Raw genomic sequence first — 57,671 nt, forward strand, 5'->3', positions numbered from 1 at the left:
CTTCATAGCTTGCTTAATCAGCTTACCCGGGCGAAATTTTGTAATCGCCACGAATTTATCTGATTAAATAATGATTTTATAGCACAGCGTAGGATTTGCTCCTTGGGAGCAATATCTGTGTAGGATTTAATATTAGCATCTTGTATCAGAACTCCGTAGGGGTTCTATCTTATCATAGCACACCTACGGCGTGCTTGCGATATTTCATTGTTCTTTCTACTACTACACAGATATTGCTCCTCCGGAGCATAAAAATTACTTGTTCAATTTTTAGACATAAAATATGCTAATTTTTTCCGAAAAAAATTAAACACCTTCCAAAAACAACACGGTGAGGATTTATTCACAGGCAGATAAAATTCTTAAAAATATTCACCAACTTTATAATATGACCGTACCATATTTCGTGAAAAATCATTAATTTGGTATTCTGTTCTAGCAATTGACTATTATGAAGTAATAAAAGAAGCAGAATTATGGACACACCAAATTACAGAATGCCTTTTATTCCGTCGGCACTGATGACGGAGGGAGGAAGCATCGACACATGCGATATGGGAGAAAGTATTGCCCATAACATCATGTTGCTGATCACTACCAAAAAAGGGGAAAACAGATATGACGAAAATTACGGAAACGATGTATGGAATCTTGAATTCGATAATGGCGTAACCAGCGCTGTCTGGGAAACGGTATTCATTAAAAGCCTCAAAAGACAGATCCAGGAGTACGAACCAAGGATTATCAATCCTCAGATCGATGCCCATATTCAGATTGTGGAGCATACTTACGATACAAAAGAACATACCGAAATTAAAAAGAAAGTAAAGATCGCCATCAATGCCAAGATGGAGGCTACGGGAGAACGTTTCAGCTTTTCCACCGAGTTGTTTCTGAGCCCGATGTCGATTGATTAATTTCCTTATACTATAACCAGAATCTATGAATTTAGACCAAAATATTTACTCTAAAGAATCTGTAAAAGCAAGGATGCTTCAGAATGCCACCAAAGTATGGGGACTGAAAAGTCCACAGTCACTGGATCCGTTTGTAAAACTGCTGATTGATGCTTTCAGTACGGAAGTTTTTAAAGCCAATAACGAAATACAGACCGTAAACGCCAGAATCCTGGAAAAGCTTGCGAAACTGTTAACGCCTTCCATTTATACCCATCCGGTGCCGGCACATGCCATTGCTTTCACGCAACCTTATGAATCTTCGGAAATTCTTCTGGAGCATACTGAGTTTTTCTTCAGAAAACACATGACTTCTACCATAAAATCTGAATCGGATAAGCAGATCAATATTCCTTTTACGCCGGTCGGAAATGTAAGAATCAATAAAGTGCAGACGTCTGTCATGTTTGTCGGGAATACCTGCTACAGCATTGACGAACGGCTGAATAAAATTCCCATCGCAAGATTTCAGGGAAGACCGGAAGATTACCGGAAAGTAACGATCGGTATTGATGTCAGCAAATATTCACAGGAAAATTTTCCCAAATATTTAAGCATTTACTGTTCAAATCCCGCGTTTGAGCATTTAGATTTTACCTATAAATTATTACCCTACATCACCGTGACCAGCAATGGAAATCCTCTGTTTATAAAGGAAGGGTTAACTTATTACAAGAATACGGAAGCAGAAGGATACGAGCAGATATTTTATGAGCAGTCTATTCAGAATAAAATCATTGAGGATGTAAAAAGCATTTACAGTCACAAATTCATTGAAGTAAGCGGAATTTCAAGTTCATTATTCTCAGAGCCGGGTGTACTGCCGGAAAACCTGAGCTTTGTAGATTATAAAGAAGAGATCACGAAACACATAGACGGCAAACGCTATCTGTGGCTCACTTTTGAATTTCCTCCGCAGTTTTCTGCTGAAATACTGGATAATTTCTCTTTTGTTTTAAATGCTTTTCCTATCTACAACCGCGGCTGGAAAAAAACAGAATACAGCCTCGATATCATGGGCAATAATATTCCGCTTGTCACGGATGAAGGTGAACATTTTTTGTATGTGGATGAAGTTCAGGACGGTGACGGAAGAAAATATACAGAGATCCCTTTTACCCCGAATGATGATCTTAAGAAAGGATTATATACTGTCAGAAAAGGAGGCATGGAACGCTTCACGAACAGAAACGCTGTAGACATGATCGCCAATGTACTTGAGCTTACACGGGATGAAATTGCTGCTTTTTCACTTCTTAACAGAGACAATGTAAAAGGGCTGCTGAGCGAGATGGCCGACAAAATGAAATCGATGGTTCAAAAAGTAAATAATGCAAGGAGAACCATCAAACAGGAACTTAATTATGTTATTATGGAACCTGTTGAAAAGACAGATCATACCTATGCTTCTTTCTGGGTGACCCACTGCACACTGGCCAACCATATGCGCCCCGGAACAGAACTATCCAATCAATTGAAATCACAGGTCCTGGTGCTTCTTTCTGAAACCATTGGCGGAGCAGAAGAGCAGAAAGGAACCGACAGCATTCAGGCTTATAAATATGCTTTAACAACGAGAGATAAAATTATTTCTCTGGAAGATGTTAAAAATTATTGCAGAATGGTGTTAAAAGACGAACTGAAGGAAGTCCGGGTAAAGCGCGGAACCATGATCAGTAATAAACCGAAAGAAGGTTTTATCAGAACAGTTGAGGTCGAAATTATTCCTAATAATTATTCTTTCTACGGAAGGCTCTACTGGGAGAATATGGCAAATATTCTACGGAATCAGATTATTTTAAAAGCCATCGACGGCATCGAATATCTGGTAAAAGTAACAAATGAAGACACCGATTTTTCCTGATAAGCAATAATCTTTTTATTTAACCACAAAGGTGTAAAGATTTAACTTTAAATAGTCTTTTATCTCTTTGAGGTTAAATTTAAAAATACATAAATATCAACTTAATATAATATGAAAAAAATGATGATGATTGCACTTGCTTTATCGGTAAGTGTAACGGTAGTAAGCTGCAAAAAAGGTCTTGATAAGATAGAAAATGCAGTGGCGCAGGCTGGGGAAGATCAGTCTCAGGCTATAATTGATTTTAATAACAACTTCCTGGAATCTTACAAAAGCTCTTCGAGACATGTAGAGAATATCATTCAGTATGCTGAGGCGGCGGTAAAAAAGTCAAAAGGCGAAACGGTCTACAGTATGCCTATGGTAATTAATACAATGGATTATTCTTTAAGTAAAATCAAAGGCGTTCCTTCCGGTTTTGACAGCGAACAAAAAATTATTGAAACAGAACTCGTAACCTATAAGAGAAGAAGGGAAAGCATCGATAAAAAATACGAGGAACTGAAATCTTACATCACCTCCGAAGATTACAAAGACGACCAGGGAGCAAAAGCCCTGGCTTTACAGAAAGAGATTGATGCGGAAGCAAAAGCATTTTTTACGGCAGGCGAAAATATTGTGACGAAAATAAAACCTGCTACCGAAGCCGCTGAAGAAGTGATTCTAAAAGATCATCCGATGAGAGATTATATCATTTCATCCAAATCAGTGATGAATGACCTTGATGCTGTAATGGATATTCTCGACAAACAATATACCCAAGGTTTCAATGAAGCAGAAGCACAGAAAAAATACAACGAACTGGAAAAAGCAGTTGATGTAAACGCTAAAAAAGAATTCGACGTAAAAGGACAGCAATATGCTTATAAGAAAACCCTGTTTGAAAACTTCAACAAAAGGGCTACAGAATTTCTTGACAAATACAGAAAACTGATACGGGACTCAAAAACTTCCAACAAGATTCCGGACAGCAATATCCAAGAAATCAGTTCATCTTACGATTCTGTACTGAATTCTTATAATTCTTTTGTACAGTAGATCAGATTATCTGAAAAAAGATAAGTACCGGTGAAACTTTCACCGGTATTTTATTTACTATAAACCATTTAGGCCTTAAAGCAAATGAATATATGATAAATAATCTAACATTTTTTAACACCGAAAATTTCATAAAAATTCCGTAATTTTGCACATCGTGATTTTCATGTAAAATCATACCAAATTATGAGTAAATCAACAGAATATATAGAAGTTTACGGCGCACGTGAACACAATCTGAAAAACATCACTGTTAAAATTCCGCGCAATGAATTGGTCGTAATTACGGGCCTTTCGGGAAGCGGTAAATCATCACTTGCTTTTGATACTATTTTTGCAGAAGGCCAGCGACGTTATATCGAAACATTTTCGGCGTATGCCAGACAGTTTTTAGGCGGCCTGGAACGTCCTGATGTAGATAAGATTGAAGGATTGTCTCCCGTAATTGCCATTGAGCAGAAAACAACCAATAAAAATCCCCGGTCAACCGTAGGAACTGTTACTGAACTGTACGATTTCCTTCGACTTTTGTTTGCAAGAGTATCAGATGCCTATTCACAAGTCTCCGGAAAAAAGCTGGTAAGCTATACCGAAGAACAGATTCTTGAAACCATTAAAGAAAATTATAAAGGCGAAAAGATCATGCTGATGGCACCCGTCGTACGATCCAGGAAAGGTCATTATCATGAACTTTTTGTTCAGATGGCCAAAAAAGGATACGGACAGGCAAGAATCGACGGCGAACTTCAGGATATCGAATATGATCTAAAACTTGATCGTTATAAAACCCACGATATCGATATTGTTATCGACCGGTGGATCATCGGCGAAAGTGCTTCTGAGACCAGAATGGAAAAATCACTCCGTACCGCAATGGAAATGGGAGAAGGACTAATCGGAATTCAAAAGCTGGGAAGTACCGATATTGAATATTTTTCCAAAAACCTGATGGATGCGGAAACGGGTCATTCACTGGCTTTACCTGAACCGAATACATTCTCATTTAATTCTCCGAAAGGAAGCTGCCCGAACTGTAAAGGATTAGGAACCATTAACAAGATCAATACTGATTATTTTGTTGAAAATCCAAAACTTTCGATCAATCAGGGAGGGTTGCTACCGCTGGAAGATATTAAATCCAACAAATGGATGTTGTCTCAAATCAAAAACATTCTTGAAATATTCGGATTGGGATTGGCTACGCCTATAAAAGATATCCCTGAAGAAGCATTGGAATATATCTATGAAGGGTGTCACAGAGAATTTAATAAAGACCTTAAGTATGCAGGAATCAGCAAGAAAGTTAAGATCAGTTTCGACGGTATGGTTCCCCTGATGAATGAAATCATAAACGAGCGGGAATCTTATGAAGCCATCATGCTGGAAAGACACTTTACCACAGAAGAGATCTGTCCGCTATGTAAAGGAACCCGTCTGCAGCCTTCAAGTTTAAGCTTTGAAATTGACGGTAAAAATATTGCTGAAGTAAATGCATTAAGCTTGGTTGATTTAAAAGACTGGCTTGCCGATGTTAAAGATAAATTTTCAGAAAAGAAGGCAATCATTGCTCACGAAATTTTAAAAGAAATTGAAACAAGACTACAGTTTTTGCTTGATGTCGGGTTGGATTATTTAAGCCTGAGCCGAAGTTCAAAAACGCTTTCAGGAGGTGAATCCCAAAGGATTCGTCTGGCTACACAGATTGGTTCCCAGCTGGTAAATGTACTCTATATCCTTGATGAACCAAGTATCGGACTACACCAGAGAGACAATGAAAGGCTTATCAATTCACTGAAAAATCTTCGTGACATCGGAAATTCTGTTTTGGTGGTAGAGCATGATAAAGACATGATCCTTGAAGCCGATGAGGTTTTGGATATCGGTCCGAGAGCAGGAAAATTCGGGGGAGAAATCCTTTGGCAGGGAAAACCTAAAGATCTTTTAAAAGCAGATACCATTACCGCTCAATATATCAACGGGAAAAGAAAGATTGAAATTCCTGCCGAGAGACGGGAAGGAAACGGAAAACATATCATTCTGAAAGGTGCTACCGGAAACAACCTTAAAAATGTAACGCTTAATGTTCCTTTGGGTAAACTGGTGGTGGTTACGGGAATTTCAGGGAGCGGAAAATCTTCTCTGATCAACGGAACATTATATCCGATTCTTAATAAACATTTTTACAGAGCTGTTCAGGAACCTTTACCTTACAAAAAGATCGAAGGACTTGAAAATATCGATAAAATTGTCGATGTAGACCAGACTCCGATCGGAAGGACACCAAGATCAAATCCTGCAACCTACACCGGAATGTTTACGGATATTCGAAATCTATTCGCAGAATTGCCGGAAAGTAAAATCCGTGGGTACAAACCGGGAAGATTTTCGTTCAACGTAAAAGGCGGAAGATGTGAAACCTGTCAGGGAGGCGGTTTGAAGGTAATTGAAATGAATTTCCTGCCGGACGTTTATGTTCACTGTGAAACCTGCAACGGGAAACGTTTCAACAGAGAAACGCTGGAAGTCCGCTACAAAGGAAAATCGATTTCCGATGTTCTGGATATGACGATCGATGAGGCTGTAGAATTTTTCCAGCCGATTCCGAAGATTTATTCAAGAGTGAAAACGCTACAGGATGTTGGTTTGGGATATATCACTATGGGGCAACAGTCGACTACACTTTCAGGAGGGGAAGCTCAGCGTATCAAGCTGGCTACCGAACTTGCCAAAAGACAAACCGGAAATACACTGTATATTCTTGACGAGCCGACAACCGGGCTTCATTTTGAAGACGTTAAAATCCTCATGGATGCCATTAATAAATTGGTGGAATTAGGAAATTCTTTCATCATTATTGAACATAATATGGATGTTATCAAAATGGCTGACCATATCATCGATGTTGGTCCGGAAGGTGGAAAACATGGTGGACGGATCGTTGCACAGGGGACACCTGAAGAAATAGTGAATTCGAAGAAAAGCTTGACAGGGAAGTTTTTGAAGAGGGAATTGGAGTAATTTCTATGAATAGATTAGAACAAAAAGACGGCAGAAATAAAAAATATTTTGAAATCCAGGAAGACGGGGTTTTTGTAAAAACATTATTTGCAAAAGAGCTGAATGAATATAAAGTTCATTTTAGTGATATCCAAAATGATGAAACGGTATTTAGAAAATCAAAAGATCCTGTACTTATAGGTATTGTTATTTCTGTCATCTTAAACTCAATATTGCTTACTATTGTCATTAACGAAAGCTATCAACTCTCTAATTCAGCTGGAATGATCGTTTTCTTTATTGCTATAGCTCCTTCCTTGGTTATAACTGGTTTGTGTAATAACGAATTTAGAAGAGAAAACTCTAAAAGTCTTGCTGCTGCAAAACCTCTTATATTTTCTTACGGTAAAAAACAAATGAATGAGGTTGATTCCTTTATTTCAAAAATTAAAGAAAGTAGGAAAGAATATTATCTAAAAACTTATTATAAAGTGGATAATTTAATTCCATCGCAAGTACAGATTTCAAGAATTCACTGGCTTTATGAGAATCAATACATTACCGAAAGTGATGCGAAATTTATTATTGATGAAATTAACAGCAAGAGGATTATTGAAGGATTGTAGCATATAGCAATTCTAAAGACGAAAACTTATTTAAATCCAAAACTTGCGGACCTTTTCATTTTAAATCTCAACAATAGACCGAAAGACCAGATTTGTTTTATTAACTTTGCATCTCAATATAATTTTTATGCACAAAGCAGGATTTGTAAATATCGTTGGGAAACCGAATGCCGGAAAATCAACCTTACTCAATCAGTTGATGGGAGAGAAGCTGGCCATTGTTACCCAGAAAGCACAGACTACACGCCACCGGATTTTTGGAATTTATAATGAAGAAGATTTGCAGATCGTATTTTCAGATACGCCGGGAGTTTTGGATCCTAAGTACGGCTTACAGGAAAAAATGATGGATTTTGTAAAAGATTCTCTTCAGGATGCCGATGTTTTTCTTTTTATTGTAGATGTAACCGACAAGGCTGAACCTTCAGAATTTTTAATTGATAAACTGAATAAAATCCCTGTACCGGTTTTATTATTATTGAATAAAGTAGACCAGACCAATCAGGAAGGTCTTGAAAAACTGGTAGAGACATGGCATGAGAGAATTCCAAAAGCAGAAATTCTTCCTATCTCTGCATTAAATGCTTTCAATACGGACATTATTTTACCTAAAATAAAATCATTGCTTCCTGAAAACCCTCCATACTACGACAAGGATCAATATACCGATAAACCGGAAAGGTTTTTTGTGAATGAAGCGATCCGTGAGAAAATCTTACTGAATTATGATAAGGAAATTCCATATTCTGTAGAAGTGGTAACGGAGCAGTTCAAGGAAAAAGAAGGAATTATCTTTATTGACTCTATTATCTATGTTGAAAGAGATACGCAGAAAGGCATTCTTATAGGTCATAAAGGGGAAGCAATCAAAAAAGTAGGAACCGAATCAAGGCTGGATCTGGAAAAGTTTTTCAATAAAAAAATTCACCTGAATCTTTTTGTAAAAGTGAAAAAAGACTGGAGAAAAAACGACAGAGACCTGAAGAATTTCGGATACCGATAGACTAAAAACCGCTGAAAAGCCGTTGTATTAAAAGATTTTCATTATATTTAATTAAATTTTAACTTAATGAACTATTTGAACCGTACAAATTCTAATTCAGTTTTTAAAGATATTATTTTATTAATAGTAAGAGTATTTATTGGCTTTGCGATGCTGTCGCATGGATTTCCGAAACTTCAGATGCTTTTGGATGGGGGCAATATCGAATTCTATGATTTTTTAGGAATAGGGCCAAAAATATCTCTGATACTGACTGTTTTTGCAGAATTCGTATGTTCAATTCTTCTGATATTAGGACTTTTCACCAGAGTTGCGTTGGGTTTCTTAATTTTCACAATGATCATCGCAGGATTTTTTGTTCATGGAGCTGATCCTTTTGACAAACGGGAGATGAGTCTGATTTATCTTTCAGTATATCTGCTTCTCATGGCTTTTGGTCCCGGAAAAATTTCAGTCGATTACATGATCGAAAAAAGAAAAAGAGCCAGTGACTGGTAATAAATAAAATACAGGCAGCAATTTTTGCTGCTTTTTTTATGTTTAAAATTTAGACTGTTAATGTGCAGTCTAACATAGTAACAGGTATGTTCAAGCTTTCATGAAAACAGTTCTGTTAAATAGTTTTATTAAGGTAAAGAAAAATCTTCCTGTATATTTGCAAAAAAATGCTGTCACTTTATGGAAGAACTGACGTTCAGAAATGCTATTCTTGAAGATTTGCCTAAGATTGTTGCTATTTATAATTCTACCATTCCTTCACGAATGGTAACTGCCGATACTGAAAATGTTTCTGTAGAAAGCAGGATTCAGTGGTTCTATGAACATAATCCGGAAAGCCGGCCGCTATGGATGATTGAAGATCAGGAGAAAAATATTTTGGGATGGGTCAGTTTTTCTTCATTTTACGGACGTCCGGCATATAATGGAACGGTGGAAGTAAGCATTTATATGGATGAAAGCTGCCGTGGAAAAGGCTTAGGAAAAAAGGTTCTGCAATACTGTATTGATCAGGCAAAGAATTTTGGCATAAAAACATTATTAGGATTTATTTTCCTGCACAATGAACCAAGTCTAAAGCTTTTCAGACATTTTGGATTTGAAGATTGGGGAACTTTCCCTAATGTCGCTGTTTTAGACGGAGTAGAAAGAACATTAATAATTCTGGGTAAAAGAATCAGCTGATTATCTTGGCTTTTTAGCCTGTTCCACCAAACGTTTGATACGGGAATCCAGATCTTCACTGGAAAGCGTCTGACGGAGACTGTCGACTTTGATAGGAAAACTCAGCGGTGTAAATGAATTGGCAAACTTCAGGATAATTTTAGATTTTTCAATCCTTTTAAATGCTTCTACGAGCCTCTGCTCCTGCAGCTGCATATTAAAAACTTCCGTATAAGCCTGCCTTACAAGGAAATGTTCAGGGTCATAATCTTCCAAGACTTTAAATATCAATCCTGCGGAACTCTGTAAAGATTTATTGGAACGCTGCTGTCCCGGGAAATTCTGAATCACCATTCCTGAGATTACGGCAATATCACGAAACTTACGTCTGGCCATTTCTGCCGCGTTAATACTTGAAATAACATCCGTCATCAGGTTTTCTCGGGTTAAAATTTGCTCTAAATTATCCTCATGTAACGGAATTTCTTTGTCACTGAAGAGTTCAAAACCATAATCATTCATCGCCATTGAAAAGGAGATTGGGGCCAGCTTAGAAATCCTGTAAGCGATCAACGCAGCCATTACTTCATGTACCAGTCGACCTTCAAAAGGATACATGAAAAGATGATAACCTTCACGGTTTTTAATTAATTCCACCAAAAATTCATTTTCTTCCGGGATATGAGATCGCTCTTCCTGATTGGTCAACAGTGGATGAAGAAATTTCAGCTCTTTTTCAGACGATTTAGGATTGAGTGCTCCTGATAATTTTTCTCTTAAAAACTGTCCGAGATTTGAACTCAGCGGCAATCTTCCCCCCAGATAACTCGGTGCAAAAGCTTTTCCTTTTGAGGCTCTGACGAAAACCGTCATATCCTTAATCATGACGACTTCCAGAACACGTCCTGCGAGGATAAATTTATCTTCTTTCTTTAGCCTTGAAATAAAATATTCTTCCACCATTCCGATATATCCGCCTGATATAAATTTAACTTTCAGCATGGCATCACTTACGATCACCCCCATATTCATCCGGTGCAGCATGGAAATTCTGCGGGATGTTACTTTATACAAACCAGTCTCGTCAATGACAATTTTATGAAACTCTTCATAACTTTTTAAAGCTTTCCCACCAATCGTTAAGAAATCGAGAATGTTTTTCCATTCTTCTTCGGTCATTTCCTGAAAAGCAAATGTTTCCTTAATTCTCGGATAGATCTCATCCGGATAAAATCCGTCTCCAATGGCTAAAGTCATGAGAAACTGCACAAGAACATCAAAGCACAATACCTGTGGATCTCGGGGCTCAATGACATTATTCTTAACGGCTTCCTTTAATGCAGAAACTTCAATCAGTTCCAATGAATGCGTGGGAACACAATAAATTTTAGAAGTTTCAAAAGGAGAGTGTCCACTTCTTCCTGCCCTTTGTAAAAATCTAGCAACCCCTTTTGCAGAACCAATCTGAATTACCGTATCAACAGGCTTAAAATCAATTCCTAAATCTAAAGATGAGGTAGATACTACCGCTTTCAATTTTCCATTGCTGAGATTTTCTTCAATCCAGATCCTCAAATGGGCATCTATCGAACTGTGATGAATCGCAATCTGCCCCGCAAAATCCGGATAAGCGTCCAATAAAAGCTGGTACCACATTTCACTTTGGCTTCTGGTATTAGTAAAAACAATCGTAGACCTGGAATTAAGGATAATGGGAACTACCTTATCTGCCAGTTTATGTCCCAGATGTCCGGCCCAGGGTAAAATTTCAACTTCATCCGGAAAGACAGACAAAATATCGATCTTCTTCTTTTCTTTAGCGGTAATTTTTGTTTTTTTAATATCGTAGGGAATGAGAACTTCCATGGCTTCTTCCAGATTACCAATCGTTGCAGTGATTCCCCAGATTTTCATCTTAGGTACATAATTTCTGAGCCGACAGATACCAAGCTCAACCATCACACCACGTTTTGACCCTAGTAATTCGTGCCATTCATCAATAACAATCGTCTGAAGATTCTGAAAAAAACGCTGATGATTTTTCTGTCCGAGAAGCAGATGAAGACTTTCAGGAGTAGCAACCAGAATTTCAGGCATATTTTTGACCTGTTGCTGTCTTACTTTCGGGTCCGTATCACCGTTACGCACGCCGACTGCCCAGTCCAGTCCGATTTCATCAATCGCTTCCTGCATCGCTTTGGCAATATCTTTTGAAAGAGAACGGAGTGGGGTAATCCAGATCATTTTCAGGCCTTTTTTATATTTTTCAGGGCGATTTAGAAAATCTGAAATCAAGGCTAAAAAAACAGAATAGGTCTTACCAAAGCCTGTTGGCGCTACAACCATTCCACTATAACCATTACCGAATTTACGCCAGGTTTCTACCTGAAATTTAAAAGGGGAAATGCCTTTATTACTCATCCAGTTTTGGATGATTTGGTAGCCATTGGTATTTTCGAATGTAGTCAAATTAATTTTGAGTTTTATAGAAAATGCTAAAGATTTTACTTCAGTTATAATATTATCAATTTTTTAACCAAAAAATATTTCAAACAAAAGTTTGCGCAAATTACCAAAATTTGGTAATTTTATCTTAAACATAAACAACATAATATGGGTAGGAATACATCAGTATCTCTTGGAGATTATTTTGAGGATTTTGTTGATTCTAAAGTTTCTGAAGGAAGATTCAAAAATGCAAGTGAAGTCATAAGAGCTGGTTTAAGACTTTTGGAAGAGGAAGAAAATAAGATCCAGCTCGTTAAAAATGCAATTCAAGAGGGTATCAATAGCGGAATTGCATATGATTTCGATCCGAAGAAACATCTGGAATTATTAAAATCCAATTTGAAAAAAAATGGCTAAGTATTTCTTGACCAACAAAGCAGTTGAAGATATTTCAAAAATATATGAATACACTTACGAATTCTGGTCTGAAAATCAAGCGGATAAATATTATGAAGAATTAATCAATTTCTTTCAATTACTTTCTGAAAATCCATACATCGGTAAAAATTATACAGAAATTAGTGTCGATATTTATGGATTTCCAGCAAATAAGCATATTATTTTTTATAGAATAATAAATGATGCTACAGCAATTGAAATCGAAAGAATTCTTGGTGCTGAAATGGATTTAAAAAACAGAATAAAAGATTAATTGTATTAACTTTACTGTATCAATTTCTTAATCTCCTCAAGATCATCAATCTCATCAACGGTTTTATCTTTCCGCCATCTTAAAATTCTCGGGAAACGAAGTGCTACGCCACTTTTATGCCGGTTACTGAATCCTATTCCCTCAAAGGCAATCTCGAAAACAAGTTCAGCTTTCACGGTACGAACCGGACCAAATTTTTCAATCGCATTTTTATTTACGAATTTACTCACTTCCATAATTTCCTTATCAGTTAGCCCCGAATAAGCCTTGGCAATCGTCACCAGTTTGTCTTCATTTTTTACGGCAAATGTGTAATCGGTGTAATAGGCACTACGTCTTCCACTACCTTTTTGTGCATAGATCAGTACTGCATCAATCGTCAGTGGGTTAATTTTCCACTTCCACCAATCACCTTTTTTTCTTCCGGAATGGTAGGGCGAATTTCTCTGTTTCAGCATCAGACCTTCACTGTTGATGTCTCTTGAATTTTCCCTGATTTGGTCTAATTCATTCCAATGATCAAACGATATGACTTGAGAGATTTTTATATTTTCAGGATTTTCATTTAACAATAATTCTTCAAGCATTGCTCTTCGTGAAGCGATTGGTTTTTCTCGAAGATCATTGTTTTCAAGTTCCAGCAAATCATAGGCAAAGACCTGAATCGGAATTTCAGAAAGCATTTTTTTCGTTAAAGTTTTCCTATTCAGTCTTTTCTGTAGTTCGTTAAAGTTTAAAACCTTACCATCCTTTACTGCAAGTATTTCTCCATCGATAACAAAATCACCTTTCATATTTTGAACAACTTCTTTAATCTCAGGAAACTGTTCGGTCACAAGCTCTTCACCTCTTGACCAAATAAAGACTTCATCATTCCTACGGATGATCTGTCCACGGATTCCGTCCCATTTATATTCAATGAGCCATTCATCAGGCTGGCCCAATTCATCCAAATCTTTTTCAAGAGGATAAGCAAGACAAAAAGGATAAGGTTTTGAGTTGTCAGGATTGATGTTTTCAGCAGAAATCAGCTCATGAAAGGAGGCTTCTTCAGGTTGCCATTTTCCCATCAGGCTGTGCATTAATGTACTCGATTCCTGTTCGGTAAATTTAGTCAGCGCATTAATCAACGTCTTATCAGATACTCCAATCCTGAAACTTCCACCCAGTAATTTATTGAAAATCAATCTTTCCGTATAATCCAGCCCATTCCATGAGCGGAGTACGAATTCCTTTTTTTCGACATCTGTTTTATTTTTCAGTCCGATAATTTCATTCATCCATTCAGACAATGAACGTTCTATTTTTTCTGTGGGCGGCGGAAGAATCAGCGAAATTGTTTCTCCAAGATCTCCTACCGAAGAATAACTCTCCTGAAACAGCCAGAAAGGAAGCTTTGTAATTTCAAGCGCCCATTCTTTCATGTAATTGGTATTGACATTCCGCTTTGGTCTTTTCCCCGTAAAAAGGGCAATGAACCAGACTTTATCTTCATCAGGCGCATGTTCAAGATAATCGATGATTGCATCGATTTTAGCATTGGTTTTATTGGTGCTTTCCAGAGCGTTGATAAGTTCAGCAAAATGTTTCATAAATTTTCTGCGTCTATTTTTTTCGTGGGCAGCTTTTTCCGTCTTCCACTCCCGCTTCCCGAGCCTAGCTTTGGCATTACATTTCGGGAGAGCTCCGTTCAAGCCGGGCTGCAAGGGGCCTTAAAATAAAGTCGTTATGACTGCTTTTCGTCTTTTATAATTTCTTTTTCTGTTTCCTCTTCATCATCATCGCCATAAAGTGTTTCTACAACATCAGATTGTATTCCACGTTCATTCAAATATTTAGAAAAAACTTCGGTTTGTCCGTGGGTTACATGAACCAGTTCAGCTTCGGTAGCTTTTATGGCCTGCAACAGACCTTTCCAGTCGGCATGATCACTCATGGCAAATCCTGCGTCAGCGCTTCTCCATCTTCTTGCGCCGCGCACTTGCATCCATCCGGAACAGATAGCCGTTGCAGCATTCGGAATTTTTTTAATGACATTACTGTCCAAAAGGGCTGGAGGTACAATTATGATTTCATCCTGAACATGCTTTACACTTTCCCTGAAATCAGGAATTTCATAATCTGGAAGATCAATTCCAACGGTTTCAAAAGCTTCATTCAACTTACCAATAGAGTAGTGAACATAAATTTTTCCCAATCCTTCAACTGCTTTCATGATCCGCTGCGCTTTTCCCAGCGAATATCCGATAAACACCGATGTTTTCTGATTTTCCTTATTCCGCAATACCCAGCTTTGAAGTTTTTTATTGAGATCCTCCACTTCCAGCCAATTATAGATAGGAAGCCCAAAAGTGCTTTCCGTAACAAATTCATTACATCTTACCAATTCGAAGGGAGTACTCAGTCCATCGTCCTGAACTTTATAGTCACCGGAAACAACGCTTACATAACCTTTGTATTCAAGCCGAATTTGCGCCGAGCCGATAATATGACCAGCAGGATGAAGCGATACTTTCACTCCATTGATATTAATGACTTCACCATATCCAACACTCTGACATTCGATGTCTTCACTGATCCTTTTGTACAAAATCGGTTTGGTAAAATGATGACAAAGGTATTTTTTCATTCCCCATCGGGCATGATCGGCATGTCCATGGGTGATAACCGCAAGATCTACAGGTCGCCAGGGATCAATATAAAATTTTCCCTGCGGGCAATAAATACCTTTATTTGTGAATGTGATTAATTTCAATGGTGTAGAGATTTGAAATTTTATATTCAAAAATCCAACCAAAATAAAGTATGCTGGTTTTTATCTCATTCCAGCATGGTTTTAATATTATGTGAAAGAATTTCAACCGCTGTTTTCATTTCATGATCATTAAAATTTCCAAATCCTAACCGCATCGCAGTAAGATTACGGTTTTGATAGAGTAAGGTTTTCGGGATGAAAAGATTGTCTTTCACACACTGTTTTGAAAGTTTCATGAGATTCACAGGAACTTTCCATTCTGTCCAGACAGCTAATCCACCGGAAGGAACCTTAAAATCAATAGATTCACCAAAATATTCTTTCAATAAAAAAGTGAAATAATCTCGGCGTTCCTTATAAATTTTAAGAGACTTTTTCAGATAACGGTTGATTTCCCCTTCAGCAATCATTTCGCCAAGAACATGTTCCATGAGAATATCTCCCTGCCTGTCAATGATTCCAAGATATTTTCTCATTTCGGCCATTATATTTTCCGGCGCTACGATAAAGCCTGTACGAAAGCCAGGTGCCAGTGATTTTCCAAACGATCCGATATAAATTACCATTCCTTCTGTATCTGCACTTGCCAGAGGAAGAATCGGGCTTTTATCATAATGGAAATCATAATCGTAATCGTCTTCCAAGATGATAAAGCCATATTCATGTGCAAGATTTAAAAGTTCAAGCCTTCTGGCAGCACTTAGCGTAACCGTAGTAGGATAGTGGTGATGTGGTGTGAGATATAACATCCTGATTTTCTGTTTTTCACAGATCCTGCGAACTTCTTCAACATTAATTCCGTCTTCATCAATTGATACAGAAGAAATCTTCACGCCGGTCCGCTGAAAAATCATATTGACAGAAAAATAACTTAATTCGCCAACGAGTACAGTATCACCTACAGATAAAAGAATTTCTGAAACAATGTACATGCTCATCTCCGTGCTTCTTGTAATGAGAAGATTATTTTTTGAAATCGGCAATCCTCTTGATAAATTTAAGTATTGAGATAGATTTTGTTTAAAAAATTCACTTCCATCCTGATTATACTGACCGATTTTGTAGGCTTTTCGCTTTAAAATAGAACTGTAATTCCGTGAATATTGATCTACTTGGGTCAGCCGGACATCAGGAATTCCATCATTAAAAATATATTCGCATTCAGAATATTCGAAAGGATTGTCTAAAATATTGGAAGTTTTAAAGGAAAATCCGGTTGTTTTGGGATAATTTTCGAGATGAGTTTTCTTGAAACTTTTAACTGCTACATCCTTATTCTGATCCTTTCCGATTATGAATGTTCCTTTGTTAGGAAAGCTTTCAATCCATCCCTGAGCCAATAATTCATCATAAACAGCGACAATTGTTTTACGATGAACAGCCAGAATCACACTTAATGTTCTTGTTCCCGGAAGTTTTGTTCCGAAGGGAAGAAATCCGCGCTGGATGGCATTGATCAACTGATTTGAAATCTGCATATACACAGAAATTTCCGAAGATCTGTCTATTGTTATAAAACTTTGATAGGGAATTTCAGCCGGACTATTCATTATCTTAAAACTGGCACCATATAACCATCCGGCAATATACTACTTTTGAGGAAAACAAAATAAAATGACAATTGATTATCTTTTAGAAAGAATCGTTCAGCATAATGAGACTCATGCAAAATGGCTGAATACATTATCGTATATGGAAAATGCCGGAGCAAGGAAAATTTCGGCCTGTGAGCATCCATCAGAAGTAAATATTATTCAGCTAAAACATGCTGCAGAAGAACACAGACATGCGTACTACCTTAAAAAGCAAATTCTTAAGATTACTTCATCAATTTGTGAAAATTACAATAATAGCGAATTGCTTGGATCTACTTCTACCAAAAGATATCTTCACCATCTTGATATTAAAACTTGTAAATATTTACAACAAAATTTTCATTTAAATAAAGAAGAATTAAAATATGCTGCTTATCTTTTTGTAACCTATGCGATTGAGGTTCGTGCAGATGAATTATATCCCATCTATCAGCAGATTCTTACAAAATATTCTTCAAAAGTCATGGTGAAATCAATTATCCTGGAGGAAGAAGGTCATCTGGAAGAAATGATTGCTCAATTGGACAAATTCTCACCGGATTGGAAAATTCACGCAGAACAAATTTTAAAAATAGAGAAGGATCTGTATGAGCAATGGATTAATTCTATTTCACAAGAAGTTTTTCAGGAAAATTATGCTTAAAGATTTTCTACAATTTGAAAAAGCTTTAGAAAAGAGGAAGCAAAACGGCATTTTAAGAACTTTACAGGTCAGGAAAGATGGAGTTGATTTTTATTCCAATGATTACCTGGGATTTGCACGAAACAATGACTTTCAGGGTTTATTACTGAAAACAGTTCAGGAAAATCCTGAATTACTCATGGGAAGTACCGGTTCGCGGCTGATCAGCGGAAATTCAATAGTAGTAACAGAGACAGAAGATTTTATTGCAAAGGAACATCAATATGAATCTGCTCTTCTTTTTCCTTCGGGTTACAGCGCCAATCTTGCTTTATTATCTGCAATTCCGGGGCGGCATGATACGATCATTATTGACGAAAAAATCCATAGATCGGTGCATGATGCGTGTAGAATGTCTAACTGCAAAAAGTTAAAATTCAAACATAATGATTGTGATCATCTGGAAGATATTCTAAAAAGACAAGAAGGTCAGGTCTATGTTGTCGTTGAAAGCCTGTATTCAATGGATGGAGATATTGCACCGTTACCTGAAATTGCAAAGCTCGCAGAGAAATACAATGCAGGATTGATTGTGGATGAAGCCCATGCTTTCGGGGTTTTCGGATATGGTATTGTCGATCAACTTCAACTTCAGAAAACAGTTCTTGCAACCGTTATCACCTATAGAAAGGCCTTCGGAACAGGCGGAGCTGCTATCCTGACCAATTCTTTGATAAAATCTTACCTCATCAATTTTGCTTCACCTTTTATTTACACAACCTCATCAAATGATTTTCTATGGATGAGCATTTCTAAAGGTTATCATTTTTTTAATGAAAACAGAAAATTATCAATTCAACTTTATGAAAACATTAAAATTTTTCACAATCATAATATAAAAACTCCGTCTCATGAAAACAGTCCGATACAAGCGATAATAATTCCTGATAATGAACAATTAAGAACATTAAAAAATACTCTGTCTGAAAATGGATTTTTAACCTATGCTATTTTCAGTCCAACAGTAAAAGAAGGCACAGAAAGACTAAGAATTTGCCTTCATAGCTTTAACAAAGAGGAAGAAATAATGGGCTTAACCAAAATAATTAAAGATTTTACTTAAGAACATGATTTTACAAGAGAAAAAATCAGAAATACAAAACTCCAGACAACAATTGCTTTTCGTGACAGGCATTGGCACTGAAGTAGGAAAAACCGTATGTTCTGCCATACTGACAAAATATTTCAACGCAGATTACTGGAAACCCGTACAATCAGGTGATCTGGATTTTTCCGACAGTATGAAAATAAAAAAATGGACCGGCGAAGATACAATCTGCCATCCTGAAACGTATAGATTTCATTTAGCCGCGTCACCTCATCAATCGGCAAAGGAAGAAGGAATTGAAATTAATTTAAATCGATTTAAAATCCCGGAAACCAAAAACAACCTGATTATCGAAGGAGCAGGAGGTCTTATGGTTCCCCTGAATGACAGTGATTTTATTATTGATCTTATTCAAAATCTTAATATCCCGGTTGTGCTTGTCGTTAAAAATTATTTAGGTTGCATTAATCATACTTTATTGTCCATCATGGCTTTACATCAAAGAAAAATTAAACTAAAATATTTGATTCTTAATGGAAATTTTCCAGCTTACACGGAAAAGATTATTATTAAAAATATTCATCAAAAAACAAAAATTATAAAAATTCATCATTTAAACGAAATAGCAAAAGAACAAATTGGAGTTGCAACAAAACAATTAGAAAAATTATGAAAGATACATCAACACTAAGAAATAACTGGACAAAAGAAGAAATTGAACAAATTTATCATCTTCCGTTGTTAAAACTTATATACAAGGCAGCAACCGTACACCGTGAGTGGCATAATCCGGAAGAAGTACAGATGTCTACTTTATTGTCAATAAAGACTGGCGGATGTCCCGAAGACTGCTCGTATTGCGGACAGGCAGCGAGATATCACACCAACATCAAAGTTCAGGCATTGCTGCCGACAGAAACGGTTATCGAACACGCCAGAAAAGCAAAAGAAGGAGGTTCATCCCGTTTTTGTATGGCTGCAGCATGGAGAGAAGTTCGTAATAATCGGGATTTCGACCGTGTAATTGATATGGTAAAAGGCGTCAATGATCTGGGAATGGAGGTTTGCTGTACTTTGGGAATGCTTACAGAGGAACAAGCTATTCGCCTTCAGGAAGCCGGATTATATGCCTATAATCACAATCTGGATACTTCTGAGCAATATTATGACGAAATTATTTCTACCAGAACGTTTGACCATAGAATTAACACCATCAACAATGTAAGAAAAGCGGGTATTACCGTTTGTTCCGGAGGAATTATCGGGTTGGGGGAAACGCATGGCGACAGGATTTCAATGCTTTTAACGCTGGCAACGATGCCTAAACATCCGGAGTCGGTTCCTATTAACGCTTTAGCACGAGTGAAAGGTACGCCACTTGAAAACAATGAGAAAACAGACACCTGGGAAATGGTAAGAATGATCGCCACAGCAAGGATTATCATGCCTTCATCAATGATTCGTCTAAGCGCAGGGAGGATCGAAATGACAGAATTTGAGCAGGGCTGGTGTTTTATGGCTGGAGCGAATTCCATTTTTACAGGAGAAAGAGAAACTTTACTCGTTACCCCAAATTCGAGAGTTTCAGAAGATTTACAAATGCTGAAAACACTGGGTCTTAAACCAATGGTGAAAGAAAAAACGATATGCTAAAAGTGAATAGTTAATGATTAATTTTAAAAATTATTTATGAATTTATGTGAACGTGACAGAGCTGTAAACTGGCATCCTTACACTCAAATGAAAACGGCTGATGATATTATTCCGATAATAAGGGGAGAGGGTATTTATCTTTTTGATGACGAGGGTAAACAATATATAGATGCGGTTTCTTCATGGTGGGTTACTCTTCATGGCCATGCCCATCCTTATATTGCAAAAAGAGTTTCTGAACAGCTGCATACTTTGGAACAGGTTATTTTTGCAGGATTTACCCATGAGCCGGCAATACAACTTTCCGAAAATCTTTTAAAAATCCTACCCGAAAATCAGAAGAAAATTTTTTACTCCGACAATGGTTCCACCGCGGTAGAAGTTGCTTTAAAAATGTGCATTCAATACGCATATAATCAGGATCATAAAAAAACAAAAATTCTTGCTTTTAAAAATGCATATCACGGCGACACTTTCGGGGCGATGTCCGTAAGCGGAAGAAGTGCATGGACAAATCCTTTCGGGGAAATGCTTTTTGAAGTTATCTTTATTGATGTTCCGACTGCGAAAAACCTGGACCATCTTAAGACTTTCATCAAAAGTATTTCAGATGAGATTGCATGTTTTATTTACGAACCCCTTATCCAGGGAGCTGCAGGAATGCTGATGCATAAAGCAGAAGATCTGTCGGAATTAATGAAATTCTGCAGAGATCAAAAAATTCTGATGATTCAGGATGAAGTTTTTACAGGTTTTGGAAGGACGGGAAAACTTTTTGCCGCTGATCACCTTTCAGAACAACCTGATATTATGTGTTTTTCTAAAGGACTTACAGGCGGTACAATGCCAATGGGCATCACCAGCTGCTCTCAGGAAATTTTTGAAGCGTTTTTGTCCGACGATCAATATAAAACGCTATTTCACGGGCATTCTTTTACCGCCAATCCGCTGGCATGTACGGCTGCATTAGCAAGTATGGAGTTATTACTGAACGATGAGACGCTTCGTAATATCGATCTCATTGTTAAAAAGCACACTGCATTTTCAGAAGTTCTGCGGCAGCATTCAAAAGTTGATCATGTACGGCAAACAGGAACAATCATAGCGTGGGAAGTGATAAACAATCACCAAACATCTTATTTTAACACAACCGGAAAAAAATTATACAAAGAATTTTTAAAAAGAGGAATTATCCTGCGCCCACTGGGAAATACAATGTATCTGGTTCCTCCTTACTGTGTTACTGCAGAACAGCTTGATCATATTTATCATCATATCATAGAAGTTTTAGATCATTTTTAAACAATAATTAAATATCAAAAAAAACTAAATTACTCTTGGCTTATTATTTGAATTTTCAAGCAAAATAACAACAATATGCTATCCATATTTCTTTTAAAATTTGACTGGAAAGAACTTTTGCTGGGGGAGGAAGAATGGTCTTTTCTCCTGGAGATTGCGCTTCGTACCATCATTATGTTTGTCACCATCATTATTGGCCTTAGACTTTTAGGAAAAAGGGGAGTTAAACAGCTTTCTCTTTTTGAACTCGTTGTGATCATCGGTCTTGGTTCTGCAGCAGGAGATCCAATGTTTTATAAGGAAGTCGGAATTGTTTCATCAATTCTTGTATTTGTTCTGATTATTTTAATGTATTCCATCATCACCTATTTTATCGGAAAAAGCAAGAAATTTGAAACATTGGTCGAAGGAAGATCAATATGCCTGATTGAAAATGGCGAATTTTCAATCGAAAATTTTAAAAAAGAAAACCTGGGAAGCGATGAATTTTTTGCGGAATTAAGACTCAAGGGTATTTCACAGCTCGGTCAGATTGAACAGGCCATTGAAGAAATTTCAGGTGAAATAAGCGTTTTTTATTTTGAAGATGAAAAAATAAAATATGGACTTCCCATTATGCCGGATTCATTATCTAATCCACTAAAATCTATTAAGGAACAAGGATATTATTCGTGTACATTTTGCGGACATACAGAAGAAAAGCACACTGGAGAAGCCGGAAATTGTCAAAAATGCAAAAAAGATGAATGGGTTCCTGCAAGTAACAAAAAGCGCATTACCTAAAATAAAACGAAAAAGGCCCCTAATGGAGCCTAAAAAAACACAAATGATGAAAAAAAATTATTTCGATTCACAAATATAATAAAAAATTATATATGTCAAAACTGAAATTCAAACTTATTTATAAAATTATAATATCTACGATTTATCCCGCATTTAATCTTTGTGATGTGGTACAAAAACCAAGTGCAAGCAATGCTAAAACACCTACAGTAAACACTTTTACTGTTTTTTTTATTCCTTCCCGGCTTGGTAATTTTTCTTTAATAACCTGAGGATAATCTATTGTTTTCATACAATAAAGGTACGAATTAAATAATAAACGATTATGTATTATAATTCAATATTTCACATAAGAAACAGTTTATGAGTATAGTCATAAAAAAGCTATGCAAAACTTATTAGCTTTGATAAACACGACACTCCAAATTTTCAAGTTTTAAAGGCAAACTCCTCGTCACAAGAGGAGTTTTTAATGATTAAAAAATGAAAAATCCCCTTCCAACACGGAAAGGGACCACACCTAACATTAAGAAATCTGCTTAAACAATAAACAAAGATGCAATTGTCTGCGCTTCACTTCCCGTTAATATTTCGTCATACGCTGCTGAACCTGCCGCTGCCCCAAAAGCATTCGCCGTATTAAATCCTGCCTGATTGGTATTTCCTTCTCCCGCATACACAGGATCAGTCGCAGAAGGCATATTACCTCCGTCTGAAAGTTCTATCCAGCCTTTGTTCGCTCTCATTCTTCTCACCTGTGATGCATGTCTTGCTTCCACAGAATGAATCTGTAATGCCGCCTGCAAAACCGTTTTGTTAGACATTACATTGCCTGCCTGGCCTTTGTAAGCACGAACTCCGGTGTCTTCAAATGCCTGAGCAAGAACAAGAAACTGATTGTAATCGGTAAAAGGCGTAAAATTTCCTCCGGCCGTAAAATCAAAAGTAGGTTTCGCTCCCGGAGTAACACCCAGTGAAGTTAAAGTATTTTTCAGAAATGTAACATGCGCTGACTCATGTTTTGAGATTTGCATGAAAACCGTTTTGTCCGCATTGGGAATCAACCCTGCTGTAGAAAGCCCGATTGCATAATATTCGTTTTCAAGATATTCCAGAACCAAGGCCAGTTGGAGTGCATCCGTTAAAGCATTTTTAAAGGTATTGCTTTCATTTAAAGGAGCTGCTTTTGCAGGAGTACTCATCAGTGCGCCCAATCCAAGTGGCAAAGAAGCAACAGCCGCTTTTTTTCCAAAAGAGGAAATATGGGTAAGAGTATCTAATCTTGAAGCTTCTGAGGTGAAAAATTTATCGTCAGAAAGCTTATCCAGTAATTTAAGAATGTTCATAATGTAAATTTTTGAAGTGAGTAAATTATCCGATTCCTTGTTCTTTCCATGTGAAAGGGGTTTTTATAAATCCTCCTGCTGCCATGACAATATCTTTAGGGTCTTTCGCAAGATCCAATCCGTTACTGTCGATGACATCATCACCTGAAAACGCCGCCGTTCCGGGATTGATAAGATTTCTGATCGCCGAAGCATGTCTTGCTTCCACAGAAACAATTTTTCCTGCAATTACCAGATAATCCGCATTGGTAATGTATTTTCCTGCGCCGTTATATGCAGCGACTCCTGTATCTTCAAGCGCTTTTGCCGTTGCCAGAACAGAATTCCTGTCATTAAAATTTACATTCGGATACTGAAATTCAAGCTTTGGCAGCACATTAGAAGTTGCACCGCTAATAGCTGCTTTAAAGAAATCTCGGTGGATTACCTCATGATGATAGAGATCCGTAAAAATATCTTTCTCTACCGTTGAGATCCCGGAGTAGAAATTATTAACAACTTTGGTATAGAAATCTGCTTCCAGCTGTTCAAGAGCATAAGCATAATTTAATACCCCCACATCGCCTTTTCCAAGGTCAAAAACATTCGTTTCCATAAAATCGAATTCATTGTCGTCACAGCCGATCAACGTAAGTCCTGCCATAGCAAGGCCAACACCACTAAGCTTTAAAAAGTTTCTTCTGCTGGTATCCAGCGTGGCTCCCTGATTAGAAACACTGATAGTTTTTTTCATAATATTATTTGTTTAAGTGTTATTTTTTGTAACAGAATAGAAAAAAAAACAGCATAATATTTATGCTGTTTTACCACTAAACACACTACGGCATCAAAACCGTATCTATAACATGAATCACTCCATTCGATTGATTAACATTAGCTATTGTCACTTTTGCATCATTACCTTTAGAATCTCTTACATAAAGATCTTTGCCTTTTGTCCAGAAAGTAAGCTCTTCACCTTCTACCGTTTTCATCATGCTTTTGCCGTTTCCTGCTTTCACAGCTGCCCAGATTTGTTTTGCGCTGTATTTGCCTGGTAAAACATGATACGTAAGAATTTTTGTAAGCATTGCCTTATTTTCCGGCTTTACAAGATTTTCCACTGTACCTTTCGGAAGTTTAGCGAAGGCAGCATCTGTAGGAGCCAGTACTGTAAATGGGCCAGCTCCCTGCAGTGTTTCCACCAAACCTGCGGCTTTTACTGCTGCAACCAATGTTTTATGATCTTTGGAATTCACGGCATTCTCAATGATATTCTTTGAAGGATACATAGGAGCTCCGCCTACCATTACTGCTTTCTCTTTCATCATTTGGGCAGACATCTTACCACTGAAAGCAAATGATAAAGCCACCATACTAAAAACTGTGATTTTTGATCTTGTGTTCATTTTTTTGATTTTTAACTTTAATTATGTATTTGAATGTAAATTGTCTTTAAATCCATTTACGAGGGCGGTTTTATTTTAGTTTTAAATTTTTTAAAATAAATTATAACTAACTAACAATCAGATAATTATTTTACATAAAACTTAAAAATATTTAAATATTATTATTAAATATCAAATTATTAAGCATTAGAATTAAAAATTATTAAACAGTTGATTAATTTTTATTATGATTTAAAAGATGGTGTGGGTATTGCTTGTTATTTGTTTTATTTTATTACATTTGAAAAGAAAAATATTTGCTATTAAAACACAGTATTCGGAAGAGCAGCTGATCGTTTTGCTAAAACAGAAAAACGAAAATGGTTTTCATTATTTGTATGACCATTATTCCGGCGCACTCTATGGCGTCATCCTCCGAATCGTTCAGTCAAAAGATTATACAGAAGAAATCATTCAGGATGTTTTTGTCAAAATATGGAATTCCATCCATCTGTATGATGCATCCAAAGGAAGATTTTATACATGGATGATCAATATTGCCAGAAATACAGCAATCGATTATCTGAAATCAAAAGGCTTTCAGAATGAACTCAAAAACCAATCGTTACCCGATTTCGTATATAACTCTGCAGAACTTTCCACCACGAATAATTCATCTGATTTTATCGGATTTAATAATGTACTGGAAAGTCTGGATACCGATAAGAAAGAACTTATCGATCTGGCATATTACCAGGGATACACTCAGAATGAAATTTCCGAAAAGCTGAAGATCCCCCTGGGAACGGTAAAAACCAAAATGCGGAATGCCCTTATGAAATTAAAGGATTTGTTAAAAGATTATCAATAAATTGAACACTAAAGAATACATATCATCCGGAATTATAGAATCTTATATTCTAGGTCTTGCCTCGCCCGACGAAGCAGGTATTTTGGAGTGTGTGATGAAGAATAATGCTGAAGTAAGAGCGGCTTTCGAGGAAGCACAAAAAACATTGGAAGACCTTGCTACAGCACAGGCTGTAACACCTCCAGATGACCTGAAAACAAAAATCTGGAATAAAATTCAGCATGAACAGACTGCTGAACAGGCGACTCCTGTAATTCCTGCAGATATTCCTGTTGCAAAACCTCAGGAAGAAATAAGAATTCAGCGAAATAGCAAATGGAAAGTGTATGCCATAGCTGCATCGGTATTATTCATTGTCAGTGTTGCAGGAAATATTTTCTGGATAAACGACCAGGCAAAAAAACAACAGGAAATTGCCAGGATGAATACTGAAAAGAAAAATCAGGATCTTGCCATGCAGAAAATGAATCAGAAAATGGAAATGGTTTCAAATCCTGATATGAAAATGGTTATGCTAAAAGGAGTGGAAAAACATACAGACTCCAAAGCCATGGTTTTCTGGGATACCAAAACAAAAGAAGTTTACCTGAATGCAGACAAACTTCCTAAAGCTCCCGAAGGAATGCAGTATCAGCTTTGGGCCATTGCAGACGGCAAACCGGTGAGCGCAGGAATGTACACCGAAGAAAAAGACAGCAAAATTGCTCTTGCCAGTATTCCAAAGGCTCAGGCGTTTGCCATAACACTGGAAAAACAAGGTGGAAGTCCTGTACCAACTATGCAGAACATATATGTAATGGGAGAAATTTAAACAATTTTAATGTAATAAAATAATAAAGGATCAGCATTTTGCTGGTCTTTTTTCATTGATGAAAAATATATGCACCATAGAGAAATTACTCGTTCAAAGAATGAAATTTCCCTACCTTTAACTATCAATCACAGATTTTAAAATAGCATTATGAATAAGCGAACAATTAAGAATACAGATTTAGCTGTAGCACCCATTAATTTCGGAGGAAACGTTTTTGGATGGACGTTAAATGAAAAAGAATCTTTTGATATTCTGGACAGGTTTACCGATGAAGGTTTCAACTTTATTGATACAGCCGACACCTACTCTTGGTGGGTAAATGGAAAAGGCGGACAATCCGAAGAAATTATCGGTAAATGGATGAAGAACCGCGGAAAAAGAAATAATCTGGTGATTGCCACAAAAGTAGGCTCCGAAACCAAGGAACACGGCTTCGATATCAGCAGAAAACATATTCTAAAATCTGTTGACGAATCATTACAAAGGCTGCAGACCGATCATATCGACTTATACTATACCCATTTTGATGATAAAGTAACGCCGGTGGAAGAAACACTGCAAGCCTATGATGAAATTATCAAAGCCGGAAAAGTCCGTTATATTGCAGCTTCCAATGTTTCCCCGGAGAGACTCAGAGAATCATTTGAAGTTGCTGAGAAAAATAATCTGCCAAAATATGTTGCCCTACAGCCTCATTACAATTTAATGGAAAGAGAAGGTTTTGAGAAAAACTATGCGCCTCTAGTCGAAGAATTTGGTTTGAGCGTATTTCCTTATTGGTCGCTGGCTGCAGGATTTTTAACGGGAAAATACCGCAGCAAAGATGATTTGTCGAAAAGCCAGAGAGGTGAGGGAGCAAGAAAATACCTCAACCCAAAAGGAATGGAAGTTTTGAAAGCACTGGACGAAATCAGTTCAAAACACCAGACAAAACCTGCAACAGTAGCCTTAGCCTGGCTGCTTACCAATCCTCTGATTACAGCACCCATTGTAAGTGCAACCAGTGAATCTCAATTAGAAACTTTGTTTGCAGCGCCCAAACTGCAATTAGACAGCGCCGATATCGATCGGCTCAACAAAGCCAGTGAATAAATCATAAAACCGTTCAGACATAAATCTGAACGGTTTTTATATTGTTTAAACCAAAATATTATTCAGAATATTCCTTCAATAGCTGTCTGTAGCTCATCAATATGGTCGATTTCGAAATAAATCCGATAAATTTATTCTGGGTATCAACAACAGGCAGGTTCCAGACTCCTGTATCATCAAATGTCTGAAGAATTTCCAATGGCTGATTCTCTGGATGAATAATGGCTGGTGGCGCCTTCATAATCTGGCTCACCGATGCAGAAATCTCATCATTCGTAAAAAGATAAGGACGGATATCATCAAGTGTAAGAATTCCGCGAAGTGTTTTTTCATCATTAACGACGGCATAAATATTCTTATTCCCGTTTTTTACCAGTTCAAATAATTCTTTAACCGGCGCATTTTCGTTAATGACCTGTGAATAGCGGTCGATAAAATCTTCTGTTTTTAAGGAAAATAAAATATTTTTATCATGTTTATTGGTGAATATTTTACCCTGATCGGCCAGCGATTTTAATTCAGGAGAGATAGGAGAGAACCATTTTGCAATCAGGTAAGAGATAATGGAAGCGATCATCAGCGGAATAAAAAGATCATATCCGAAGCTGGATTCGGCAATAAGAAAAATAGCGGTAAGCGGAGCATACATCACACCACTCATTGCACCAGCCATTCCTACCAGTACAAGATTTGTTACCGGAACTTCAGAAAATCCGATCTGCTGACAAATAATAGCAAAGAGATAACCTACCGTTCCTCCTGCAAAAAGAGAAGGGGCAAAGTTACCGCCGTTCCCACCACTGAAAATGGTGAATGAGGTTGCAAATGCCTTTAACAACAATACAAGAATCAGAAAAATGATAATGGTAAAGTTGCCGATCTCGAAATATCTGAAAAGACTGTTTTCTATAATTCTGTGCACATCACCATTTGTAAATGCCTTCACGGTTTCGTAGCCTTCACCGAACAGAGGCGGAAAAAGCACACACAATAAAGAGAGCACAGCGCCGCCAAACATCGCCTTACGAAGCCTCGACATATTTAATTTCTTAATAAAATGCTCAACTTTCTTGGAAATAATAACGAAATATCTTGCATAAAGACCAGTTACGATTCCCAAAATAAGATAATAGGGAACATTCTTATAATTAAAGGCTTCTCTTGTATAAAACCTGAACAGCACATCTTCCTGAAGCAGGATTCGCGAAAGCAAACTTCCACAGACAGCTGCTACCACAAGAGGAATAAAATCGGTAAAAACCACTCCTGTAAGCAGAATTTCAAAAGCAAACATAATTCCCGCAATCGGCGCATTAAAAGCTGAAGCAATACCGGCAGTGGCTCCTGCAGCCAGCAATAACGTACGTTCCTTATAGCTCAGACGGTAGGTCTGCGCAAAGTTAGATCCGATCGCAGCACCTGTCACGGCAATCGGGCTTTCCAGTCCTGCAGAACCTCCCAAACCAACCGTTACAGCACTCTGTACAATTTGGGAATACATTTTAACAGAAGAAACAATACTTGAGTTTTGCGCAATCTCATAAAGAATAGCGCCAATCCCTTTTCTGTCCTGTCCTTTAAATATGGTCAAAACAATACTCGTCGTTAATACAATTCCCAGGAAAGGAAAAATGATATAAAACAGGATCTGATATTCAAAGTGAACCTTTGTGGTAATAAAATGATGAATCGCATGAACAAGCGATTTCAGTAAAACACCGGCCAGACCGGCAGTACAGCCCACAAGAATTCCCGACAGCACCAAAAACTGATTCCTGCTTAATCTGTTGTTAAGCCAATGGAGAATCAGTTCGTAGCTGCGCGCTTTTTCAAGTCCGTACTTTTGAAAGTCTCTTTTAAACTTAAGAAAGCTTAGAAACTTTTTCTTATGATGAATATTCACTTTTGAGATTTTATACCGTAACAGCGTATTTACAGCTCCGTAAATTTATGAAATATATCATGAATATTAAAATCACGAATTATCAGTCGTATCTCTTTTTGGTCTTAAAATTAGCCGGATCGATGGATTGTTGGTAATGAAAAGACGCAGCCAGTTAAACGCCAGACGCACTTTACTGCTGAAGCTTACCAATGGAATAATATGGATAAAAAGCCAGGTCAGCCAGGCAAGAAATCCTTTGAATGAAAACTTCGGTAAATCGACCACCGCATTGAACTTTGAAATAATGGCCATACTTCCTTTATCGTTGTATTCAAAAGGAATGAGAACTTTTTCGTCTTCAATCCTTTTCAGGTTTTTACCTAAATTCTTAGCGTGCTGAATAGCCACCTGAGCCAGCTGGGGATGCCCCTTAGGATATTTTTCTTCGGTGAGCTGCAGGGCAATATCGCCCAGCGCATAAATATTGGCCGTGCCATTTACTTTATTATAGGCATCTACCATCAGCCTTCTTCCTTTACCGATGCTTTCCTCAGGCATTCCCGGAACTTCCCGGCCGATTACTCCTGAAGTCCAGATCAGGGTTTCTGTTTCGATGATCTGTCCGTCTGCCAGAATAACTTTACAGTCGGTATAATCTTTCACTGCCGTATTGAGAATGATCTTTACACCCAGCTTCTTAAGCCTTTCGTAAGCTGCTTGCTGAGCCATTTTGCTCATGGGCGAAAGGAGTGTTGGCATAGCATCAATCAGGTAAATATTAGAAAGTCCCAGCTTTATTTCAGGATATTCTTTTTCGGCGATGTAACTTCCCATTTCGGCAATCATTCCTGCAAGCTCCACACCGGTTGGTCCTCCGCCGGCGATTACAATGTTCTGTAGTTTCTGGGCTTCTCTCACATTTTTATTTCTTGCCGCTTCCTCCAGAGTCAGCAGCATATAGTTTCTGAGATAAAGGGCTTCATCGATGGTTTTCATCGGCAATGCACATTTCTTTACATTTTCCATCCCAAAGAAATTGGTTTCGGTTCCCAATGCCAGCACGAGATAATCATATTTTAAAGTGCCACTGTCCGTTTCAAGGATATTCTGTTCAGGATCCACTCTTACCAGGTTACCCATGTGGAAATTGACATTTTTATAATTTGAAATTAATTTCCGGAAAGGGTAACTGATGTTGGATGCCTCAATAAATGAAGTCGCCACCTGATAGATAAGCGGTGGAAAGAAATGATAATTATTCTTATCAACAAGTGTAATTCTGAAACGGTTGTCATTCACCAGAGATTTGATCAGGTTGATCCCTGCGAAACCTCCGCCGACAATAACGATATGCTTTTTCATAATAATTAAATTGAAATGGTGGTGCCTGAATCAGTTCAATAATAAAGCCAAAAGGTCAGTTTATGGTATCAATTCACGGAACATTCATGTAGGAGCTTGCTGACACTTTTTGTAAAAATCTTTATTTATTTTAAAACACATTTAAACACTGCGTGATACAAGCTTAAAACAGATATTATTTCCAGTTTTGATGCTGTACTAAAAACGTCTCGACGTTTTCCCAAAAACCTTTCGACGTTTCGAGTAAAACCTTTCGACGTTTTCTCCAAAACCTTTCGACGTTTTACCTGCCGGGTTATTGTTCTTTTTAAATTTAAATAAAATCATCTCCATTTTTCTTTTATGTTTCGTAAGAATTGGTATCAATTTAATTTAAAATCGGGATAAAAGGAAGTAAGTGCACAATGTTTGTATTTCATTATTAACCAATCATTAAATATTATCATATGAAATCAGACATTTTAACGGAAAAACACAGGCTGGGAGTAGGCGGTGTAGCAATAGGAACAGCTTTTGAACCACTCACCGACGGACAATCTTACGAAGTGCTGCAAAAAGCATGGGATCTTGGAATCCGGTATTATGATACATCACCGTGGTACGGACTTACCAAAAGTGAAAGAAGATTCGGAAATTTCTTGCACGGGATGAATCGTGATGAATTTATACTTTCCACGAAAGTCGGACGTTTGTTCGTAGAAGTTCCTGAAAATGAAGTGCCGCCTACAATGTGGCAGGATCCGCTTAATTTTGATTTTGAGCACAACTATACGGCAGATGCCATTAAAAGATCAATTGAGGAAAGCCTGAAGCGAACAAGACTTGATCGTATTGATATTGTCTACGTCCACGATCTTTCGGAGGACCAGGTGGGTGACCGCTATCCGTATTTTCTGAAGCAGGCGAGGGAAGGAGCCTTCAAAGTATTATCTGAACTGAGAGATCAGGGGGTAATCAAAGCCTGGGGAATGGGGGTCAATAAAATAGAGCCTATCCTAGACTGTATTGATTCTGCGGATCCGGATATCTGCCTTTCGGCAACACAATATTCTATCCTGGAGCATGAAGATGCGGTCGACAGATTACTTCCAGGCGTGAAGAAAGCAGGCGTGAAGCTGGTTTCCGGAGCGGGATATAATTCAGGATTTATCACCGGAAGGCTTAGATATAATTATAAAGATGTTATCCCGAAAGGAATGACCGAAAAGCGCGATAAAATCACAGAGATCGCTAAAAGATATGATATTGATATCGTAGATGCTGCCCTTCAGTTTGTACTTGCGGCCGACGAGTTCGTTTCCATTATTCCCGGGGCGAGCAAGCCAGAACAGGTAGAAGATAACTTAGATGCTCTTAAAAAAAATATTCCGACAGATTTCTGGAAAGAATTAAAATCAGAAGGATTAATTTATGAAAAAGCACAGGTTCCTGGCTAATTAATCTGATACAGCTATGATAAAGTCTCCAACACGGAGACTTTTTTTATGACACGATTAAAAATTATCAGCTAAAATCAACTCCGGAATAGTTCCCGGATTTCTTTTTTACGAATATCACTAGGGATGTAGTTATATTTATTATATTTGCTGACTTTATTAAGGATAAAATTTAAATATATATATTCAAGATGAAAAAGTTAATTACAACATTTTCGATAGCAGCAGGGCTTTTCCTGACAACAAATTTCGTAAATGCACAGCAAAAAATCGGTCATGTAAATTCTGATGATATTTTTGCCAATCTTCCTGAAGCTAAAACGGCAGAAACTTCTCTTGACGCTTTCACAAAAACCAAGCAAGGTGAAATTGAAAAGATGATCACTACGTATCAGACCAAGCTGAAAGCGGCTCAGGATAAAGAGAAAACAATCAGTGAAGCGAATAAGGAAACTGTTATCAAAGAACTTACTGCGGCACAGACAGAACTTCAGACGTTAGGAAAAGGTATTGAAGAAGCAAGAACGAAAGCAGCTCAGGATATTTCAAAGAAGCAGACTGAATTATTCACGCCTATTCAGCAAAAGGTAAGCAACATGATCTCTACTGTAGCAAAAGAAAAAGGACTGGCTTATGTGTTTGATGTTGCATCTTCGCAGGGTAACAGCAATATCGCTTATATGGATGGTGGAGAAGATATTACCCCATCTGTAAAATCTAAGCTGGGCGCAACAGGTGCAGCGAAAGCTTCTAAATAATTCAAATTTATATAATAAAAAAAAGCTGGAAATAGACGATAAAGTCTTAATTTCCAGCTTTCTATCTTCAGTTTCTTACTTAGATCTTAATCGAGGGGTCTCCTTCCTGATATCAGATTATAAAGTATAACAATAATTGCAATTACCAGCAATATGTGAACTAAATATCCTGTATCCATTCCCGGTACGATACCCAACATTCCTAAAAGCCATACCACAATACAAATGACTGCGACTAACCATAATATACTTCTCATAACTAAATATTTTAAGTGATTCGATTAGTTATATACACATATTGTGCCTTTTTATCATTGATCTGTTAAAAACAGATACCACAGAAGGTATAAATATGTAATTTCAGGAACAAAACAGAGCTTATATTAAAGAACTCCAAAATGGATCAAGGCAGATTCAATTCCATGATTGTCAACGTCATCCGTTATGTAATCTGCGATTTCCTTTACATTGGCATTGGCATTTCCCATAGCAACGCCGATTCGTGTAAATTTCAACATTTCGATATCATTTCCTCCATCTCCGAAAGCCATAGTCTGTGAAATATCGATTCCGAAATAATCACAAAATTGCTTAATTCCTGTGCTTTTACTTATCCCTCCATGATTGACATCTGCAAACAGGGGAGTCCATCTTGAAGCTGAAGAATTGGGCATAATGCTTTCCATAAATTTTTTTTCATCCTCCGGCCCCATAAAAATATTTGCCTGAAGCACATGATCTGTATCAATATTTTCTTTATCATGAATTGGCGGGACGGGTAAATTAACATGGCCATACATACCTACAACTTCTGGTGTTGCATCATTAATCTCCACTTTATCTTCGTACATCAACGAATAGCTTAACGGAAAATTCTGGGCATAGCTGACAAGATTTTTTATATCGGCAGCATCAATATATGTTTTGTACATTACTTTTCCTTCAGTCGTTATACAATAACTGCCATTAAACGTAATAAAGCCGTCAAAAGTAATATGCTTAATATGATCTAAAGAATTTATGGAGCGTCCTGTCGCAACGATTACCTTAATTCCTTTTTCCCGCAGGCTTGTTATGGCCTTTTGGGTAGATTCAGGAATTTTATTGGTTTTAAAGCTGATCAGGGTTCCGTCGATATCAAGAAATACGGCTTTTATAGTAGGTTTTTCTAATGAGTTCATATTTAAATTGTGAAAGATTATTCACAAAAATACGTACAAAAAAATTGTTTTTAATTTCGATATTGTTAATTCATGGCCATTTATCAAAAAGATACTGTACCATATTTCTTTGCTAGGTATAATTCTTGTACATCTATTAAAACACCAAACTATATTATTATGAAAAATAAAGAAGAAGCATCAGTGCTTAATGATCTGCTGCATATTACTAATGACAGAATTGAAGGTTTTGCAAAAGTAGAAGGAAAAGTATGGGAAAACTATCCCGACGTAAAATCAGAATATGCCCGTTTAAATTCGCTTTCAAGAGTAATGAAAAATGAACTGATCAACCTGATTCAGGATGATGGGGAAACCCCGGAAGATTCACCGTCTGTAGCAGGTGCACTTCACAGAACATGGATCGACATCAAAAATTCTTTTACCTTAGGAAATAAAGAAGAATCAACGATTGAAAATGTGATCTTCGGTGAAAAAGCAGCTATTGATGCCTATCAAAGTGCCATTGACAGCGGAAAGCTAAGCCAGGAAAGCCTGGATATCGTTTCTGAACATTTAAAACATATTAAAGATTCTTATTATCAGTTCAAAAATATGAGTAAGTATAAATAATATTAAATTCTGATATTAGAACATAAGCCTTACTTTAGCAAGAATCGGGGCTGTTTCAAAGAAACAGCCCCGATTTATTTAATTAAATATTTCATTCATCTGAGTGAGAATAACAGGTTTTCCGTCCGTAATCATTATGGTGTGCTCATGTTGTGCCATGTAGCCCCCTTTATTTCCGACCATCGTCCAGCCATCATTGAGTTCAACAGCAATATGCGAATCGGTAGAAATAAAAGTTTCAATAGCCACCACAGAATTTTTCCGGAATCTTCTGTTATCGAAACGGTTTTTATAATTCATCAGCTCATCCGGTTCTTCATGGAGACTTCTTCCAACTCCGTGTCCGCCTAAATTTTTAATTACTTTGAAGCCTCGTTTTTTGGCTTCTGTTTCCATAAGAAAACCGATATCAGCAATTTTAACTCCTCCTTTAATAGTATTTATTGCTTTTTGCAAAATTTCCTTAGAAGCATTCACCAGCTTATTGTGGTTATTGATATCTTTTCCGATGACAAATGAGTTTCCATTATCAGCCCAAAAGCCATTAAGCTCAGCAGAGACGTCTATGTTGATCAGGTCTCCTTCTTTCAATACGCACTGATCTGTAGGAATGCCATGGCAAAATTCGTCGTCAACACTTATACAGGCACATCCCGGAAATCCATAGGTGAGAGCGGGAGCAGATCTGGCGCCGAATCCCTTAAGAATTTCAGCTCCAAAATCATCAATCTCTTTAGTCGTCATACCCGGTTGGGCATAATTTGTCATTTCTTTTAAAGCATAAGCAACTGCTTCACTTACTTTTTGCATTCCGATAAACTCAGATTCATTGGTAATAGACATATTTAGTATTTGATGCAAAGATAATGACTTATTAATAAAGTATTTCTAAACATCAACATTCTAAAGATTATAAATTCCGTATTAATACTGAGATCAGTTTTTGAGTAAAATTACTCTTGGCGTCTCTCTGTTTCCGTTGTACATTTACAATTAACTAATAACCATGGAGACCAGAAACCATTTCAAACGGGGCGTATCCTGAAAAGCCATATGAGTAAGGAAAAAACACCTTAATTATGAATCACGTAAAGTACAGAGTGGGAAAATGGCTTCCCTCCGACAGAAATTTCCTGAACCGATGGATTGAAAAGAAAGTCGCTCAGGTAAAAGCAAATCCACTTCCGTTACATCCAGCTATTGAAGACCTTAGAATGCTATTTACAACGATGCAGTACTCTACATGGCTTTTACCAGCATGTATGATCAGGTTCCTCAAGGATATAATGACCAGGTAAAAAACTTCGAAACCATGCTTCAGATCATGAATCAGATTCTTCATGAAGGCCCATGTTATAGCCAGATTGAAGATAAAATCGGATTGGTAGGATTTCCTATTAATGCTATTCTGGATTGGGCCATGGGAACACAGGGAGGCTACCTTGCATTTACCAATTCGCTGGTGAATGAAAAACTTTATAATATTCTAAGTGTATGGAAAAAGTTTCTGGAATCTCCGGATTCAACATATGTACTGGTAGACGGCCCTATAGACCAGCCACAACCTGATTATACCAATCCTGTTGGATGGTTTTCTCCTGTAGCCCTGGAAGCCATTGCGAGTATGGATCCTTTAAGAGGTCAGGGTAATGATCCGTATGACGCATTACAAAATTTCATTTATAATTATCAGTGTCAGCCAGATAAGCCACATTTCGGATATAAAAGCTGGGATGATTTCTTTACCCGTGAATTCAATCCCGGAGTACGGGAAGTGAGTAAAGAAGATTGGGATCCGTCCGTGATTGTTAATGCCTGCGAATCGGCACCTTACAATTGTGTAACCAATGCGATGATGAAAGATAAATTCTGGATGAAAGGACAGCCATATTCACTTCTTGATATTATGGATAATCATGAGCTTGCCGAGGAATTTGGCGACAACAGTACTGTTTATCAGGCATTTTTATGCGCTAAAACATACCATCGGTGGAATAGTCCTGTAGATGGGAGAGTGGCGGCCATAAAAAATGTTCCGGGAACCTATTACTCAGAAGCCCCGGCTGAAGGATATGATCCGGCGGGACCTAATGATTCCCAGGGATATATCGCAGAATTGGCAGCACGAGCGTTGATCTTTATAGAATCAGATAACGATAAAATCGGACTTATGTGCTTCGTGGCTATCGGAATGGCAGAAGTTTCCAGCTGTGAAATCACTGTTCGCGAGGGCGATCATGTGAAAAAAGGAGACCCGATTGGTACATTCCATTTTGGAGGCTCAACGCATTGTCTTATTTTTCGTCCGGGAGTTAATATTAATTTTGACTTTCACGGTCAGACTCCGAGCCTAAATACCTCAAATATTCCGGTGAAAGCCAGAATTGGTGTGGTACAATAAACATTATTTCCTATTTATGGAAAGCCGTAATGGCATCAGAATCCTTTAATTTATTTTTGATACGGATAACAATAATTATTAACAATTCAAAAATTTATTAAAAATGGGAAAATACATTATCCGTAAAGCATCCAATGGACAATATTGGTGGATTTTAAAAGCTTCGAATGGAGAAACTTTCTTAACCAGCGAAACGTACACCACAAAACAAAATTGTATTGATGGTATCAAAAGCAGTAAAATCTGTATAAGTGATTCTAATTTTAGGAGACTTTTATCAATACGAAATGAACCTTATTTTACTCAAAATGCCAACAATAATCAAGTGCTGGGAACCAGTGAAATGTATTCGTCAGCTTATGCCAGAGATTCAGGTATAGAAAGTGTCAAACGTTATGCACCTGATGCTATCATTGAAGATTGGTCATAAATCATAACATCCTAAGACAGCTTAATCATGGCTGTCTTATTTTTTTAATAAAAAGAACTTTTTAGACACAGGAAAACCAGCATTAAATATTATTTATGAAAAAGCAAAAATACATTCTATTTAACATAATATAAATTATAGGACTTTTTATAATTTCAGATTATACCCAAATTTTTTTCGCCAAGACTATTTAAATCCATAAGATATTCAGCTTCAAATAAAATTAAGGGATAAAAGAATTTGTAACAATTATAATTTTATTGGTGGCAAGAGTTTTCATATTATCATAATTCGTAACTCTAACTTTAGGTTTTGATATATTGACAGTCTAACCAAACTTTTGTATTTTGGATTTTTAAAATAAAATCGATCATCCAACAATGAGTACTAAAAAACTATCTCCTGAAAAAAGCAATGCATTCATTGAGATTCTGAAAATTAGATTTGAAAATAACAGCCATAGGCATCAGAACATTGACTGGAAAGAAATTCAGCAAAAACTGGAAAATCATCCCGAAAAACTCTGGTCACTGCACGAAATGGAAATCACTGATGGCGAGCCTGATGTTGTAGATTATGATGAAACCACCGGAGAATATCTGTTTTTCGACTGTTCACCTGAAAGCCCAAAACGAAGAAGCCTATGTTATGATTACCAGGCATGGAACTCCAGAAAAGCCAACAAGCCAGAAGGAAATGCCGTTGATAAAGCTGCTGAAATGGGTATCGAAATATTATCCGAAGAACAATACCGCAAACTCCAGGAGTTGGAAAAATTTGACCTCAAAACCTCAAGCTGGATAAAAACTCCTGAGAAGATCAGAGAAATGGGCGGTGCAGTTTTTTGCGACAGAAGATACGACACCGTTTTTATGTACCATAACGGGGCAGAATCATATTATGCAGCGAGAGGCTTCAGAGGCTGCCTTAAGGTTTAATAACGTTTGGACCGCAAATTGATTAGACTAGCCAAATAAAATCATTTAACAAAATAAGAAGGGATATGAAAAAATTAATCTTATTAAGTTCATTATCAGTTTTTTTACTGAACTGCAACAAAAAGCCGGAAGCTCCTGTTGCTGAAACATCGCAACCTGATACTGCTGCCGCAACGGAAAAATCAGTGGATACGCTCACCACCAAATCATCTTGCTATATGGGAGTGACCGGAAAAGACACTGTTTTTATAAGCATTGATGACAATCTGGGTACTATAACCGGTAAAATGGCTACAAGAAACAGTGAAAAAGACAGCAATAAAGGTGAATTATCCGGGTTTAAATCAGGAGACACGCTAAAGCTAACTTATAATTTTGAATCTGAAGGAAAATCAGGAAATAAAAATGACATCTATTTTCTTCAAACTAAAGATGGTTTGAGTGAAGGCATTGGTGAAAGAGATCCTGAAACAGGAACAAAATACGCCAATGAAAGCAAAATAAAATATGCCGGAGGCAGAATGCTTAAACCTGCCGATTGCAATCTTGTTACAAAAGCTCTACAATAAAAATATCATAAGAGAGTCCTGAAAGGACGATCTAAATCAGGATAGGATAAAATCCTATTGAGAGAAACATGAAAATAAAACAGCCTTCAACGAGGCTGTTTTATTTATAATTCATTGTTTATAATTTCAATAAATTCATTGATAGGCTTATCCCCTGTATTCCATGAAGTGATCAGGCGGATAGCAGAAAAATCTTCATCGATTTTTTTCCAGACATAAAATTCAAATTTATCGGATAATTTTTCAATAAGATGATTGTTTAAAATAGGAAAAATCTGATTGGTATACGTATCTGAAAGAAATGCTACTTCCCTTTCCTGCATTGCTTTTTTTATTTTCATGGCCTGCTGATTGGCATGTCTGGCCAACTCAAAATACAAGTCATTTTTCATCAGTTCCAGAAACTGAATGCCGAGCAACCTGCCTTTTGCCAGCAAAGCGCCTTTTTGTTTAATGTTAAAAGCAAAATCCTGCTGAATTTCTTTATTGTTGATTATAATGGCTTCTCCTATCAACGCACCGTTTTTAGTTCCGCCCAGATAAAAAATATCAGTCAGCTCTGCAACTTTTTCCAGTGTCAGGTCGCTGGTTTCTGCTGTCAGTCCGTGTCCCAATCTAGCACCATCCATAAAAAGATAAAGATTGTTTTCTTTACAAAATTTTGACAGATCTTCAAGTTCTTTAAGCGTGTAGATTGTTCCCAATTCAGTTGAATTTGAAATATATACCAGTTTCGGCATCACCTGATGCGGAATATTGCTATGGCTCTCCAAAACAGGAATAATATCGTCAGGAACTAATTTTCCGTCTTCTTTATGAATGCTTAAAATTTTATGACCTGTCGCTTCTATTGCCCCCGTTTCATTATTTAAAATATGACCTGTACCGGCAGAAACAGCACATTGATAAGGTCTTAAGATCGAAGAAATAACAATTAGGTTCGCCTGCGTTCCTCCGGATACAAAATAAATTTCTGAGTCGGATTTTTTAATTTTTTGTTTGATAAGTTCTTTAGCTTCCAAAGAATATTGATCTTCACCGTAGCCTGCCTGCTGATCAAGATTAGATGACACTAAAGCCTGTAAAATATGAGGATGACAGCCTTCCGAATAGTCGTTTTTAAATGAAAATTTCATAAGCCAAAATTAAAAAAACTAAGAACAACAACCGTACATTATTAACAATAATTTGTTAGATTTGTATTATAAAGCCTCTAACATTTGAAAACAACACTCACGGAAGAAAATTACCTCAAAGCTTTATTTCACTTAGTTGACAGTGAAAATAAAGTGACGATTAATGAACTCAGCAAGTTTTTATCGGTAAAAATGCCAAGTGTAAACAACATGATGAAAAAGTTCGCCGACAAAAACTGGGTCATCTACGAAACCTATAAGCCGCTCATCGTTACAGAAAAAGGACGACGAGAAGCTGCTCTGGTCGTAAGAAAACACAGGCTTACGGAAATGTTTCTGGTAAAAAAAATGAACTTCGGCTGGGAAAATGTTCACGAAATTGCCGAACAGCTTGAGCACGTACATTCCACGATATTTTTTGACAAAATGGATGAAATCCTGGATCATCCGAAGTTTGATCCTCACGGTGAGCCTATTCCCGATAAAGACGGAAATATTATTGCGCAGGATTTGCAGAAGCTAAGTTCATGCAATATCGGTGAAACAGTAACTTTCGCATCTGTTACTCTTTCTGATGATGCTTTTCTCAATTATCTTACCGAAAGAAATTTACTTTTAAATAAGAAAATCAGAATCATAAAAATTGAAAGTTTTGATAAATCAATAACTGTAGAAGTTGATGGAAAACAGGAAATCCTGAGTAGAAAGGCAACAGATAAGATATTAGTTAAAAATAAATAGATGAAATTATCCACAAAAAAATGTGGATAAAATGTGAATTTTAACATTCAGTTATTGTTTTTCTGAATTTTTATTTCTACATTTACTATGAAATACAACTGAAGTGGATACATATTTTGCTTTTTTCAGCTTTGAAATCGCAATTAAATTTATAAAAATTTAAGCACAGCATCGTCGGCTGTGCTTTTTTATTGTTGTCTAATTAAAAAAATGAGATGTTTTTATCTACTGAATCCGTTCCTAAAGAACGGATTCTTTTATTTTTATTTTTAATTTTTTTTAATACATTTGAATACGGGTCTCATAGTTCAACGGATAGAATAGAAGTTTCCTAAACTTTAGATCCAAGTTCGATTCTTGGTGAGACCACATTATTAAAAAACCGACAAAATTATCTGCCGGTTAAAAACAAAAATTGATATGGATATGATTAAGATATGTGTTTTGATTTCTTAACTGAAACAAATTTACATCTATTTAGAATCAATCTAAATAATTGCAGTGATATTTATCATATTTAAAAAAATCTACACCAAACAACATTTTACGGCGTTCTTGAAAGCTGATCCAGTTTTTTCAGCAATGAAGGCATTCTGAAATTTCCGTGCATCTCTTCTACTTTTGTTTTAATTTCATCAACATCAACTCCTTTTGCTGTGAGGAATAAAGGGGTCATACTATCTCCTCTGTAGACCATTCTTCTCATGTCATCCGGAGAATTGAATCCGTTTTTTTGCAATTCCCACAACAGGAAATTTATGATCCAGCGCCTTGAAAAGATGTCCGCCCAAACCAATTTTACCATAATTATCCAACGTTACATATCCGTCAACAATAATAATATCTCCTTCTTTAAGCTCAATACTTTCTAATAAATTGAGAATACAAGGCAACTCTCTCTTGTAAAAAGCACCGCTCTCATAATCAGATATAACTGCTGTTTCTTCATCAGAATTCCAGTCTTCAAAGGCAATACAGACCGTATTAGCAAAACTCTCAAAATAATAGGTATCAAATGCATAAATCATTTCTAAAAAATCACTAAGCGAATAAATTTGCTTTTTATATTATTACTGATTAAAGAACTCACCGAAGTGCCACAAAATTCCACAAGGATCATGTACAAAGCACTCTTTGCCCCAAGGCATTGTCTTTACAGGTTCTAACTTTACAGTCGGGTATTTATCAGTAAGATGAAGATCTTGAAGATAACTCAAGAATTCATCGGTGTTATCCACCTCAATAAAAAGCATGGTATTGTCGATCCAGTCTTTTACATAAGCATCCTGCAGATAAAATGAAATTTCCTTCCATCGGAATAAAGAAAGCCTAGGCTCGATGATAATTTCCTCGAAACCGAGATCCCTGTAAAAATTTCTGCTTACTTCAAAATTTTGAGAGCCAACAAAAGGGCGGATCGATTTTAAATTTTGGTTCATAATGATTTATTTAAATGAAAATGGCAAACTGCTTTTTAAACAATTTGCCCGCTTTTTTGATTTTTACTATTTTTATTTTTTATCAACCACAATTCTCTCAGGTCTGTTTGCCAGCTCCCAGGCCGTTGTGAAAACCAATTGTGTTCTTTTTGCCAATAATTCATAATCAATTTTTTCAACGTCATCGGTAGGTTGATGATAATCTTCATGAATACCGTCGAAGAAGAAAGCGACAGGGATATTATTTTTGGCGAAATTATAATGATCGGATCGATAATAAAGTTTTTGCGGATCATTTGGATCATCATATTTGTAATTAAGCTCGAGATTATTCGTTCTTTTATTCGCCTCCTCATTGATAACTTTCAACTGAGAGCTCAACATTTCAGACCCGATGACATAAACATATTGTTTGCCCCTGTTTTCAGGATCATCGCGGCCAATCATATCAATATTGAGGTCAGCAACCGTATTGGCAAGTGGAAATACGGGATTGTCGGTATAATATTTAGATCCGAACAAGCCATGCTCCTCTCCTGTCACGTGAAGAAATAAGATAGATCTTTTCGGTCCTTTTCCTGCCTTTTTTGCAGTCTGAAATGCTTTTGCAATTTCCATAACCGCTACGGTTCCGCTTCCGTCATCATCAGCTCCATTGTAAACCACACCATTTTTTGTGCCCACATGATCATAGTGTCCTGAAACTACAATAATTTCTTCAGGTTTTTCAGAACCTTCTATAAATGCCAGAATATTTTCAGAATCAGGAAGATTGGAGCCGCCAAGTTTTCTCATAAAATCAGAAGGTACCTTCTGGTAATAAGAACCGAGGGCTTTAGGATATGAAATTCCAAGGTTCTTATAATAATTAACCATATATTCTCCTGCCCTTTTCTGTCCGGGACTTCCGGTATCTCTTCCTTCCATTTCATCAGAAGCAATGACGTATAAGTTTTTCTTTAAATCAGCTGCTTTAATTTGCTTATAGGCAGAAAGAAAAGCTTTATCTCCTTTTACTTGTGATGAATTTTGGGAATAAGAAACATCAGAAGTGGTTTTTGACGTCCCGCAACTTACCAGAACAGCTATTGAAAATATAGGAATGAACAGTTTTTTCATTTTAATTTATTTTCTTAAAAATAACAAAATTTATTTAAATTCCCGTGCATGTGTAAATTTCTTATATTTGATATATATGCAAAATATATGGAAAAAGTTTACGGATTTACCCATTACACCTTTTTTTCTGAAATGTCTGAGCTGGCTTTGAAAAACAACAGCTTCGATCTGTCATTAGGACTTGCAGACTTTGATATTGATCCCAGCCTGAAAGAATTTCTGAAAGAAGCTGCTGATTTTTCCACAAATCATTATGAACCCCTGGCGGGAAGTCCTTTGCTGATCGAAAGCATCATCCGTTATAATTCAAAAAGAATTAATAATATCTTACTGAATGACAAACAGGTCACAATTACCCCGTGTGCGACCTTCACATTATATACTGCTCTTAAATGCATTGTCAATCAAGGAGATGAAGTAATTGTTATTCAACCTTCTTATTATACATACGGTCCTTCAATTGTATTAAATCATGCGACTCCGGTTTATTATGATTTAGATAACGATTTTACGATAAACTGGGAAAAACTGAAAGATTGTATTTCCGATAAAACAAAAGCAATAATTATTAATTCCCCGCAGAATCCTACCGGAAAAGTCTGGTCCCAAAATGAATGGAATCAATTGTATGAACTTATAAAGGATAGAGAGGTTTATCTTATTTCAGAAGAGATCTATGACATATATTGTTATGATGGAATTAAACATTACAGTGCTTTTCTGCATCCGGGACTTAAAGAACGAACTTTCTGTATTTTCTCTTTTGGTAAAATGTTTCATTCTACCGGCTGGAAAGTGAGTTATCTTTTAGCGTCCGAAGATCTTACGGCGAGATTCAGGTGTCACCAGCAATATATATCGTATAGCGCCAATGCTCCATGTCAGTATGCCATCGCCAAATATCTCGATATATTTGATCCTTATAAAAATCAGCAAACTATGCAGAAAAAGCGTGATATTTTTAATGATCTTATTAAAGAAACACCTTTTATCGTAGAGCAAAGAGCCGAAGGTGCGGTTTTTCAGGTTGCCAATTTCAGGAATATTTCCAGAACTATGACTGATGTAGAATTTTCAAAATGGCTCACCGTAGAAAAAAAAGTAGCATGTCTTCCGCTATCTGCATTTTATAATTCAAAACAGAATTCGGATTATGTGCGTTTCAGCTTTGCTAAAAATGATGATCTGATTATTAACGCTTTGGAACATTTAAGAAAAAATCTTTAATCTTAGGTGTATTTACATTTGATCCAATAATTTTTATGAACTTCTGCTTAACGTTGCTTCATTTAAATAACGAAGTTTTTTCTTAATATTAACATTTAGAAATCTTTTAGATTCGACGTAGTCAAATTCAGTTTATTAAGCGGGGAAAAATTAAGAAATTAATTAATTGATTTAGATTAAGTTAATTAAGAAATTAAATCTAAATTCCTTAATGTTAAAATATATTAGAATTTAAAACATCAGATATAAAAAATAAGCACCGCAATAGCAGTGCTTATTATTTAGAAATTTAATTTTTAATTAAAAACTTAAAACCCTTACGTCAATTCTTCTGTTTTTGGCTTTACATTCATCAGTATCATTGGCTACACAAACCGGATGCTGGGAACCATAACCTTCCGCTTCTACTCTGTCTCCGGCAATTCCCAATTCCAATAATTTCAATTTTGCGGTTTGTGCTCTCAAATTAGAAAGCTTTTGATTACTTTCCTCATTTCCTGTATTGTCAGTGTATCCTCCTAACTTTATTCTCATGGTCGGATATGCGTTCAGGATTTCTACCAGATTTAAAAGCTGTGCTTCAGCTCCGGTTCTCAATTCGCTTGATCCAGTTTCAAAATAAAGATTTTCAATGGTAAACCATCTGTTCGGATCCAGCAATGCCTGATCTTTATTTTTAACCATATTATACATATTGTACAACTGACTGTTTTCACCAATGGAAATTTTCTTTCCGCCTTTCAGCTGAACTTCTTTTAACTTTCCTGTGTCATATACAAAGTCTCCGTTTTCATTCAAATATCCTTTTATATCAGCGGGAACAACTATCACTGAAGGATTTTCCGAAACGGTATCACTTGCATTTTTAATTCCTGTTAAACTTTCGATTTTAGCTTTTCGGTTGGCTTCAATTTTATCTTTATGCAAAACAGCCAAGGTGGGAGCGATCACTAAAGAAACGATTGACATTAGTTTAATCAATATATTCATAGAAGGTCCGGAAGTATCTTTAAAAGGATCTCCAACCGTGTCTCCTGTTACTGACGCTTTATGCGGCTCTGAACCTTTATAATAAGTCTGTCCATTGATATTTACTCCCTTTTCAAAAGATTTTTTGGCATTATCCCACGCCCCTCCTGCGTTATTCTGGAACATTCCCATTAAAACACCGCTTACTGTTGCTCCGGCAAGAAATCCGCCCAGTACTTCAGGTCCGAAAATAAACCCGATCAATAAAGGCGAAACAATAGCAATCGCACCCGGAAGCATCATTTTTCTGATGGAAGCATCGGTAGAAATGGCAACGCATTTTTCATATTCCGGCTGTGCTTTGCCTTCCAGAATTCCGGGGATTTCACGGAACTGTCTTCTTACTTCTTCTACCATCGCCATGGCAGCCTGTCCGACCGCTGTGATGGCGAGAGAAGAGAATATAAAAGGAATCATTCCGCCGACAAAAAGTCCGGCTAAAACATCGGCCCGATAAATATCAATTCCATCAATCCCTGCAATTCCAACAAAAGCTGCGAAGAGCGCAAGGGCCGTTAAAGCCGCCGAGGCGATGGCAAAGCCTTTTCCGGTAGCCGCTGTTGTATTTCCGACTGCATCCAGGATATCTGTTTTTTCACGAACTTCTTTTGGCAATTCGCTCATCTCGGCAATTCCTCCTGCGTTATCCGCAATTGGCCCAAAAGCATCAATAGCCAACTGCATGGCTGTAGTGGCCATCATTCCGGCAGCTGCAATAGCAACCCCGTATAATCCTGCACATAGATAGGAACCATAAATTCCTCCTGCTAAGACGATGATCGGAAGTAAAGTTGATTCCATTCCGACTGAAAGCCCGCCGATGATATTGGTGGCATGACCTGTGGAAGACTGTCTTACGATACTGGAAACAGGTCTTTTACCCATTGCAGTATAATATTCTGTGATTATACTCATTAATGTTCCTACGACCAATCCTACCATAATAGCTCCAAAAACGCCCATTTTTGTAAATTCGTGACCTCTCAGAACCATTTCATCAGGCAGGATATAATTCACCAAGAAATAAGAAGATATCGCCGTAATGATAATACTGCCCCAGTTTCCGAGATTTAAAGCATTCTGAACATTTGATGTGGATGAATCTTCATTATCATTTATTCTTACAAATAAAGTTCCTATAATAGAAAAGATAATTCCTGTTCCGGCAATAAGCATCGGCAGAAGAATCGGGGCAAAACCTCCAAATGAATCTTCTGAAACGGTTTCTCTACCCAAAACCATCGTCGCCAATACAGTAGCCACGTAAGAACCGAACAGGTCAGCTCCCATTCCAGCAACATCACCGACATTATCACCAACATTATCTGCAATGGTTGCCGGGTTTCGGGGGTCATCTTCCGGGATGCCTGCTTCTACTTTTCCTACAAGGTCAGCGCCGACATCTGCAGCTTTTGTGTAAATACCACCACCTACTCTTGCGAATAAAGCAATAGATTCTGCACCCAATGAAAAGCCGGTGAGAATTTCAATTGTTCTTTCCATTTCCTCGGAATCAACATGTGCGTCCGGAGCAAAGATCTGTTTAATAATTAAGAACAAAGCTCCTAAACCCAGTACAGCCAAACCTGCAACCCCCATTCCCATGACTGAACCTCCGGTGAAAGAAACTTTTAATGCTTTTGAAAGTGATGTTTTTGCGGCTTCTGCCGTTCTTACATTGGCTTTTGTAGCAATCTTCATCCCAATAAAACCAGCAAGTGCTGAAAATACAGCACCTACAACAAAGGCAAGCCCAATGCTCCAGTGGGAGTTGGCATTAGTGGAACCCATTACAGCTAATAGAATAGCTACAATAACTACAAAGTAGGTTAAAATCTTGTACTCGGCCTTGAGAAAAGCCATGGCACCGTCAGCGATGTGTCCGCTGATTATTTTCATTTTTTCATTTCCGGCGTTTTGTTTAATTACCCAATTACTCTGAAAAAAAGTATACAATAGGGCAATAACACCAAAAATGGGTACTAACACAAATAGATCCATAGTTTAATATTTTTTTGGTAATAGAATAATAAATATAATGAATAATTCTGATCTATTTACTGAAAAATATCATACTTATTTAAAAATCAAAAAGTTAAACGGTTAAGCAATATAAGTTTGCAATTTAGCCCGGATTGAGCGGCATGTCTGAGCTCTTTCCATTTTTCGGCGGGCAAAGCCCGCCGAAAAATGGAAAAGCGAGTAGCGAAAGCCGGAAAAAGCTCCTAAATAATATCCGGGAAATAAAAAAAGGATAAACGAAATTTCATTTATCCTTTTTATAGTGATCAGAAGAAAAAATTATCCTCCGTATTTGTTTGCGTAATCTTCCTGAGAGGCTTTGATTACCTTTTTAGCATGTTCAGCACCGTATACTTCCTGAATTCTGCATTTTGCAGGTTCGTCCGGTAAGTTTTTATAGGTTAGGAAATAGTGCATTAATCGTTTCACTTCAGCTTCAGGTAATTCTGAAATATCTCTGAAATGTCCGAAAGCATGGTCCCCGATCATTACAGCAACGATTTTATCATCAGCTTCTCCTCCGTCAATCATTTTGAAACCACCAATTGGAATAGCTTCCATCAACAAACCTCCTGCATGGATATTGTGCGAGCTTAACACGCAGATATCAAGCGGATCATGATCTCCCATGGTAACATCGTCTGCTCCTCTTTCAATCGCTAAATTCATTACAGCATTATCACAATATGTTCTCGGAACGAAACCATACAGTGCCGGAATGATGTTTGAAAATTTTTGGGGCCTGTCTACCTTTAAAAATCCGGTTTCTTTATCTACTTCGTATTTAATGGTATCTGAAGGAACGATCTCCACGAAAACATTTACAACATTTGGCGCATCTTCTCCTGCAGAAATTCCGTGCCATGGATGTGCTTTAAAATTTGGAATCATTATTTAAATTAATTTATTTTTTAGTTAAGCTATTATTAAAATTTCTCTCCTCAGATCTTCTATTGTAGCGGAGATGTAATCTTCACCGTTAATAAAGTTCATGATGAAAATTGTTTTAAACTCATCAAGCGTTGCTTCTCTGCTGATTTCACGATAGGTTTTGTGAAGCAGTTCAATAACAGCATTCTTAGAATCTACAATATTTTTCCAGGAATTTTTTGTGATATAAAGCTGTTGGGAAGAATTATAATCAAACTCTTCATTAATGGCTTTTTCCGTAAGAAATATGAATTCGTGAACGGCAAGATCTTTATCAAAACGCTGAATAAGATGAGAAGGTTTTATCCTTTCCATAAAAAGGGTCATTCTTTCGTAGGACTGGGCTTTGTTTCCAGTATTTGATTTTACGGTAAGCAGCTTTATCTCCTGCTCTTTAAGTTTAATATAAGTGAATACGAATTGTCTGAGCAAGACCAGAAAAGGTATTGCAATGATCAATGCAAAAGCATACGGTAAATATCCTGAAAAACTAGCCATAATTTGAGGTAGCAAAATTAATGATAATTTTATAATAATCAGGCAGTCTTTTCCATTATTTGATGTTTGGAATTCTGACGGGCAATCAGCGACAGAATAATAATCAGATAAAAGCCGACCATCATTCTGTTTACCAGCGTCGGAAACATAAAAAACCTGAGAAATACGGTCATATATACTGCTAAGTAAAGGCCCAGATATAGTAGGGTTTTCCGGTCTTTTTTCATCAGCATTTTATAATCCAGAATAATGACAATGAAAATCAGAAGCAGGGGAAAATAGGATGTATTGAATTCGATAAGGACTTTGCTTTTTATATAAGCAAAATATTCACTGAAATTAAAAGCATCGGGATGTGATATCGGATACAGCTGGACTTTAGTAAACTGATTCATAAACAGTACCGACCATGGAATTTTATTAAAATATTGTATAATCCCGAAGGTTAACGCAAAAAGAATGAATGTCAGCACGATATTCTTTGCTTTAAAAGAAAAATCTGCTTTGAAAATATATACTAATGCTAGCAGAAACGTGTAAAAAATAAAATATTCCGGTCTTGTAAGGATACATAAAATTCCAAAAACTGTGGCTGTCCAAAGATTTCTTTTTACCACCGCAAAATAAAAGCTGAGCAATAATAATAAAGTAGAAAACCCATCAGGAGTTGAATGGCGGGAAGTATCAAGTAAAGGTTTAAATAAAGAAATTAAAATGGTTAAAATCAATGCCAGATAATGATTTTTAAGAATTCCGGTGAGAAAAATAAAAACAAGCACAATAATTAATACATAGGAAATGAGAGTGATCAGAAAAGTAGAGGTTGATGCATCAAATCCTAGTTTAAAGAAAATAGAATTAACAAAATTGTATAAGGGCTTTACTGTAAAAAGATAAAGTTCTTCCTCGTATGCCTTGGGATTCTGAGATAGTTTCTCGTAATAGGTATTTTCTCCGAGCGCTTCTTCTTTGTGGTTAACGTCACTTTTTCCGGTTTCAGGATTTTTTACTTTTAATTCGTCATACACCTTTTTATGAATTTCCTCAATTTTCATATCTGGGAAATTGGCTTTGTATACAAGTCCCATATAGGCCTCGATATCTGCATTGTAATATTTATGAGTAAACAGATAATAAGACATCAGGCATAGATAAGCTGATAAAATAATAACGACAATACGATTACCTGTTTTTGACATCTGGTTGATTTTTAATTATTTCTAATCCTTTTATAAAATCAGAATTTAATTATTATGCTAAATTGAAAAAATTCTTTACAATTTCTTTCTTAGAATTTTCAATAACGGAATAAGGCTTTAGTTCCGGGCGAAAACCTCTGAAAAATTCTTCAATTGCAGGAACTTCGCTTCCCTCAAAATCAAAAATTTTATTCGCTATATTTTTTCTGATCACCGAATCGATAAGTACGGAAGACCCTGCCAGTTTCACAAATTCTTTTTCATTAAATGTTCCGAGTAAAACAGAGGTCTTTTCATCATGAAATACAGCAATTGCATTGATTATTCTATTCTTGTATAAGAAAACGGAAATACTGAGAGATCCGGAATCACCAAGATCCTGAAAAATTTTCAGAAATTCATGTTTGTCATTTTTATTTTTGGCCCCGATCATATTTTTAGAAATGAAAGCATAAGCTTCATCCATTTTTATTTCCCTGATTTCAGAAACTGCCAATATTTCCTCATCCAGCCTCAGTTTTCTTTTTCTTTTCGGTGAATATCTTTGCCGTACCGTTTCGTATGCTTCAGGAAAAATCAGAAAATTTTTTCTTTTTTTTAATGAAGAGCTAAATGTATTTTTATCATTGAAAGCATAATACCAGATATTGTAATTCTTTTTAAAATAATTCAGAAAAAGTTCATTTAGCTTACTATCATCCTTTTCAGAAAAAATACCCAATTGCTGGCATAGTTTGGGGTTAATAACTATTTTTATTCCGAATTTTTTTATGAACGGTACGGGCATTACTGCTTCGTAATCCTTGAAAACCAAAATTTCCCATTTTCTTTTCGAAGTAATATCAAGAAAAAGTCTGGATGCAGAATATTTTCGCTGCTCAGAATTTTCCAGGCATTTTGTATATTTTTCGAAATCGATTTCGTGATATTTCAGTCGTCTAATCATAATAATCCGTCGTCTGAGAAACTAAAATAGGAATTCTGCGTAATAATAAGGTGATCCAGCAGTTGAATACCTAATATCTTCCCTGCTTCTTTTATTTTCTGTGTAATATTTATATCTTCTCTACTCGGTTTTGGATTTCCGGAAGGATGATTATGTGCAACAATAATTCCCGTCGCAAAGTGATCGAAAGCGGTTTTAAATAAAATTCTTATATCTACAATAGACTGACTGATACCACCTTGTGTAAGCTTAGCCTTATGGATCACTTTATTACTCTGGTTCAGAAACAAAGCCCAAAATTCTTCCGTTCTTAAATCAGATAAATGATTTCTGAAAATCTGATATGCTTCATTACTGCTGGAAATAACCGGTTTTTCAGGCACTTCCTGGCTGGCTCTTCTTCTTCCTATTTCGAGAGCAGTTGCAATTGAAATTGCCTTTACCTCTCCCACTCCTTTAAATTTCACTAAATCTTTAATTGAAAGTAAACTCAGCTGATGCCAGTTGTTACCAACCGAAGCCAAAATTTTTCTCGCCAGCTCAACTGCAGTTTCATCTCTGCTGCCACTTCCCATAATGATGGCCAAAAGCTCGGAATCGGAAAGCGAACTTCTGCCTTTGAGCAGGAATTTTTCCCTTGGTCGGTCATCTTCAGCTAAAAATTTAATAGACATTTAAGAGTATAGGTTAAAAGTTATAAATGGGGTTTCAGTAAAATACTTATAAGATCATAGATAAGAATGGAAACCATTACGCGATGCTTTGAACGGCTTCAGTATAGCAGAATAAGTATGAACCTGAGATTCAGACTTAAAATATAATAGGAATAAAAAAATAAAGTGTTTCATCATTTGCGGAGCTTTATTCGATGATCATTCCATCTTTCATCACGAGTTTCCGGTCCGTAATTTCTGCAAGATTCGGATTGTGGGTGACGATTACAAATGTCTGGTTGTATTTATCTCTCAGATCAAAAAATAATCGGTGAAGATCGTCCGCATTTTTAGAATCCAGGTTTCCTGTAGGCTCATCGGCAAAGATAATTTTTGGTGAATTGATTAAAGCTCTTGCAACAGCCACCCTCTGTGCTTCACCACCGGAAAGCTGATTCGGCTTATGATGAAGTCTCTGCTCAATTTTTAAATCTTCAAATAAAGCATATGCCTTTTCAATCGCTTCCTTTTCGTTAGCTCCTGCAATTTTTGTCGGCAATAAAACGTTTTCCAAGGCGGTAAATTCCGGAAGCAATTGGTGAAACTGAAATACGAAACCTATATTCTGATTTCGGAATTTAGAAAGCTGCTTGTCATTCATATTAATGAAAGATTCTCCTGCAATAGTGATTTCTGTATCAAATTTTGATGACGCTGTTGGCTGGTCCAATGTTCCCAGAATCTGTAAAAGTGTCGATTTTCCTGCTCCGGATTCTCCCACAATAGAAACCACCTCTCCGACTTTGATATGAATATCAACACCTTTCAATACTTCTAAATTCCCATAAGATTTATGGATATTTCTTGCTTTAATCATAATTCAAAAATAGTGATTTGATTTTAAATCTGAAAAGCAATAGACAGAGAATTTTATTATGTTTATTTAAGCTAACTGAGACTTTTTCTCAATTCTGTTGGCCAACCAGCTCACATAAAACAACTGGAAGCTGTGATACATCATAACAGGCAATAGAAACAGGACTTTCTGATCTTCAGCGATGCCAAGAACCATAACAAAAAGACTTCCATGAACAAGTGATTTTTTTGATCCGCAGAATGTCGCAGTAATCACATCTTCCCTTTTAAAATGTAATTTTTTAGAAATAAACTTTAGAATTTCATATACTGAGAAAAAAAGTATTATAATACTCAATGCAATAATGATAAAAACGACCGGCGAAACCGACGCAAAAACATGTTGGCTGAAAGCTTCTGAAAAACTTTCATAAACGATAAGGAGAATAATCATTTTGTCGAACTCCGCAATGATTTTGTTGTATTTTGTGACTAAATTTTTTAAGACAGAATTTAAAAGAAGACCTAAAATAATCGGAAGCAAAACTTTCAGTAATAATTGTAAAATAATCTCCGAATTATTAATATTTCCCTGATCCGGATGAACGAAGAAACTCATTAACAAAGGGGTCATTACAATTCCGATAATTCCTGAAATGGATGCATTGAAAATAGCGGAAGTTACATTTCCTTTCGCAATAGAAACCATCACAACGGACGATGAAACCGTAGAAGGAAGGCACGCCAGAAAAAATATGGAGAGCCAGGTGACGTAATAGGAAGTATCTTTTACAAATCCGTAAAAAAGAAAAACCAAAAGTGGGAAAAGTATGAATGTTCCGGATTGTACCAGCAGATGAAGTTTCCAATTGGATATATCTTTTACGATTTCTTTAATATTCAGCTTTAATCCGTACAGTAAAAAAATGCCGGCAATTCCCCAATCGATAAAACCTGATAAATTAAAATACCGATTATAGTCATCTCTGAAAGGAATTATCTTTCCTGCAACGACCATTAATATCAGTAATAAAAGAAAAATATTTTGCTTATCTAATTTTATGGCTTTCAACTTCATTTGCTAAATATAGCAATCATCATTCTAAAAACCGAAAATCATGATTAAGATTAGCTTAAATTATCATTTTAAAACAAAAAAGTTTACCGGAAATCCGATAAACTTTTTTATATGATTAAACTTACGTAAAAATTACAATAACAATGTTAAAGGATTTTCAAGATAAGTTTTTAAAGTCTGTAAGAACTGAGCTCCTGTAGCACCGTCTACCACTCTGTGATCACAAGCTAATGAAAGCTTCATAATATTTCCAACTACAATCTGACCGTTTTTAACAACAGGTTTTTCGATAATCGCTCCTACCGAAAGGATTGCAGAGTTTGGCTGGTTGATGATACTTGTAAAGGTCTCGATTCCGAACATTCCTAAGTTTGAAATGGAGAAAGTAGAACCTTCCATTTCATTTGCCTTAAGACCTTTGTTTTTCGCTCTTGCAGCCATATCTTTTACCGCAGCAGAAATTTGGGTGTAGTTCATCTGGTCTGTATTTTTCAGAACCGGAACCACCAATCCGTCAGGAATTGCTACCGCTACACCTATATTGATGTTTCCTCTGTGAATGATCTTATCACCTGCCCAGCTTGAATTAACCTGAGGATGCTTTCTTAAAGCAACAGCTGTTGCTTTAATGATCATATCATTGAAAGAAATTTTTGTATCAGGTAAAGAGTTGATTTCTTTTCTCGCCTCGATCGCCTTATCCATATTGATTTCTACCATCAGATAATAATGAGGCGCTGAGAATTTACTTTCAGAAAGACGTTTTGCAATAACATTTCTTACCTGAGAATTCGGAGTTTCCGTATCTTCTCCCTGTACGAAATTTAATGCTACCTGAGCCGCAGCAGGACTTGCAGCCGGAGCTGAAGCAGCTGGTTTAGCACCAGAAGGCTGATAATTTTCAATATCTTTTTTAACGATTCTTCCGTTTTCTCCTGAACCCTGAATGCTGTTAATATCAACACCTTTATCCTGAGCCATTTTCTTAGCTAGAGGTGAAATGGCAATTCTGTCTGTAGATGCAGAACTTGCAGCCGGAGCAGTTTTTTCTTCCGATTTAGCTTCAGCTTTTTGTTCAGCCGGCTTTCCTGATGAAGCAGCAGCTTTCGGAGCACCAACTCCTGAAACATCTGTTCCTTCAGGTCCGATGATCGCTAAAACTGAATCAACAGGAGCAGCGCCACCTTCTTCAACACCTTGCTTTAACAATACTCCGTTGAATTCGGATTCGAAATCCTGAACTGCCTTATCGGTTTCGATCTCTGCAAGAAGATCTCCTTCTTTTACAGTATCACCTACATTTTTGTGCCATTTAGCCACTTTTCCTTCCGTCATTGTATCGGAAAGTCTCGGCATTGTAATCACTTCTACCCCTGCAGGAACTTCAGCATCAGTTTGTTCTATACTGGTTGCATTATTTTCTGTTTTATGGTCTTCCTCAGATTTCTTTTCTTCAGAATCATTAGATTTCGGAGCTTCGCCACCGGTTAATCCGGAAATATCTTCACCTTCATTACCGATAATGGCCAAAACAGAATCTACAGCTGCTGCACCACCTTCTTCCACACCAACGTATAAAAGGGTTCCTTCCACTTCAGATTCAAAATCCTGAACAGCCTTGTCGGTTTCGATTTCAGCTAATATATCTCCTTCTTTTACTTTATCTCCTACTTTTTTATGCCATTTAGCCACTTTACCTTCCGTCATTGTATCGGAAAGACGTGGCATTGTAATTACTTCTGCCATAATTTATTTTAATTTGAAAATTTGGTAATTTGTTAATTTGAAAATTAAAAAAGATACGATAATAAATCATTTTCAAATTTTCAAACTTTCAAATTGACTTATTATCTTTTAGTTTTCTAATTTGTCTAAGAATGGATAATCTTCCTGAGCATACACATACTCGTAGATTTTTTCAGCATCCGGATACGGTGAGTTTTCCATGAAGTTTATGCATTCTTCAACGAAATCTCTTGATTTGTTATCCGTGGCTTCCAATTCTTCTTCAGTAGCCCAATTGTTAGCCAGAATTCTTTGTTTAATTAATTCGATCGGATCATCATTTTTGTGAACAGCAACTTCTTCTTTAGATCTGTAAGGTTCAGCATCAGACATTGAGTGACCTCTGTAACGGTAGGTTCTTGCTTCAATGAAAGTCGGCCCGTCTCCTCTTCTTGCTCTTTCAATTGCTTCATAAGCAGCCTCAGCTACTTTTTCAGGATCCATTGCATCTACGGCAAGACAAGGCATTTCATATCCTAACCCTAACTTGTAAATATCTTCGTGGTTGGCAGTTCTTTTTACAGAAGTTCCCATTGCATACTGGTTGTTTTCCACAACGAAAACTACCGGAAGTTTCCAGTTCATCGCCATGTTAAACGTTTCATGTAACGAACCTTGTCTGGCAGCTCCGTCTCCAAAGAAACAGATGTTTACTGCTTTTCTGTCAAAATACTTGTCTGCAAAAGCAATTCCGGCACCCAAAGGAATTTGTCCCCCTACGATACCATGTCCTCCGTAAAATCTGTGTTCTTTGCTGAAAATGTGCATAGATCCACCCATACCTCCTGACGTACCTGTAGCCTTACCACAAAGTTCTGCCATAATTCTTTTAGGATCTACCCCCATCGCCATTGGATGGATGTGGCATCTGTAAGCAGTGATCATACTGTCTTTGGTTAAATCCATTGCATGTGTAAACCCTGCAGGAATAGCTTCCTGACCGTTATACAAATGTAAAAACCCTCTGATTTTTTGCTTTAGATAAAGAGAACGGCATTTGTCTTCAAACCTTCTCCACATTGTCATATCTTCATACCACTTCAGGTATACCTCTTTAGAAAATTCTTTCATGTGTTGAGCTCTTGCTTATTTATTATGAAATAGTTGAGCAAAATTATAAAAAAAACTTTGTTTTTATTGTATACCTAACCATTGTTTTTTTGGTTATAATATTATATTTACATGGTGAAACTTAATTATGGAAGAAAAACAGCCTTCATTCATTCAAAAAATTTCAAGAATTATATCCGATTTTTTCAATCCTTTGATTTCTTTAGTGATCTTTTTTATTTATATGAGTATAAAAAATTACTCGCTTCATAATTCTCT

The 57,671-nt window shown here is 36.7% G+C and carries 58 protein-coding genes and 1 tRNA gene (1 of these 59 only partly in view); 31 read left to right on the forward strand and 28 right to left on the reverse strand.

Going from position 1 to position 57,671, the window contains the following annotated elements:
- Positions 1-476: 476 nt before the first annotated feature.
- The 8 genes from AC3WV0_RS03735 (at position 477) to AC3WV0_RS03770 (ending at position 9,666) form a co-directional block, all read left to right on the forward strand.
- Positions 477-917, forward strand: a complete 441-nt coding sequence (locus tag AC3WV0_RS03735) for a GPW/gp25 family protein (protein WP_090000906.1) — start codon at positions 477-479, stop codon at positions 915-917.
- A gap of 25 nt (positions 918-942) precedes the next feature.
- Positions 943-2,820 (forward strand): type VI secretion system baseplate subunit TssF, encoded by a 1,878-nt coding sequence (locus tag AC3WV0_RS03740; RefSeq protein ID WP_488844110.1) that lies wholly within the window; start codon positions 943-945, stop codon positions 2,818-2,820.
- A 111-nt stretch (positions 2,821-2,931) separates the two neighbouring features.
- Positions 2,932-3,858, forward strand: coding sequence for a DUF3829 domain-containing protein (locus AC3WV0_RS03745; protein WP_488844112.1), 927 nt, complete (start codon positions 2,932-2,934; stop codon positions 3,856-3,858).
- A gap of 186 nt (positions 3,859-4,044) precedes the next feature.
- Positions 4,045-6,876, forward strand: a complete 2,832-nt coding sequence (gene uvrA / locus AC3WV0_RS03750; protein ID WP_090000903.1) for an excinuclease ABC subunit UvrA — start codon at positions 4,045-4,047, stop codon at positions 6,874-6,876.
- Between the two features lie 5 nt (positions 6,877-6,881).
- Entirely contained in the window at positions 6,882-7,481 is a 600-nt protein-coding gene (locus tag AC3WV0_RS03755; protein ID WP_488844113.1) for a hypothetical protein, read from the forward strand.
- Positions 7,482-7,608: 127 nt separating this feature from the next.
- On the forward strand, positions 7,609-8,484 hold the full coding sequence (gene era, locus AC3WV0_RS03760) for a GTPase Era (RefSeq protein ID WP_090000902.1): 876 nt from the start codon (positions 7,609-7,611) through the stop codon (positions 8,482-8,484).
- A gap of 66 nt (positions 8,485-8,550) precedes the next feature.
- The gene (locus AC3WV0_RS03765) at positions 8,551-8,982 is read left to right on the forward strand and encodes a DoxX family protein (RefSeq protein ID WP_488844115.1); all 432 of its coding nucleotides are present in this window, start codon (positions 8,551-8,553) and stop codon (positions 8,980-8,982) included.
- A gap of 180 nt (positions 8,983-9,162) precedes the next feature.
- Complete coding sequence (locus AC3WV0_RS03770; RefSeq protein ID WP_488844117.1) at positions 9,163-9,666, forward strand: GNAT family N-acetyltransferase; 504 nt, start codon at positions 9,163-9,165, stop codon at positions 9,664-9,666.
- Here AC3WV0_RS03770 and AC3WV0_RS03775 read toward each other — a convergent pair whose 3' ends face one another.
- Complete coding sequence (locus AC3WV0_RS03775; protein ID WP_488844119.1) at positions 9,667-12,114, reverse strand: ligase-associated DNA damage response DEXH box helicase; 2,448 nt, start codon at positions 12,112-12,114, stop codon at positions 9,667-9,669.
- 144 nt (positions 12,115-12,258) lie between these two features.
- On the opposite strand from AC3WV0_RS03775, the gene AC3WV0_RS03780 reads away from it, so the two are divergent.
- Together AC3WV0_RS03780 and AC3WV0_RS03785 are read left to right on the forward strand one after the other, a co-directional pair.
- Positions 12,259-12,510, forward strand: a complete 252-nt coding sequence (locus AC3WV0_RS03780; RefSeq protein WP_488844121.1) for a type II toxin-antitoxin system ParD family antitoxin — start codon at positions 12,259-12,261, stop codon at positions 12,508-12,510.
- A complete protein-coding gene (locus AC3WV0_RS03785) occupies positions 12,503-12,805 on the forward strand; it encodes a type II toxin-antitoxin system RelE/ParE family toxin (RefSeq protein WP_488844123.1) in 303 nt (100 codons plus the stop codon). Before AC3WV0_RS03780 ends, AC3WV0_RS03785 begins: the two co-directional genes overlap by 8 nt.
- 11 nt (positions 12,806-12,816) lie before the next feature.
- Here the strand turns inward: AC3WV0_RS03785 and AC3WV0_RS03790 are convergent, their stop codons facing one another.
- The 3 genes from AC3WV0_RS03790 to AC3WV0_RS03800 all read right to left on the reverse strand — a co-directional run bounded on the left by AC3WV0_RS03790 (position 12,817) and on the right by AC3WV0_RS03800 (position 17,110).
- Positions 12,817-14,397, reverse strand: coding sequence for an ATP-dependent DNA ligase (locus AC3WV0_RS03790; RefSeq protein ID WP_488844125.1), 1,581 nt, complete (start codon positions 14,395-14,397; stop codon positions 12,817-12,819).
- Positions 14,398-14,531: 134 nt separating this feature from the next.
- A complete protein-coding gene (locus AC3WV0_RS03795; protein ID WP_488844127.1) occupies positions 14,532-15,560 on the reverse strand; it encodes a ligase-associated DNA damage response exonuclease in 1,029 nt (342 codons plus the stop codon).
- A 65-nt stretch (positions 15,561-15,625) separates the two neighbouring features.
- Positions 15,626-17,110: an aminotransferase-like domain-containing protein gene (locus tag AC3WV0_RS03800; protein ID WP_488844128.1), complete on the reverse strand. Its 1,485-nt coding sequence runs from the start codon at positions 17,108-17,110 to the stop codon at positions 15,626-15,628.
- A 70-nt stretch (positions 17,111-17,180) separates the two neighbouring features.
- On the opposite strand from AC3WV0_RS03800, the gene AC3WV0_RS03805 reads away from it, so the two are divergent.
- The 6 genes from AC3WV0_RS03805 to AC3WV0_RS03830 all read left to right on the forward strand — a co-directional run bounded on the left by AC3WV0_RS03805 (position 17,181) and on the right by AC3WV0_RS03830 (position 22,623).
- Positions 17,181-17,798 (forward strand): hypothetical protein, encoded by a 618-nt coding sequence (locus tag AC3WV0_RS03805; protein ID WP_488844702.1) that lies wholly within the window; start codon positions 17,181-17,183, stop codon positions 17,796-17,798.
- The gene (locus tag AC3WV0_RS03810; RefSeq protein WP_488844130.1) at positions 17,791-18,900 is read left to right on the forward strand and encodes an aminotransferase class I/II-fold pyridoxal phosphate-dependent enzyme; all 1,110 of its coding nucleotides are present in this window, start codon (positions 17,791-17,793) and stop codon (positions 18,898-18,900) included. Before AC3WV0_RS03805 ends, AC3WV0_RS03810 begins: the two co-directional genes overlap by 8 nt.
- A 4-nt stretch (positions 18,901-18,904) precedes the next feature.
- Positions 18,905-19,558 (forward strand): dethiobiotin synthase, encoded by a 654-nt coding sequence (bioD, locus tag AC3WV0_RS03815; RefSeq protein WP_488844132.1) that lies wholly within the window; start codon positions 18,905-18,907, stop codon positions 19,556-19,558.
- Positions 19,555-20,538, forward strand: coding sequence for a biotin synthase BioB (gene bioB, locus AC3WV0_RS03820; protein ID WP_488844134.1), 984 nt, complete (start codon positions 19,555-19,557; stop codon positions 20,536-20,538). Before bioD ends, bioB begins: the two co-directional genes overlap by 4 nt.
- A 36-nt stretch (positions 20,539-20,574) precedes the next feature.
- Entirely contained in the window at positions 20,575-21,840 is a 1,266-nt protein-coding gene (gene bioA / locus AC3WV0_RS03825) for an adenosylmethionine--8-amino-7-oxononanoate transaminase (RefSeq protein ID WP_488844136.1), read from the forward strand.
- A gap of 75 nt (positions 21,841-21,915) precedes the next feature.
- Complete coding sequence (locus AC3WV0_RS03830) at positions 21,916-22,623, forward strand: DUF421 domain-containing protein (protein ID WP_488844138.1); 708 nt, start codon at positions 21,916-21,918, stop codon at positions 22,621-22,623.
- 142 nt (positions 22,624-22,765) lie between these two features.
- Here the strand turns inward: AC3WV0_RS03830 and AC3WV0_RS03835 are convergent, their stop codons facing one another.
- The 4 genes from AC3WV0_RS03835 to AC3WV0_RS03850 form a co-directional block, all read right to left on the reverse strand.
- A complete protein-coding gene (locus AC3WV0_RS03835) occupies positions 22,766-22,915 on the reverse strand; it encodes a hypothetical protein (protein ID WP_488844140.1) in 150 nt (49 codons plus the stop codon).
- A 247-nt stretch (positions 22,916-23,162) separates the two neighbouring features.
- On the reverse strand, positions 23,163-23,969 hold the full coding sequence (locus AC3WV0_RS03840; protein WP_488844142.1) for a ferritin-like domain-containing protein: 807 nt from the start codon (positions 23,967-23,969) through the stop codon (positions 23,163-23,165).
- Positions 23,970-23,994: 25 nt separating this feature from the next.
- The gene (locus AC3WV0_RS03845) at positions 23,995-24,702 is read right to left on the reverse strand and encodes a ferritin-like domain-containing protein (RefSeq protein WP_488844143.1); all 708 of its coding nucleotides are present in this window, start codon (positions 24,700-24,702) and stop codon (positions 23,995-23,997) included.
- A gap of 85 nt (positions 24,703-24,787) precedes the next feature.
- Positions 24,788-25,357, reverse strand: a complete 570-nt coding sequence (locus AC3WV0_RS03850) for a fasciclin domain-containing protein (RefSeq protein WP_488844145.1) — start codon at positions 25,355-25,357, stop codon at positions 24,788-24,790.
- A 280-nt stretch (positions 25,358-25,637) separates the two neighbouring features.
- Between AC3WV0_RS03850 and AC3WV0_RS03855 the strand changes: the two genes are divergently transcribed.
- The 3 genes from AC3WV0_RS03855 (at position 25,638) to AC3WV0_RS03865 (ending at position 28,113) form a co-directional block, all read left to right on the forward strand.
- On the forward strand, positions 25,638-26,207 hold the full coding sequence (locus AC3WV0_RS03855) for an RNA polymerase sigma factor (protein ID WP_488844146.1): 570 nt from the start codon (positions 25,638-25,640) through the stop codon (positions 26,205-26,207).
- A gap of 1 nt (position 26,208) precedes the next feature.
- Entirely contained in the window at positions 26,209-27,018 is an 810-nt protein-coding gene (locus AC3WV0_RS03860) for an anti-sigma factor (RefSeq protein ID WP_488844148.1), read from the forward strand.
- 150 nt (positions 27,019-27,168) lie between these two features.
- Positions 27,169-28,113 carry an aldo/keto reductase gene (locus tag AC3WV0_RS03865; protein WP_488844150.1) on the forward strand — a complete coding sequence of 315 codons (945 nt, stop codon included), beginning with the start codon at positions 27,169-27,171 and terminating at the stop codon, positions 28,111-28,113.
- Between the two features lie 58 nt (positions 28,114-28,171).
- Here AC3WV0_RS03865 and AC3WV0_RS03870 read toward each other — a convergent pair whose 3' ends face one another.
- A complete protein-coding gene (locus AC3WV0_RS03870; RefSeq protein ID WP_488844152.1) occupies positions 28,172-30,016 on the reverse strand; it encodes a chloride channel protein in 1,845 nt (614 codons plus the stop codon).
- Between the two features lie 72 nt (positions 30,017-30,088).
- Positions 30,089-31,360, reverse strand: coding sequence for an NAD(P)/FAD-dependent oxidoreductase (locus tag AC3WV0_RS03875; protein ID WP_488844154.1), 1,272 nt, complete (start codon positions 31,358-31,360; stop codon positions 30,089-30,091).
- Between the two features lie 446 nt (positions 31,361-31,806).
- Here AC3WV0_RS03875 and AC3WV0_RS03880 point away from each other — a divergent pair, with 446 nt between their 5' ends.
- Both AC3WV0_RS03880 and AC3WV0_RS03885 read left to right on the forward strand, forming a co-directional pair.
- Complete coding sequence (locus AC3WV0_RS03880; protein WP_488844155.1) at positions 31,807-32,796, forward strand: aldo/keto reductase; 990 nt, start codon at positions 31,807-31,809, stop codon at positions 32,794-32,796.
- Between the two features lie 191 nt (positions 32,797-32,987).
- Entirely contained in the window at positions 32,988-33,554 is a 567-nt protein-coding gene (locus tag AC3WV0_RS03885) for an OmpH/Skp family outer membrane protein (RefSeq protein WP_488844157.1), read from the forward strand.
- An 86-nt stretch (positions 33,555-33,640) separates the two neighbouring features.
- Here AC3WV0_RS03885 and AC3WV0_RS03890 read toward each other — a convergent pair whose 3' ends face one another.
- A complete protein-coding gene (locus AC3WV0_RS03890; RefSeq protein WP_143052714.1) occupies positions 33,641-33,811 on the reverse strand; it encodes a lmo0937 family membrane protein in 171 nt (56 codons plus the stop codon).
- 126 nt (positions 33,812-33,937) lie between these two features.
- A complete protein-coding gene (locus AC3WV0_RS03895) occupies positions 33,938-34,735 on the reverse strand; it encodes a Cof-type HAD-IIB family hydrolase (RefSeq protein ID WP_488844159.1) in 798 nt (265 codons plus the stop codon).
- Positions 34,736-34,894: 159 nt separating this feature from the next.
- Between AC3WV0_RS03895 and AC3WV0_RS03900 the strand changes: the two genes are divergently transcribed.
- Positions 34,895-35,347, forward strand: coding sequence for a PA2169 family four-helix-bundle protein (locus AC3WV0_RS03900; protein ID WP_488844161.1), 453 nt, complete (start codon positions 34,895-34,897; stop codon positions 35,345-35,347).
- Positions 35,348-35,425: 78 nt separating this feature from the next.
- Here the strand turns inward: AC3WV0_RS03900 and map are convergent, their stop codons facing one another.
- The gene (map, locus tag AC3WV0_RS03905) at positions 35,426-36,190 is read right to left on the reverse strand and encodes a type I methionyl aminopeptidase (protein WP_488844162.1); all 765 of its coding nucleotides are present in this window, start codon (positions 36,188-36,190) and stop codon (positions 35,426-35,428) included.
- Between the two features lie 236 nt (positions 36,191-36,426).
- Here map and AC3WV0_RS03910 point away from each other — a divergent pair, with 236 nt between their 5' ends.
- From AC3WV0_RS03910 to AC3WV0_RS03930, 5 genes are all read left to right on the forward strand, one after another.
- Positions 36,427-36,645, forward strand: a complete 219-nt coding sequence (locus AC3WV0_RS03910) for a hypothetical protein (protein WP_488844164.1) — start codon at positions 36,427-36,429, stop codon at positions 36,643-36,645.
- On the forward strand, positions 36,591-37,748 hold the full coding sequence (locus AC3WV0_RS03915) for a phosphatidylserine decarboxylase family protein (RefSeq protein ID WP_488844166.1): 1,158 nt from the start codon (positions 36,591-36,593) through the stop codon (positions 37,746-37,748). Before AC3WV0_RS03910 ends, AC3WV0_RS03915 begins: the two co-directional genes overlap by 55 nt.
- Positions 37,749-37,851: 103 nt before the next feature.
- On the forward strand, positions 37,852-38,178 hold the full coding sequence (locus AC3WV0_RS03920) for a YegP family protein (protein ID WP_488844168.1): 327 nt from the start codon (positions 37,852-37,854) through the stop codon (positions 38,176-38,178).
- A gap of 380 nt (positions 38,179-38,558) precedes the next feature.
- Complete coding sequence (locus AC3WV0_RS03925) at positions 38,559-39,116, forward strand: DUF4256 domain-containing protein (protein ID WP_488844170.1); 558 nt, start codon at positions 38,559-38,561, stop codon at positions 39,114-39,116.
- Between the two features lie 65 nt (positions 39,117-39,181).
- A complete protein-coding gene (locus tag AC3WV0_RS03930) occupies positions 39,182-39,685 on the forward strand; it encodes a hypothetical protein (RefSeq protein WP_488844172.1) in 504 nt (167 codons plus the stop codon).
- Between the two features lie 104 nt (positions 39,686-39,789).
- Here AC3WV0_RS03930 and AC3WV0_RS03935 read toward each other — a convergent pair whose 3' ends face one another.
- Positions 39,790-40,821 carry a threonine aldolase family protein gene (locus AC3WV0_RS03935; protein WP_488844174.1) on the reverse strand — a complete coding sequence of 344 codons (1,032 nt, stop codon included), beginning with the start codon at positions 40,819-40,821 and terminating at the stop codon, positions 39,790-39,792.
- An 84-nt stretch (positions 40,822-40,905) separates the two neighbouring features.
- Between AC3WV0_RS03935 and AC3WV0_RS03940 the strand changes: the two genes are divergently transcribed.
- Both AC3WV0_RS03940 and AC3WV0_RS03945 read left to right on the forward strand, forming a co-directional pair.
- On the forward strand, positions 40,906-41,562 hold the full coding sequence (locus AC3WV0_RS03940) for a metal-dependent transcriptional regulator (protein ID WP_488844175.1): 657 nt from the start codon (positions 40,906-40,908) through the stop codon (positions 41,560-41,562).
- Between the two features lie 297 nt (positions 41,563-41,859).
- Positions 41,860-41,931: transfer RNA gene (locus AC3WV0_RS03945), tRNA-Arg, on the forward strand.
- 175 nt (positions 41,932-42,106) lie between these two features.
- Here AC3WV0_RS03945 and AC3WV0_RS03950 read toward each other — a convergent pair.
- From AC3WV0_RS03950 to AC3WV0_RS03965, 4 genes are all read right to left on the reverse strand, one after another.
- A complete protein-coding gene (locus AC3WV0_RS03950) occupies positions 42,107-42,301 on the reverse strand; it encodes a hypothetical protein (protein WP_488844712.1) in 195 nt (64 codons plus the stop codon).
- On the reverse strand, positions 42,270-42,590 hold the full coding sequence (locus AC3WV0_RS03955; RefSeq protein ID WP_488844177.1) for an endonuclease V: 321 nt from the start codon (positions 42,588-42,590) through the stop codon (positions 42,270-42,272). The genes AC3WV0_RS03950 and AC3WV0_RS03955 overlap by 32 nt, the downstream gene beginning before the upstream one ends.
- A gap of 42 nt (positions 42,591-42,632) precedes the next feature.
- Positions 42,633-43,001 (reverse strand): VOC family protein, encoded by a 369-nt coding sequence (locus AC3WV0_RS03960; RefSeq protein WP_488844179.1) that lies wholly within the window; start codon positions 42,999-43,001, stop codon positions 42,633-42,635.
- 72 nt (positions 43,002-43,073) lie between these two features.
- A complete protein-coding gene (locus AC3WV0_RS03965) occupies positions 43,074-44,120 on the reverse strand; it encodes a M28 family metallopeptidase (RefSeq protein WP_488844181.1) in 1,047 nt (348 codons plus the stop codon).
- Positions 44,121-44,207: 87 nt separating this feature from the next.
- Between AC3WV0_RS03965 and AC3WV0_RS03970 the strand changes: the two genes are divergently transcribed.
- Positions 44,208-45,347 (forward strand): aminotransferase class I/II-fold pyridoxal phosphate-dependent enzyme, encoded by a 1,140-nt coding sequence (locus tag AC3WV0_RS03970; RefSeq protein WP_488844183.1) that lies wholly within the window; start codon positions 44,208-44,210, stop codon positions 45,345-45,347.
- 300 nt (positions 45,348-45,647) lie between these two features.
- On the opposite strand, the gene AC3WV0_RS03975 is transcribed toward AC3WV0_RS03970, so the two are convergent.
- From AC3WV0_RS03975 to pdhA, 10 genes are all read right to left on the reverse strand, one after another.
- On the reverse strand, positions 45,648-48,377 hold the full coding sequence (locus AC3WV0_RS03975) for a sodium-translocating pyrophosphatase (protein WP_488844185.1): 2,730 nt from the start codon (positions 48,375-48,377) through the stop codon (positions 45,648-45,650).
- Positions 48,378-48,677: 300 nt separating this feature from the next.
- Positions 48,678-49,289: an inorganic pyrophosphatase gene (locus AC3WV0_RS03980; protein WP_488844187.1), complete on the reverse strand. Its 612-nt coding sequence runs from the start codon at positions 49,287-49,289 to the stop codon at positions 48,678-48,680.
- Positions 49,290-49,313: 24 nt separating this feature from the next.
- Complete coding sequence (locus tag AC3WV0_RS03985; protein WP_090000867.1) at positions 49,314-49,826, reverse strand: DUF7935 family protein; 513 nt, start codon at positions 49,824-49,826, stop codon at positions 49,314-49,316.
- A 38-nt stretch (positions 49,827-49,864) separates the two neighbouring features.
- On the reverse strand, positions 49,865-51,025 hold the full coding sequence (locus tag AC3WV0_RS03990; protein WP_488844189.1) for a hypothetical protein: 1,161 nt from the start codon (positions 51,023-51,025) through the stop codon (positions 49,865-49,867).
- A 52-nt stretch (positions 51,026-51,077) separates the two neighbouring features.
- Entirely contained in the window at positions 51,078-51,971 is an 894-nt protein-coding gene (locus AC3WV0_RS03995) for a hypothetical protein (protein WP_488844191.1), read from the reverse strand.
- A complete protein-coding gene (gene radC, locus AC3WV0_RS04000; protein ID WP_488844193.1) occupies positions 51,968-52,645 on the reverse strand; it encodes a RadC family protein in 678 nt (225 codons plus the stop codon). The genes AC3WV0_RS03995 and radC overlap by 4 nt, the downstream gene beginning before the upstream one ends.
- A gap of 187 nt (positions 52,646-52,832) precedes the next feature.
- Positions 52,833-53,501 carry an ABC transporter ATP-binding protein gene (locus AC3WV0_RS04005; protein ID WP_090000863.1) on the reverse strand — a complete coding sequence of 223 codons (669 nt, stop codon included), beginning with the start codon at positions 53,499-53,501 and terminating at the stop codon, positions 52,833-52,835.
- Between the two features lie 66 nt (positions 53,502-53,567).
- Complete coding sequence (locus AC3WV0_RS04010; RefSeq protein WP_488844195.1) at positions 53,568-54,557, reverse strand: bile acid:sodium symporter; 990 nt, start codon at positions 54,555-54,557, stop codon at positions 53,568-53,570.
- 132 nt (positions 54,558-54,689) lie between these two features.
- A complete protein-coding gene (locus AC3WV0_RS04015; RefSeq protein ID WP_488844197.1) occupies positions 54,690-56,303 on the reverse strand; it encodes a dihydrolipoyl dehydrogenase family protein in 1,614 nt (537 codons plus the stop codon).
- Positions 56,304-56,411: 108 nt separating this feature from the next.
- A complete protein-coding gene (pdhA, locus tag AC3WV0_RS04020; RefSeq protein WP_488844199.1) occupies positions 56,412-57,413 on the reverse strand; it encodes a pyruvate dehydrogenase (acetyl-transferring) E1 component subunit alpha in 1,002 nt (333 codons plus the stop codon).
- 127 nt (positions 57,414-57,540) lie between these two features.
- Between pdhA and AC3WV0_RS04025 the strand changes: the two genes are divergently transcribed.
- Positions 57,541-57,671, forward strand: the start of a protein-coding gene (locus AC3WV0_RS04025; protein ID WP_488844200.1) for a phosphatase PAP2 family protein. It continues 472 nt past the right edge of the window; 131 of the gene's 603 nt are visible here — the first part of the coding sequence; it begins with the start codon at positions 57,541-57,543; its stop codon lies off the right edge, out of view.

The sequence above is a fragment of the Chryseobacterium sp. 27AL genome (genome assembly GCF_057815395.1).

Coding starts and splice junctions, on each gene's coding strand:
- AC3WV0_RS03955 (WP_488844177.1), bottom strand. CDS start 42,590: ATGATTTATGCATTTGATACCTATTATTTTGAGAGTTTTGCTAATACG.
- AC3WV0_RS03800 (WP_488844128.1), bottom strand. CDS start 17,110: ATGAATAGTCCGGCTGAAATTCCCTATCAAAGTTTTATAACAATAGAC.
- bioA (WP_488844136.1), top strand. CDS start 20,575: ATGAATTTATGTGAACGTGACAGAGCTGTAAACTGGCATCCTTACACT.
- AC3WV0_RS03970 (WP_488844183.1), top strand. CDS start 44,208: ATGGAAAAAGTTTACGGATTTACCCATTACACCTTTTTTTCTGAAATG.
- AC3WV0_RS03840 (WP_488844142.1), bottom strand. CDS start 23,969: ATGAACATTCTTAAATTACTGGATAAGCTTTCTGACGATAAATTTTTC.
- AC3WV0_RS03995 (WP_488844191.1), bottom strand. CDS start 51,971: ATGATTAGACGACTGAAATATCACGAAATCGATTTCGAAAAATATACA.
- AC3WV0_RS03765 (WP_488844115.1), top strand. CDS start 8,551: ATGAACTATTTGAACCGTACAAATTCTAATTCAGTTTTTAAAGATATT.
- AC3WV0_RS03880 (WP_488844155.1), top strand. CDS start 31,807: ATGAAATCAGACATTTTAACGGAAAAACACAGGCTGGGAGTAGGCGGT.
- pdhA (WP_488844199.1), bottom strand. CDS start 57,413: ATGAAAGAATTTTCTAAAGAGGTATACCTGAAGTGGTATGAAGATATG.
- AC3WV0_RS04015 (WP_488844197.1), bottom strand. CDS start 56,303: ATGGCAGAAGTAATTACAATGCCACGTCTTTCCGATACAATGACGGAA.
- map (WP_488844162.1), bottom strand. CDS start 36,190: ATGTCTATTACCAATGAATCTGAGTTTATCGGAATGCAAAAAGTAAGT.
- AC3WV0_RS03990 (WP_488844189.1), bottom strand. CDS start 51,025: ATGTCAAAAACAGGTAATCGTATTGTCGTTATTATTTTATCAGCTTAT.
- AC3WV0_RS04005 (WP_090000863.1), bottom strand. CDS start 53,501: ATGATTAAAGCAAGAAATATCCATAAATCTTATGGGAATTTAGAAGTA.
- AC3WV0_RS03900 (WP_488844161.1), top strand. CDS start 34,895: ATGAAAAATAAAGAAGAAGCATCAGTGCTTAATGATCTGCTGCATATT.
- AC3WV0_RS03770 (WP_488844117.1), top strand. CDS start 9,163: ATGGAAGAACTGACGTTCAGAAATGCTATTCTTGAAGATTTGCCTAAG.
- AC3WV0_RS03875 (WP_488844154.1), bottom strand. CDS start 31,360: ATGAAAAAGCATATCGTTATTGTCGGCGGAGGTTTCGCAGGGATCAAC.
- AC3WV0_RS03755 (WP_488844113.1), top strand. CDS start 6,882: ATGAATAGATTAGAACAAAAAGACGGCAGAAATAAAAAATATTTTGAA.
- AC3WV0_RS03785 (WP_488844123.1), top strand. CDS start 12,503: ATGGCTAAGTATTTCTTGACCAACAAAGCAGTTGAAGATATTTCAAAA.
- AC3WV0_RS03935 (WP_488844174.1), bottom strand. CDS start 40,821: ATGAAATTTTCATTTAAAAACGACTATTCGGAAGGCTGTCATCCTCAT.
- AC3WV0_RS04010 (WP_488844195.1), bottom strand. CDS start 54,557: ATGAAGTTGAAAGCCATAAAATTAGATAAGCAAAATATTTTTCTTTTA.
- AC3WV0_RS03790 (WP_488844125.1), bottom strand. CDS start 14,397: ATGAAACATTTTGCTGAACTTATCAACGCTCTGGAAAGCACCAATAAA.
- AC3WV0_RS03810 (WP_488844130.1), top strand. CDS start 17,791: ATGCTTAAAGATTTTCTACAATTTGAAAAAGCTTTAGAAAAGAGGAAG.
- AC3WV0_RS03890 (WP_143052714.1), bottom strand. CDS start 33,811: ATGAGAAGTATATTATGGTTAGTCGCAGTCATTTGTATTGTGGTATGG.
- AC3WV0_RS03745 (WP_488844112.1), top strand. CDS start 2,932: ATGAAAAAAATGATGATGATTGCACTTGCTTTATCGGTAAGTGTAACG.
- AC3WV0_RS03930 (WP_488844172.1), top strand. CDS start 39,182: ATGAAAAAATTAATCTTATTAAGTTCATTATCAGTTTTTTTACTGAAC.
- AC3WV0_RS03915 (WP_488844166.1), top strand. CDS start 36,591: ATGGCTTTTACCAGCATGTATGATCAGGTTCCTCAAGGATATAATGAC.
- AC3WV0_RS03910 (WP_488844164.1), top strand. CDS start 36,427: ATGAATCACGTAAAGTACAGAGTGGGAAAATGGCTTCCCTCCGACAGA.
- AC3WV0_RS03975 (WP_488844185.1), bottom strand. CDS start 48,377: ATGGATCTATTTGTGTTAGTACCCATTTTTGGTGTTATTGCCCTATTG.
- AC3WV0_RS03980 (WP_488844187.1), bottom strand. CDS start 49,289: ATGATTCCAAATTTTAAAGCACATCCATGGCACGGAATTTCTGCAGGA.
- AC3WV0_RS03895 (WP_488844159.1), bottom strand. CDS start 34,735: ATGAACTCATTAGAAAAACCTACTATAAAAGCCGTATTTCTTGATATC.
- era (WP_090000902.1), top strand. CDS start 7,609: ATGCACAAAGCAGGATTTGTAAATATCGTTGGGAAACCGAATGCCGGA.
- bioB (WP_488844134.1), top strand. CDS start 19,555: ATGAAAGATACATCAACACTAAGAAATAACTGGACAAAAGAAGAAATT.
- AC3WV0_RS03985 (WP_090000867.1), bottom strand. CDS start 49,826: ATGGCTAGTTTTTCAGGATATTTACCGTATGCTTTTGCATTGATCATT.
- AC3WV0_RS03925 (WP_488844170.1), top strand. CDS start 38,559: ATGAGTACTAAAAAACTATCTCCTGAAAAAAGCAATGCATTCATTGAG.
- AC3WV0_RS03835 (WP_488844140.1), bottom strand. CDS start 22,915: ATGAAAACAATAGATTATCCTCAGGTTATTAAAGAAAAATTACCAAGC.
- AC3WV0_RS03865 (WP_488844150.1), top strand. CDS start 27,169: ATGAATAAGCGAACAATTAAGAATACAGATTTAGCTGTAGCACCCATT.
- AC3WV0_RS03830 (WP_488844138.1), top strand. CDS start 21,916: ATGCTATCCATATTTCTTTTAAAATTTGACTGGAAAGAACTTTTGCTG.
- uvrA (WP_090000903.1), top strand. CDS start 4,045: ATGAGTAAATCAACAGAATATATAGAAGTTTACGGCGCACGTGAACAC.
- AC3WV0_RS03965 (WP_488844181.1), bottom strand. CDS start 44,120: ATGAAAAAACTGTTCATTCCTATATTTTCAATAGCTGTTCTGGTAAGT.
- radC (WP_488844193.1), bottom strand. CDS start 52,645: ATGTCTATTAAATTTTTAGCTGAAGATGACCGACCAAGGGAAAAATTC.
- AC3WV0_RS03885 (WP_488844157.1), top strand. CDS start 32,988: ATGAAAAAGTTAATTACAACATTTTCGATAGCAGCAGGGCTTTTCCTG.
- AC3WV0_RS03920 (WP_488844168.1), top strand. CDS start 37,852: ATGGGAAAATACATTATCCGTAAAGCATCCAATGGACAATATTGGTGG.
- AC3WV0_RS03735 (WP_090000906.1), top strand. CDS start 477: ATGGACACACCAAATTACAGAATGCCTTTTATTCCGTCGGCACTGATG.
- AC3WV0_RS03845 (WP_488844143.1), bottom strand. CDS start 24,702: ATGAAAAAAACTATCAGTGTTTCTAATCAGGGAGCCACGCTGGATACC.
- AC3WV0_RS03960 (WP_488844179.1), bottom strand. CDS start 43,001: ATGAACCAAAATTTAAAATCGATCCGCCCTTTTGTTGGCTCTCAAAAT.
- AC3WV0_RS03740 (WP_488844110.1), top strand. CDS start 943: ATGAATTTAGACCAAAATATTTACTCTAAAGAATCTGTAAAAGCAAGG.
- AC3WV0_RS03780 (WP_488844121.1), top strand. CDS start 12,259: ATGGGTAGGAATACATCAGTATCTCTTGGAGATTATTTTGAGGATTTT.
- bioD (WP_488844132.1), top strand. CDS start 18,905: ATGATTTTACAAGAGAAAAAATCAGAAATACAAAACTCCAGACAACAA.
- AC3WV0_RS03850 (WP_488844145.1), bottom strand. CDS start 25,357: ATGAACACAAGATCAAAAATCACAGTTTTTAGTATGGTGGCTTTATCA.